At 73.3% G+C, this 57,359-nt stretch carries 47 protein-coding genes and 3 pseudogenes (1 of these 50 cut by a window edge); 26 read left to right on the plus strand and 24 right to left on the minus strand.

The features are described from left to right. Window positions 1-318, minus strand: a pseudogene (locus ACWC2T_RS26975) (sigma-70 family RNA polymerase sigma factor) (it extends 391 nt beyond the left edge of the window). Between the two features lie 121 nt (window positions 319-439). On the opposite strand from ACWC2T_RS26975, the gene ACWC2T_RS26980 reads away from it, so the two are divergent. The 4 genes from ACWC2T_RS26980 to ACWC2T_RS26995 all read left to right on the plus strand — a co-directional run bounded on the left by ACWC2T_RS26980 (window position 440) and on the right by ACWC2T_RS26995 (window position 5,802). Next, window positions 440-1,093 (plus strand): NADPH-dependent F420 reductase, encoded by a 654-nt coding sequence (locus ACWC2T_RS26980; protein WP_450672942.1) that lies wholly within the window; start codon window positions 440-442, stop codon window positions 1,091-1,093. Window positions 1,094-1,197: 104 nt separating this feature from the next. Continuing rightward, a complete protein-coding gene (locus tag ACWC2T_RS26985) occupies window positions 1,198-2,028 on the plus strand; it encodes an alpha/beta fold hydrolase (RefSeq protein WP_450672943.1) in 831 nt (276 codons plus the stop codon). A gap of 419 nt (window positions 2,029-2,447) precedes the next feature. Further along, complete coding sequence (locus ACWC2T_RS26990; RefSeq protein ID WP_450672944.1) at window positions 2,448-4,031, plus strand: alkaline phosphatase D family protein; 1,584 nt, start codon at window positions 2,448-2,450, stop codon at window positions 4,029-4,031. A 316-nt stretch (window positions 4,032-4,347) separates the two neighbouring features. Next, window positions 4,348-5,802, plus strand: coding sequence for a GNAT family N-acetyltransferase (locus tag ACWC2T_RS26995; RefSeq protein ID WP_450672945.1), 1,455 nt, complete (start codon window positions 4,348-4,350; stop codon window positions 5,800-5,802). 379 nt (window positions 5,803-6,181) lie between these two features. On the opposite strand, the gene ACWC2T_RS27000 is transcribed toward ACWC2T_RS26995, so the two are convergent. Next, window positions 6,182-7,381, minus strand: coding sequence for a trans-sulfuration enzyme family protein (locus tag ACWC2T_RS27000; protein ID WP_450672946.1), 1,200 nt, complete (start codon window positions 7,379-7,381; stop codon window positions 6,182-6,184). 60 nt (window positions 7,382-7,441) lie between these two features. Between ACWC2T_RS27000 and ACWC2T_RS27005 the strand changes: the two genes are divergently transcribed. Together ACWC2T_RS27005 and ACWC2T_RS27010 are read left to right on the plus strand one after the other, a co-directional pair. Continuing rightward, window positions 7,442-7,927: an Lrp/AsnC family transcriptional regulator gene (locus ACWC2T_RS27005; protein ID WP_450672947.1), complete on the plus strand. Its 486-nt coding sequence runs from the start codon at window positions 7,442-7,444 to the stop codon at window positions 7,925-7,927. 52 nt (window positions 7,928-7,979) lie between these two features. Then, window positions 7,980-9,671 carry a DUF885 domain-containing protein gene (locus ACWC2T_RS27010; RefSeq protein ID WP_450672948.1) on the plus strand — a complete coding sequence of 564 codons (1,692 nt, stop codon included), beginning with the start codon at window positions 7,980-7,982 and terminating at the stop codon, window positions 9,669-9,671. 10 nt (window positions 9,672-9,681) lie between these two features. Here the strand turns inward: ACWC2T_RS27010 and ACWC2T_RS27015 are convergent, their stop codons facing one another. Beyond that, a complete protein-coding gene (locus ACWC2T_RS27015) occupies window positions 9,682-10,524 on the minus strand; it encodes an SDR family oxidoreductase (protein WP_450672949.1) in 843 nt (280 codons plus the stop codon). Between the two features lie 189 nt (window positions 10,525-10,713). On the opposite strand from ACWC2T_RS27015, the gene ACWC2T_RS27020 reads away from it, so the two are divergent. From ACWC2T_RS27020 to ACWC2T_RS27035, 4 genes are all read left to right on the plus strand, one after another. Continuing rightward, complete coding sequence (locus ACWC2T_RS27020) at window positions 10,714-10,953, plus strand: hypothetical protein (RefSeq protein WP_450672950.1); 240 nt, start codon at window positions 10,714-10,716, stop codon at window positions 10,951-10,953. 68 nt (window positions 10,954-11,021) lie between these two features. Further along, window positions 11,022-11,252, plus strand: coding sequence for a ferredoxin (locus ACWC2T_RS27025; protein WP_450672951.1), 231 nt, complete (start codon window positions 11,022-11,024; stop codon window positions 11,250-11,252). Next, window positions 11,242-12,633 (plus strand): NAD(P)/FAD-dependent oxidoreductase, encoded by a 1,392-nt coding sequence (locus ACWC2T_RS27030; protein WP_450672952.1) that lies wholly within the window; start codon window positions 11,242-11,244, stop codon window positions 12,631-12,633. The genes ACWC2T_RS27025 and ACWC2T_RS27030 overlap by 11 nt, the downstream gene beginning before the upstream one ends. A 34-nt stretch (window positions 12,634-12,667) precedes the next feature. Continuing rightward, a complete protein-coding gene (locus ACWC2T_RS27035; protein WP_450672953.1) occupies window positions 12,668-13,894 on the plus strand; it encodes a cytochrome P450 in 1,227 nt (408 codons plus the stop codon). Window positions 13,895-13,912: 18 nt separating this feature from the next. On the opposite strand, the gene ACWC2T_RS27040 is transcribed toward ACWC2T_RS27035, so the two are convergent. Beyond that, complete coding sequence (locus ACWC2T_RS27040; protein ID WP_450672954.1) at window positions 13,913-14,428, minus strand: immunity 21 family protein; 516 nt, start codon at window positions 14,426-14,428, stop codon at window positions 13,913-13,915. A 26-nt stretch (window positions 14,429-14,454) separates the two neighbouring features. Continuing rightward, window positions 14,455-14,925 (minus strand): rhodanese-like domain-containing protein, encoded by a 471-nt coding sequence (locus tag ACWC2T_RS27045; protein ID WP_450672955.1) that lies wholly within the window; start codon window positions 14,923-14,925, stop codon window positions 14,455-14,457. Between the two features lie 94 nt (window positions 14,926-15,019). Here ACWC2T_RS27045 and ACWC2T_RS27050 point away from each other — a divergent pair, with 94 nt between their 5' ends. Beyond that, window positions 15,020-15,466: an Lrp/AsnC family transcriptional regulator gene (locus tag ACWC2T_RS27050; RefSeq protein ID WP_356305462.1), complete on the plus strand. Its 447-nt coding sequence runs from the start codon at window positions 15,020-15,022 to the stop codon at window positions 15,464-15,466. Between the two features lie 4 nt (window positions 15,467-15,470). Here ACWC2T_RS27050 and ACWC2T_RS27055 read toward each other — a convergent pair whose 3' ends face one another. The 5 genes from ACWC2T_RS27055 to ACWC2T_RS27075 form a co-directional block, all read right to left on the minus strand. Further along, complete coding sequence (locus tag ACWC2T_RS27055; protein ID WP_450672956.1) at window positions 15,471-18,461, minus strand: AAA family ATPase; 2,991 nt, start codon at window positions 18,459-18,461, stop codon at window positions 15,471-15,473. After that, window positions 18,458-19,621: an exonuclease SbcCD subunit D gene (locus ACWC2T_RS27060; RefSeq protein WP_450672957.1), complete on the minus strand. Its 1,164-nt coding sequence runs from the start codon at window positions 19,619-19,621 to the stop codon at window positions 18,458-18,460. Before ACWC2T_RS27060 ends, ACWC2T_RS27055 begins: the two co-directional genes overlap by 4 nt. A 107-nt stretch (window positions 19,622-19,728) precedes the next feature. Then, on the minus strand, window positions 19,729-20,355 hold the full coding sequence (locus ACWC2T_RS27065; RefSeq protein ID WP_450672958.1) for a YigZ family protein: 627 nt from the start codon (window positions 20,353-20,355) through the stop codon (window positions 19,729-19,731). Window positions 20,356-20,404: 49 nt separating this feature from the next. After that, window positions 20,405-20,947 (minus strand): SixA phosphatase family protein, encoded by a 543-nt coding sequence (locus ACWC2T_RS27070; RefSeq protein WP_450672959.1) that lies wholly within the window; start codon window positions 20,945-20,947, stop codon window positions 20,405-20,407. Further along, window positions 20,944-21,828 (minus strand): hypothetical protein, encoded by an 885-nt coding sequence (locus tag ACWC2T_RS27075; RefSeq protein WP_450672960.1) that lies wholly within the window; start codon window positions 21,826-21,828, stop codon window positions 20,944-20,946. Before ACWC2T_RS27075 ends, ACWC2T_RS27070 begins: the two co-directional genes overlap by 4 nt. A 106-nt stretch (window positions 21,829-21,934) precedes the next feature. Between ACWC2T_RS27075 and ACWC2T_RS27080 the strand changes: the two genes are divergently transcribed. The 3 genes from ACWC2T_RS27080 to ACWC2T_RS27090 all read left to right on the plus strand — a co-directional run bounded on the left by ACWC2T_RS27080 (window position 21,935) and on the right by ACWC2T_RS27090 (window position 25,516). Next, complete coding sequence (locus ACWC2T_RS27080) at window positions 21,935-22,342, plus strand: CoA-binding protein (protein WP_450672961.1); 408 nt, start codon at window positions 21,935-21,937, stop codon at window positions 22,340-22,342. A gap of 214 nt (window positions 22,343-22,556) precedes the next feature. Continuing rightward, entirely contained in the window at window positions 22,557-24,197 is a 1,641-nt protein-coding gene (locus ACWC2T_RS27085) for an APC family permease (protein ID WP_450672962.1), read from the plus strand. A gap of 155 nt (window positions 24,198-24,352) precedes the next feature. Next, window positions 24,353-25,516 carry a 4-hydroxybenzoate 3-monooxygenase gene (locus ACWC2T_RS27090; RefSeq protein ID WP_450672992.1) on the plus strand — a complete coding sequence of 388 codons (1,164 nt, stop codon included), beginning with the start codon at window positions 24,353-24,355 and terminating at the stop codon, window positions 25,514-25,516. A 13-nt stretch (window positions 25,517-25,529) separates the two neighbouring features. Here the strand turns inward: ACWC2T_RS27090 and ACWC2T_RS27095 are convergent, their stop codons facing one another. Continuing rightward, window positions 25,530-26,087, minus strand: coding sequence for a YbaK/EbsC family protein (locus ACWC2T_RS27095; RefSeq protein ID WP_450672963.1), 558 nt, complete (start codon window positions 26,085-26,087; stop codon window positions 25,530-25,532). Between the two features lie 32 nt (window positions 26,088-26,119). Next, window positions 26,120-26,692: an XRE family transcriptional regulator gene (locus ACWC2T_RS27100; protein ID WP_450672964.1), complete on the minus strand. Its 573-nt coding sequence runs from the start codon at window positions 26,690-26,692 to the stop codon at window positions 26,120-26,122. Between the two features lie 140 nt (window positions 26,693-26,832). Here ACWC2T_RS27100 and ACWC2T_RS27105 point away from each other — a divergent pair, with 140 nt between their 5' ends. After that, window positions 26,833-27,690 carry an EamA family transporter gene (locus ACWC2T_RS27105; RefSeq protein WP_450672965.1) on the plus strand — a complete coding sequence of 286 codons (858 nt, stop codon included), beginning with the start codon at window positions 26,833-26,835 and terminating at the stop codon, window positions 27,688-27,690. 1 nt (window position 27,691) lies between these two features. Here the strand turns inward: ACWC2T_RS27105 and ACWC2T_RS27110 are convergent, their stop codons facing one another. After that, window positions 27,692-28,456, minus strand: coding sequence for an acyltransferase (locus ACWC2T_RS27110; RefSeq protein ID WP_450672966.1), 765 nt, complete (start codon window positions 28,454-28,456; stop codon window positions 27,692-27,694). Between the two features lie 109 nt (window positions 28,457-28,565). On the opposite strand from ACWC2T_RS27110, the gene ACWC2T_RS27115 reads away from it, so the two are divergent. After that, a complete protein-coding gene (locus tag ACWC2T_RS27115; RefSeq protein ID WP_450672967.1) occupies window positions 28,566-29,093 on the plus strand; it encodes a gamma carbonic anhydrase family protein in 528 nt (175 codons plus the stop codon). A 14-nt stretch (window positions 29,094-29,107) separates the two neighbouring features. On the opposite strand, the gene ACWC2T_RS27120 is transcribed toward ACWC2T_RS27115, so the two are convergent. Further along, window positions 29,108-29,752: a DedA family protein gene (locus ACWC2T_RS27120; RefSeq protein ID WP_450672968.1), complete on the minus strand. Its 645-nt coding sequence runs from the start codon at window positions 29,750-29,752 to the stop codon at window positions 29,108-29,110. Window positions 29,753-30,009: 257 nt separating this feature from the next. Between ACWC2T_RS27120 and ACWC2T_RS27125 the strand changes: the two genes are divergently transcribed. Next, complete coding sequence (locus ACWC2T_RS27125) at window positions 30,010-31,020, plus strand: lysylphosphatidylglycerol synthase transmembrane domain-containing protein (protein WP_450672969.1); 1,011 nt, start codon at window positions 30,010-30,012, stop codon at window positions 31,018-31,020. Between the two features lie 7 nt (window positions 31,021-31,027). Here the strand turns inward: ACWC2T_RS27125 and ACWC2T_RS27130 are convergent, their stop codons facing one another. The 7 genes from ACWC2T_RS27130 to ACWC2T_RS27160 all read right to left on the minus strand — a co-directional run bounded on the left by ACWC2T_RS27130 (window position 31,028) and on the right by ACWC2T_RS27160 (window position 48,821). Then, window positions 31,028-32,113, minus strand: a complete 1,086-nt coding sequence (locus tag ACWC2T_RS27130; protein ID WP_450672970.1) for a class I SAM-dependent methyltransferase — start codon at window positions 32,111-32,113, stop codon at window positions 31,028-31,030. After that, window positions 32,110-33,291, minus strand: coding sequence for a glycosyltransferase (locus tag ACWC2T_RS27135; RefSeq protein ID WP_450672971.1), 1,182 nt, complete (start codon window positions 33,289-33,291; stop codon window positions 32,110-32,112). The genes ACWC2T_RS27130 and ACWC2T_RS27135 overlap by 4 nt, the downstream gene beginning before the upstream one ends. Then, window positions 33,288-34,082 carry an alpha/beta fold hydrolase gene (locus tag ACWC2T_RS27140; protein ID WP_450672993.1) on the minus strand — a complete coding sequence of 265 codons (795 nt, stop codon included), beginning with the start codon at window positions 34,080-34,082 and terminating at the stop codon, window positions 33,288-33,290. The genes ACWC2T_RS27135 and ACWC2T_RS27140 overlap by 4 nt, the downstream gene beginning before the upstream one ends. Before the next feature lie 9 nt (window positions 34,083-34,091). Beyond that, window positions 34,092-34,442 (minus strand): acyl carrier protein, encoded by a 351-nt coding sequence (locus ACWC2T_RS27145; protein ID WP_450672972.1) that lies wholly within the window; start codon window positions 34,440-34,442, stop codon window positions 34,092-34,094. Next, window positions 34,439-39,277, minus strand: coding sequence for a beta-ketoacyl synthase N-terminal-like domain-containing protein (locus tag ACWC2T_RS27150; RefSeq protein WP_450672973.1), 4,839 nt, complete (start codon window positions 39,275-39,277; stop codon window positions 34,439-34,441). Before ACWC2T_RS27150 ends, ACWC2T_RS27145 begins: the two co-directional genes overlap by 4 nt. Window position 39,278: 1 nt before the next feature. Further along, window positions 39,279-46,475, minus strand: a complete 7,197-nt coding sequence (locus ACWC2T_RS27155; protein WP_450672974.1) for an SDR family oxidoreductase — start codon at window positions 46,473-46,475, stop codon at window positions 39,279-39,281. A 387-nt stretch (window positions 46,476-46,862) separates the two neighbouring features. Then, window positions 46,863-48,821: an RICIN domain-containing protein gene (locus ACWC2T_RS27160; RefSeq protein ID WP_450672975.1), complete on the minus strand. Its 1,959-nt coding sequence runs from the start codon at window positions 48,819-48,821 to the stop codon at window positions 46,863-46,865. Between the two features lie 318 nt (window positions 48,822-49,139). On the opposite strand from ACWC2T_RS27160, the pseudogene ACWC2T_RS27165 reads away from it, so the two are divergent. Together ACWC2T_RS27165 and ACWC2T_RS27170 are read left to right on the plus strand one after the other, a co-directional pair. Next, window positions 49,140-49,244 (plus strand): annotated as a pseudogene (locus tag ACWC2T_RS27165) (UTP--glucose-1-phosphate uridylyltransferase); the annotation flags it as partial. Window positions 49,245-49,300: 56 nt separating this feature from the next. After that, entirely contained in the window at window positions 49,301-49,978 is a 678-nt protein-coding gene (locus ACWC2T_RS27170; RefSeq protein ID WP_450672976.1) for an HAD family hydrolase, read from the plus strand. A gap of 279 nt (window positions 49,979-50,257) precedes the next feature. Here the strand turns inward: ACWC2T_RS27170 and ACWC2T_RS27175 are convergent, their stop codons facing one another. Then, window positions 50,258-50,920 (minus strand): response regulator, encoded by a 663-nt coding sequence (locus ACWC2T_RS27175; protein ID WP_450672977.1) that lies wholly within the window; start codon window positions 50,918-50,920, stop codon window positions 50,258-50,260. Next, window positions 50,917-52,092 (minus strand): sensor histidine kinase, encoded by a 1,176-nt coding sequence (locus ACWC2T_RS27180; protein WP_450672978.1) that lies wholly within the window; start codon window positions 52,090-52,092, stop codon window positions 50,917-50,919. Before ACWC2T_RS27180 ends, ACWC2T_RS27175 begins: the two co-directional genes overlap by 4 nt. Before the next feature lie 211 nt (window positions 52,093-52,303). Here ACWC2T_RS27180 and ACWC2T_RS27185 point away from each other — a divergent pair, with 211 nt between their 5' ends. The 6 genes and pseudogenes from ACWC2T_RS27185 to ACWC2T_RS27210 all read left to right on the plus strand — a co-directional run bounded on the left by ACWC2T_RS27185 (window position 52,304) and on the right by ACWC2T_RS27210 (window position 55,982). Beyond that, window positions 52,304-53,224: an ATP-binding cassette domain-containing protein gene (locus tag ACWC2T_RS27185; protein ID WP_450672979.1), complete on the plus strand. Its 921-nt coding sequence runs from the start codon at window positions 52,304-52,306 to the stop codon at window positions 53,222-53,224. A 154-nt stretch (window positions 53,225-53,378) separates the two neighbouring features. Next, the gene (locus ACWC2T_RS27190; protein ID WP_450672980.1) at window positions 53,379-54,044 is read left to right on the plus strand and encodes an ABC transporter permease; all 666 of its coding nucleotides are present in this window, start codon (window positions 53,379-53,381) and stop codon (window positions 54,042-54,044) included. Between the two features lie 61 nt (window positions 54,045-54,105). Beyond that, window positions 54,106-54,336 (plus strand): annotated as a pseudogene (locus tag ACWC2T_RS27195) (zinc finger domain-containing protein); the annotation flags it as partial. A 27-nt stretch (window positions 54,337-54,363) separates the two neighbouring features. Then, entirely contained in the window at window positions 54,364-55,014 is a 651-nt protein-coding gene (locus ACWC2T_RS27200) for a recombinase family protein (RefSeq protein WP_450672994.1), read from the plus strand. A 38-nt stretch (window positions 55,015-55,052) separates the two neighbouring features. Continuing rightward, entirely contained in the window at window positions 55,053-55,328 is a 276-nt protein-coding gene (locus tag ACWC2T_RS27205; protein WP_450672981.1) for a hypothetical protein, read from the plus strand. Between the two features lie 258 nt (window positions 55,329-55,586). Then, a complete protein-coding gene (locus ACWC2T_RS27210) occupies window positions 55,587-55,982 on the plus strand; it encodes a hypothetical protein (RefSeq protein WP_450672982.1) in 396 nt (131 codons plus the stop codon). A 257-nt stretch (window positions 55,983-56,239) separates the two neighbouring features. Here ACWC2T_RS27210 and ACWC2T_RS27215 read toward each other — a convergent pair whose 3' ends face one another. Next, window positions 56,240-56,455, minus strand: coding sequence for a hypothetical protein (locus tag ACWC2T_RS27215; RefSeq protein WP_450672983.1), 216 nt, complete (start codon window positions 56,453-56,455; stop codon window positions 56,240-56,242). A gap of 38 nt (window positions 56,456-56,493) precedes the next feature. On the opposite strand from ACWC2T_RS27215, the gene ACWC2T_RS27220 reads away from it, so the two are divergent. Continuing rightward, on the plus strand, window positions 56,494-57,135 hold the full coding sequence (locus tag ACWC2T_RS27220) for a carbonic anhydrase (RefSeq protein WP_450672984.1): 642 nt from the start codon (window positions 56,494-56,496) through the stop codon (window positions 57,133-57,135). Window positions 57,136-57,359 lie beyond the last annotated feature (224 nt).

Below are 57,359 nucleotides of genomic sequence, written 5' to 3' on the forward strand. Positions count from 1 at the left end.
GCGAGCACGGCGCGGTCGGCCGCGTCCTGGGCCGCGTCGCCGCACTCGGTGAGATACGGCTCCGGCGGCCACGGCCCGACATACGCCTCGCCGCGCGTCTGCACCTGGCGCAGCCGGTCGATGGCCAGCCAGGTGGTGATGCGCACCAGGGTAGGCGCGCGGTTCGCGGACCTTCGCCCGGTCCTCGCGCGACCAGCGCAGCCAGGCGTCCTGGACCGCGTCCTCGGCGTCGGCCAGGCGGCCGAGCATGCGATGGGCGACGCCCATGAGCAGGGGGCGGTGCTCTTCGAAGACATCGGTCGCGGTCTCGGTGGTCACCGCCCCGTCCCATCCGACACGCGCCGGAGCTGTCCACCCGGAATCGGCCCGTCCGGCGCCGGTCCGGATCACAATGACCGCGGACCGCCGGAAGCCGGCGGCCGGCAACGGGAGGTGGCCGATGCGATACGCGGTGCTGGGCACGGGCGAGGTGGGCCGCACGCTGGGCGGCAGGCTGGTGGAGCTGGGGCACGAGGTGACCCTGGGATCGCGCGTCAAGGACAACCCGGTGGCGCTGGAGTGGGCCACGGCCTCCGCGGAGCGGGCCCGCGCGGGTACGTTCGCGGAGGCGGCCGCCGCGGCCGAGGTGGTCATCAACGCGGTGGGCGGCCGGGTGGCGCTCGACGCCCTGCGGGCGGCCCGCGCGGAGCACCTCGACGGCAAGGTCCTGGTGGACGTCTCCAATCCGCTGGCCTTCGAGGACGGCCAACCGCGGCTGGACCCGGTGGAGTCGGACAGCGTGGGCGAGCAGATCCAGCGGGCCTTTCCGCACGCGCGCGTGGTGAAGACGCTGAACACGGTCAACTGCCAGGTGATGGTGGATCCGGCACGGGTGCCGGGTTCCCACCACCTGTTCGTGTGCGGTGAGGACGCCGGGGCCAAGGCGCAGGTGACGGCGCTGCTCGGCGAGTTCGGGTGGCCGGCCGAGCGGGTGCTGGACCTGGGCGGGATCCGGGCGGCGCGGGCGACGGAGATGTATCTGCCGCTGTGGCTCACCATGATGCGGCAGCTGGGGACCGCGGACTTCAACATCGAGGTGCGCCGGGTGGATTGACCACCGCCGCGGCGCGGACGTACTCCCCTCGGGGGCTACCAGCCGGTAGCAATTGCTGACAAGCTGTCTACGGCGTCCGTCAGCACCCAGACGAGGAGCACCCCATGTCCGCCACCGCCGCCTTCAAGGTCCCCACTCCGCACGGCCCGAAGGACGTCGCCGTGTCCTACGCGCGCGTGGGACACGGCGAACCGCTGGTGCTGCTGCACGGCATCGGCCATCACCGGCAGGCCTGGGACCCGGTCGTGGACATCCTCGCCACCGAGCGCGACGTGATCGCCGTCGACCTGCCCGGCTTCGGCGCGTCCCCGGGACTGCCGGACGGCCTCGCCTACGACCTGCCCACCACCAATGCGGTGCTCGGCGCCCTGTTCGAGGCGCTGGAGCTGGACCGGCCGCACATCGCCGGCAACTCGCTGGGCGGCCTGCTCGCCCTGGAGCTCGGCCGGGAGAAGCTCGTACGGTCCGTCACGGCCCTCTCCCCGGCGGGCTTCTGGACGGAGGCCGAGCGCCGGTATGCCTTCACGGTGCTGCTCGCGATGCGGGGCATCGCCCAGCGGCTGCCGGTGCCGCTGGTGGAGCGACTGTCGCGTACCGCGGCCGGCCGTACGGCGCTGACGAGCACCATCTACGCCCGACCCGCGCGCCGCGCCCCGGAGGCCGTCGTCGCCGAGACGCTCGCGCTGGTGGGCGCCACCGGGTTCGACGCGACGCTGCGTGCGGGCGCCACCGTCCGGTTCACCGACGACCTGCCGGGTCTGCCGGTCACCGTGGCGTGGGGCTCCCGGGACCGGCTCCTCGTACGCCGTCAGGGCGTGCGCGCCAAGCAGCTGATCCCGCACGCCCGGCTGATACGGCTGCCCGGCTGCGGCCACTGCCCGATGAACGACGACCCCGCACTCGTGGCGCGGGTCATTCTGGACGGCAGCCGCTGAACACGCCGGACGGCGGGCGAGCTTCGGAGCTGAAGCCAAAGGGGCGGAAGTGGCCCCGGTGCCGAGCCCTCGCCGACGGTGCCGGACCGGTGGCCGGTGCCGCCTCGTCGAAGGGTTGGTCCCGGCCACCGGTGCCGCGTTGTGCGCGCGCTGACGTACGGGCACGGATCCTTCCGCCGAGCTGGACGTGACGTGCCCCGGCCCGCCCCGGGCTCCCACGGCGCCCGGGGGGTACGCGCGCGTGGCTGCGACGTCGTAAAGCACCGACGGCCGGCCAACGGGCTCGTCCGGAGCGCGGCGCTCCGCCCGGCGGCTCTGCCCCAGGGCTCGTTGTTCACTTCGGGTTTGCGCGCGCGCCGCAGCCCCCCAGTAGGTGTGGCTCTGCACACTGGCCGGATCCCGCTCCTGGAGGCGCAGCCATGTCAGACCGTCCGTTCCCCGGCCGCCGCAGCGTACTGCGCGGCGGCCTTGCCGCGTCGGCGGCCCTCACCCTGCCCGTCGGCCTCGGCGCGGCCCCGGCGTTCGCCCGCTCCGGGCGCCCCCAGGCGAGCTGGGGCGTGCAGGCGGGCGACGTGACCACCGACTCCGGCCTGGTGTGGGTGCGTTCGGACCGGCCGGCCCGGATGATCGTGGAGACCTCGGCCACCGAGTCGTTCCGCAACCCGCGCAGATGGCACGGTCCGCTGCTGGGCTCCGGCACGGACTTCACCGGCACCACCCGGCTGCACGGCCTGCCGTCGGGCGAGCAGCTCCACTACCGCGTGCTGCTCGCCGACCCGGACGACCCGCGCCGCACGAGCGAGCCGGTCACCGGCACCTTCCGTACCGCGCCCGCCCGGCGCCGCCAGGGCGTGCGGTTCGTGTGGTCCGGCGACCTGGCCGGACAGGGCTGGGGCATCAACGAGTCCATCGGCGGCTACCGCATCTTCGACGCGATGGCGAAGGTCGACCCCGACTTCTTCCTGTGCAGCGGCGACAACATCTACGCCGACGGCCCCATCGCGGCGACCGCGACCCTGCCCGACGGCAGCGTCTACCGGAACGTCACCACCGAGGAGAAGTCGCACGTCGCGATCACCCTGGACGACTACCGGGGCAACTTCCGCTACAACCTCCTGGACTCGGCGCTGCGCCGGTTCAACGCCCAGGTGCCGAACATCATCCAGTGGGACGACCACGAGGTGCGCAACAACTGGTATCCGGGCGAGGTCATCGGCACCGGCACCCCCTACCCGGCCGGCACCAGGCTCGACGACCTGGCACTGCGCTCCCGGCAGGCGTTCTCCGAGTACTTCCCGATCTCGACGATCAGCGAGCGCCCCGACGGCCGGATCTACCGGGTCGTCCACCACGGTCCGCTGCTCGACGTGTTCGTGCTCGACATGCGTACCTACCGCAACGCGAACTCGCCCGACAACCAGACCACCGACCCGGTGGGCATCCTCGGCCGGGAGCAGCTGGAGTGGCTCAAGCGGGAGCTGGCGAAGTCCCGCGCGGTGTGGAAGGTGATCGCCAACGACATGCCGCTCGGGCTGGTCGTGCCCGACCCCGTCGAGGGCAAGCCGAACTTCGAGGCCGTCGCGCAGGGCGACCCGGGCGCTCCGCTCGGCCGCGAGCTGCAGATCGCCGAGCTGCTGCGCTTCATCAAGCACCGGCGGATCACCGGCACGGTGTGGCTGACGGCCGACGTCCACCACACCTCCGCCCAGCACTACGACCCGTCGCGGGCCGCGTTCAAGGACTTCGAGCCGTTCTGGGAGTTCGTCTCCGGCCCGCTCAACGCGGGGGCCTTCCCGGCCAACGCACTGGACGGCACGTTCGGCCCGGACCGGGTGTTCGTCAAGGCGCCCACCGCGTCCAATGTGTCGCCGGCCCAGGGCTACCAGTTCTTCGGCGAGGTCGACATCGACGGCGACAGCGGCGAGCTGACGGTCCGGCTGCGCGAGTACGACGGCACCGTGCTGTTCACGCAGACGCTCCAGCCGGGCCGGGTCGGCCAGTAGGCGCGGGCGGGGCCGCCGCTCCCGTACCCTTCATCCGTGCCGCGCACCGGCGTCATCCCACGGAGCGCGGCACGGTCAACTCCCGCTGCCTACGGCCCTTTTCGCAGGTCAGACGGATTGTCAGTGGTCGCCTCTACGGTTTTCGTATGACGCGAGCACTGGATGACGACAACGCCACGATCTGGGGCCGGGCGGCACGGAGCCGACAGACAGTAGAAACTGCAACAAAACGGACGGAGCATGCTTTACCCATCGGTCACAATCAGTTCGTGATCACGCAACACCGTTCCTTCACAGTGGCTGCATGACTCCAGAGATGTCTGATGTGACCCGGGCGAAGCACGGCCGCCCCGTACACCACTGGCGACGGGACCTCGTCGAGCTCGCCGCACTGTTCACGGCCGTCGCCGTGGCCGACGGGGTGGCGAACCTGGTCGGGCACGGCCCGGACGGTCCCGTCCTGCTGGTGATCTCGGCGCTCGTGCTCGCCGCGACGGCCGGCTTCCACCTCTGGTGGGCACGGCGCCACGGCCACGCGCCGCCCGTCAGTGATACCGGCGCCCGGCCGACCGCCGAGACGCGGTCGGCCGGGCCCTCCGGGCAGCCTGGCGACGGAACGGACGACGTGGCCGACAGCGACGACGTGCCCGGCACCGGTACGCTGTGGCGGATGCGGACCACGGTGAAGGACGAGCCGGGCTCGCTGGCGGCACTGTGCACCGCACTCGCCGGGCGGAGCGTCGACATCCTGAGCCTCCAGACGCACCCGCTCGCCGACGGCACAGTGGACGAGTTCCTGCTGCGGGCTCCGGGCGCGCTGGAGGCGGCCGAACTCACCCGGGCGGTCTCACAGGCCGGCGGGAAGTCCACCTGGATCGAGCGGGCCGACGCCCACGACCTGGTCGACGCCCCCACCCGCGTGCTCGGGCTGGCCGCGCGCACCGCACTGGACGCCGCCGAACTGCCGCTTGCGCTACGCCAGTTGCTGGGCCGGTGCACGATCCGCTCACTGCCCGGGACACCGGTCGGCGGCGGCCGCGGGCCCGAGCCGGTGCCGGCCGGGGGTGTGCTGGAGGACACCGTGATGCGACTGCCGGCCCCGGAGGGCGGGGTACTCACCGTGGAGCGGCCGTATCTGCCGTTCACGCCCACGGAGTTCGCCCGGGCGCGGGCCCTGGTGGACCTCGACAACCGGCTCGGTCCGCGGATCCCGCGTGGCAAGGACGTGCTGACGCTGCCCGAGGGCAACGACATCACCGTTCGCCGGGCGGACACCGCGGACGTGGCCGCGGCACGGGCGATGCATGAGCGGTGCTCGCCGCGCACCCTCGGGATGCGCTACCACGGCCCGGTCGGCGACGCGGACCGCTATCTGAACCACCTGCTCAGCCCCCGTTTCGGCCGGACGCTGGCCGCGCAGACCACCTCCGGCCGCATCGTCGGCCTCGGGCATCTGCTGTGGGACGGCGACGAGACCGAGGTCGCGCTGCTGATCGAGGACGACTGGCAGCAGCGCGGCATCGGCGGTGAACTCCTCGGCCGGCTCGTGGCGATGGCCGTGGAGGCCGGCTGCGAGAGCGTGTACGCCGTGACGCAGGCGTCCAACACCGGCATGGTCGCGGCGATGCGCGGCCTCGGCCTGCCCCTCGACTATCAGATAGAGGAGGGCACGCTGGTCATCACCGCCCGGCTGGACTCCGCACGGGACGCCGCCCGAACGCCGTACGACACCGGCCTCCGGCGCCTCGGCGACCCGGCCCACCGCGACTGACCCACGGCCCGGCCCTCACCGACGTCCGCGGGAACCTCGCCCGGACCCGGCGTCCAGGCGGGCTCCGGCCCGGGGCGGAGCCCGCAGCCAGGTGGCGGCCAGGCCGGCCGGCGACAAACCCGAGGCACCGGCCCTGGACGGAGGCCGCAGCCGAGCGGGAACCGGCGGGGCCATGACGGAGCCGGAGCCCTGCTCCGGGCTGCGGTGCCGGGCGCGCCCCGGCAGCAGCCGGCCCCCGGCGCGCAGACACGGCACCCGCGCGCCGCGAATCCGCCGCCACGGCGCCCGGCCGCGGCGGCGGTATCGGGGGCGTCCCCCCACGCCCTTCAGGCAGTGGGGGGTGCCGCCCTCGCGCGACGCACGGGGTCGGCTGGTGCCCTCAGCGCACCGCTTCCCGCAGCGGCGCCGGCGTCCGGACGGGCTCCCCGAGCGCCTGGTCCAGGTCGGCCCAGAGATCGTCGACGTCCTCCAGTCCCACCGACAACCGCAGTAGCCGGTCGCTCACCCCCGCCCCCCGACGGTCGTCGGCATCGACGATGCGGTGGCTGATGGAAGCGGGATGCTGGATGAGCGTGTCGACGCTGCCGAGGCTCACCGCCGGGGTGACGAGCCGTACCCGGGAGATGACCTCGTGCGGATCGCCGTTCACCTCGAAGGCGATCATCGCGCCGCCGATGCGCGGATAGCGGACGCGGGACACCCGCGGGTCGGCGGCGAGCCGGCCGGCCAGTTCCGCGGCGTTCGCGGAGGCGGCCCGCACCCGCACCGGGAGCGTGGACAGTCCCCTCAGCAGCAGATAGCCGGCCAGCGGATGCAGGACGCCACCGGTGGCGAACCGTATCTGCCGTAGCCGGCCCGCGAACTCCTCGTCGCAGGCGACCACTCCGGCCAGCACATCGCCATGGCCGCCGAGGTACTTGGTGGCGCTGTGCAGCACCAGCCGGGCGCCGTGCTCGGCCGGGCGTTGCAGCACGGGCGTGGCGAAGGTGTTGTCGGCGAGCAGCGGCACCGAACCGCAGGCGTGCGCGACGGCCCGCAGGTCGAGCTCGGCGAGGGTCGGGTTGGCCGGGGACTCCACCATCACCAGGCCGGTGTCCGGGCGCAGCGCGTCGGCGATGCCGGCCGGGTCGGTCCAGGTGACCTCGGTGCCGAGCAGCCCCGCGGTGAGCAGATGGTCGCTACAGCCGTACAGGGGTCGTACGGCGACGACGTGCTTGAGGCCCATCGCGGAGCGAGCGAGGAGGACCGCGCTGAGCGCCGCCATGCCGCTGGCGAAGGCGACCGCGGACTCGGTGCCCTCCAGGCGGGCCAGGGCGGTCTCGAAGCGGGCGACGGTCGGGTTGCCGAGACGGCCGTAGACGGGCGGTCCGACCGGGTCGGCGCCGTCGGTGGCGAAGGCGTCGATGCGGGCGGCCTCACCTCGGCTGTCGTACGAGGGGTAGGTGGTCGACAGGTCGATCGGCGGGGCGTGCAGACCCTGGCGGGCGAGATCGTCGCGGCCGGCGTGCACGGCCTGAGTGGCCAGGGCTCTCGATGCGGTGCGTACGCCGTCGTAGGCACCGGTGCTCGCTGTGTCCATGGGCGGAAGGGTGAACAGTGAACGGTTCTCTGGATTCGAACACCGTGCTACGTTCGGCCAATGGCCGAATCTGTCGTACTGGATCCGGTGGATCTCCATCTGCTGCGGCTCCTGCAGAACGACGCCCGGACCACCTACCGTGATCTGGCCACGCAGGTGGGCGTGGCGCCGTCGACGTGTCTGGACCGGGTGACCCGGCTGCGCCGGTCGGGCGTGATACTCGGGCACCGGCTGGAGCTGGATCCGGCCAAGATCGGTCGCGGGCTGCAGGCGTTGCTGTCGGTGCAGGTCAGGCCGCATCGGCGGGAGCTGGTCGGGCCGTTCGTGGAGCGGATCCGGGCGCTGCCGGAGGCACGGACAGTGTTCCATCTGACCGGGCCGGACGACTATCTGGTGCATGTGGCCGTCGCGGACATGGCCGATCTGCAGCGGCTGGTGCTCGACGAGTTCACCAGCCGGCGCGAGGTGGCCCGGGTGGAGACCCGGTTGATCTTCCAGCAGTGGGAGTGCGGGCCACTGCTGCCGCCCGGCCACGCCCAGAGCTGAATCCCCCTATACGTGGGTGACGGGGTGATCCTTCTCGTACGAGGATGGGCCCATGTCTGAGACCAAGAGCCCGCTGCCCCGCCAGGTGGCAGACGCGTACGTGGACGACCTCATCGCCCTCGACCCGGTCACCGGTACCTACCTCGGTGTGAAGGAGAGTTCGAGCCGCCTGCCCGACTACTCGCCCGCGGGCCAGGCGGCCCTCGCGGAGCTGGCGCGGACCACGCTCGCGAAGCTGGACGAGGCGGAGCGGCAGCCGGGGGCGGAGACTGACGCGGAGCGGCGCTGCGGGCGGCTGCTGCGGGAGCGGCTGACCGCCGAACTGGCCGTGCACGAGGCGGACGAGCACCTGCGCGCGGTCGGCAACATGGCCACGCCGGGCCACTCGGTGCGGGACATCTTCACGGTCACCCCGTCGCAGACGGACGAGGACTGGGCGGCGATCGCCGAGCGGCTGCGCGCGGTGCCGGGCGCGCTCGCGGGCTACCGCGAGTCGCTGCAACTCGGCCTGGACCGCAAGCTGTTCGCGGCGCCGCGGCCGACGGCGACGTACATCGAGCAGCTCACCGAGTGGACGGACACGGACGGCACCGGCCGCGGCTGGTACGAGGACTTCGCCGCCGCCGGGCCCCAGGCGCTGCGCCCGGAGCTGGACGAGGCGGCCCGCGCCGCGACCGGCGCCCTGGTGGAACTGCGGGACTGGCTGCGGGACGTGTACGCGCCGGCGATCGAGGGCGCCCCGAACACGGCGGGCCGCGAGCGGTACGCGCGCTGGTCCCGCTACTTCAACGGCACCGACCTGGACCTTGACGAGGCGTACGCGTACGGCTGGTCGGAGTTCCACCGGATCCTCGGCGAGATGAAGCAGGAGGCGGAGAAGATCCTGCCCGGCGCCGAGACCCCGTGGGTGGCGCTCGCGCACCTCGATGAGCACGGCCGGCACATCGAGGGGGTGGAGGAGGTGCGGGAGTGGCTGCAGGGGCTGATGGACAGGGCCATCGAGAACCTGGACGGCACGCACTTCGAGCTCGCCGAGCGGGTGCGGAAGGTGGAGTCGCGCATCGCCCCGCCCGGCAGCGCCGCGGCCCCCTACTACACGGGCCCGTCGGAGGATTTCTCCCGCCCCGGCCGCACCTGGCTGCCCACCATGGGCCAGACCCGCTTCCCGGTCTACGACCTGGTCTCGACCTGGTACCACGAGGGCGTGCCCGGGCATCACCTCCAGCTCGCGCAGTGGGTGCACGTGGCCGAGAACCTGTCCCGCTACCAGGCGACGGTCGGCATCGTCAGCGCCAACGCCGAGGGCTGGGCGCTGTACGCGGAGCGGCTGATGGACGAGCTCGGCTACCTCGCGGATCCCGAGGAGCGGCTCGGCTACCTGGACGCGCAGATGATGCGGGCGGCCCGGGTGATCGTGGACATCGGCATGCACCTGGAGCTGGAGATCCCGGCCGACTCGCCGTTCCACCCCGGCGAGCGGTGGACGCCGGAGCTGGCGCAGGAGTTCTTCGGCGCGCACAGCAGCCGGCCGGCGGACTTCGTGGAGAGCGAGCTGACCCGGTACCTGACGATTCCGGGGCAGGCGATCGGTTACAAGCTCGGTGAGCGGGCGTGGCTGCTGGGCCGGGAGAAGGCGCGCGAGCGGCACGGCGACGCGTTCGATCTGAAGTCCTGGCACATGGCGGCGCTGTCGCAGGGCTCGCTCGGTCTGGACGACCTGGTGGACGAGCTGGCCCGGCTCTGACCGCCCGGTGTCAGCGCCGGAAGCCGCCTTCCGAGTTGATGACCTCCCCGGTGATCCAGCCGGCCTCGTCGGTGGCCAGCCAGGCGATGAGGCGGGCCGGGTCGTCGGGGAGGCCCCAGCGCCCGCCCGGGAACCGGGCCGCGACTGCGGCATGGGCCTCACCGGTGGCGTAACCGGTGTCCACCGGGCCGGGGTTGACGGCGTTCACCGTGATGCCCTGGTCGGCGAGCGGGCCGGCCAGGGAGCGGGTGATCGAGGCGAGGGCGCCCTTCTGGAGGGCGTAGGCGATCTCGCCCGGCATGCCGCTGCCGAGGTCCTGTCCGGAGGTCAGCAACACCACCCGCCCGCCGGGAACACGGTCGGCCGGCCGGGCGCGCGAGCGGGCGTAGGCCTGGACGAGCAGCAGGACCGAGCGGGTGTCGACCGCCCAGTGCGCGTCGAGCATCGCTGCGTCGATCTCGTCCAGGGTGCCGTCCGAGCCGCTGAGGGCGTGGTTGGCGACGAGGATGTCCAGACGGCCGAACTCACCGACGACCGTGTCGATCAGCCGGGCCGGTTCCTCCGGGTCGGCGAGGTCACCGGGTCCGGAGAGGACACGGGCGCCGGGGTCGCCGAGCACCGCACGCACGGAGGCGACGACGGCCTCGGGACTGTCGGCACCCCACGGCATCGCGGCGTCGTGCGGCACATGATGATGCAGGTACACGCTCGCCCCGTACGCCGCCAACCGCCGCGCCACGGCATGCCCGATCCCGGCCCGCCGACTCGCCCCGGTGACAAGGGCGGTACGGCCGCGCAGGGGCAACGGGTCGCGCCGCGGGTCTTCCGGTGCCGGGAGCTTGTTCGCAGACATGGCGGACCACCCTGGGGACGGGGTCAGCGGGGCGCGAGCGAATTAGGGGCGGGTAGTGGTCGGACACTGGACCTGGTCCGACGGCGGGCGGTGTGGGGACGTGCGAATGCAGGGGGGCAGGTACCGGACGCGACCGCATCGGAAGGGGCGCGAGACACGATCACAGGCCAGGGCCGCACGATCCTCTCCGTGGTGTCGGCGATCGGCCGCCGTCTCGGGGTCCTGCCCCGCGGGCTCACCGCCCTGGGCTGTCTCACCGCCCTGACGCTGCTCTTCGTCTCGGGCAATGTGCCCTGGTCGGAGCTGGTCCTTCCCGCCTGGTCGCTGGTGCTCAGCGGGTACGTCCTGCTGGCGGGCGCGGGCTACCCGGAAGGGTTCCCCGACGGGCGATCTCGCCCTGCCGGACTCATGCTGGCAAACGGGACATGACCGCCGTCCGGCCATGCCGTGCGACTGGGCCGGCGTACCGGACCTGGCCACCGGAAGGCGGAGCGTCGATGCGGCTCGTCGTCGATCTCAACAAATGTCAGGGCTACGCCCAGTGCGCGTTCCTCGCGCCCGACGTCTTCGCCATGCACGGCGACGAGGCGTTGATCTACAACCCGCACGCCCCCGAGGAGCAGCGGGAACGGCTGGCCCGCGCCGTCGCCGCCTGCCCGGTGCAGGCGATCAGCGCGGACGGGCTGGACGACACGGGAGGCGTCCGGGAGGCGTCCGATGCCCGCTGACTACGTCGACTGGCTCCGGCGGGAGGGCCGGATCGTGATCGTCGGCGCCTCGCTGGCGGGCCTGCGCGCCGCCGAGACCCTGCGCGCCGAGGGCTTCGCCGGCGAACTGACCCTGATCGGCGACGAGCCGTACGAGCCGTACGACCGGCCGCCGCTGTCCAAGTCCGTCCTGCTCGGCATGGCCTCCCCGCACCGCACCGAGCTGCCGCACCGCAGGGAGATCGACGCCAAGTGGCGGCTCGGTGTCCCCGCAACCGGTCTGGATCTGACGGCAAAGCGGGTACGGCTGGCCGACGGGGACGAGGTGGAGTACGACCGGCTGCTCATCGCCACCGGTGTGCGCGCCCGGCCCTGGCCCAGGGAGGAGGAGGCCCGGCTGGACGGCGTCTGCCTGCTGCGGACCCGGGACGACGCGGCCGATCTGTACCGCCGGCTGAAGGCGGGGCCGCGCCGGGTGTTCGTCATCGGTGCCGGCTTCGCCGGTTCGGAGGTCGCCTCGGCCTGCCGGGAGATGGGCATCTCCGTCACCGTGGCGGAGCGGGCGGGTGCGCCGCTGGTGGGTGCGCTCGGCGGCGTGGTGGGCGCGGTCGCCGCCGGCCTGCAGACCGAGAACGGCGTGGATCTGCGGACCGGGGTCACGGTGACCTCGTTGGAGGGCGACTCGGTCGGCCGGGTGCGGACCGTCCACCTGTCCGACGCGAGTGTCGTCGAGGCGGACGTGGTCGTGGTCTCGCTGGGCTCGATGCGCAACACCGACTGGCTGGCCGGGTCGGGGCTGGGCGCCGGGCCCCGCGGGATCGCCTGTGACGCCGGCTGCCGTGCCTTCGACTTCCGGGGCATCGTCACCGACGACGTCTTCGTGGCGGGTGATGTCGCGCGCTCCCCGCACGCGCTGTTCGGCTACCAGTTCCTCTCACTGGAGCACTGGGGCAACGCCGTCGCCCAGGCGGAGACGGCCGCGCACAACATGATCTGCCACGGCGCCGACCGGCGCCCGCACCTGTGGATGCCCGCCTTCTGGTCGTCGATGTTCGGCGTGAACATCAAGTCGGTCGGCGTGCCGCCCATGGGCGACCAGCTCATGATCACGCAGGGTTCGCTGGCCGAACGCCGGTTCGTCGGCGTGTACGGCTACCAGGGCCGCATCGTCGCCGCCGTGAGCTTCGACAGCACCCGATGGCTGGAGTTCTACGCGCGGCAGATCGAGCGGGGTGCGCCGTTCCCGGTGGAGTACCCGACGGTGGACCGGCGTCCCGAGGGCCGCCAGCCGGTGGCGGCCGACTTCCCCGACCCGTCGCTGCCGACCCACGGCCCCACCGTGACCCTCAGCGGCTACTCACCCGCCGACCAGCAGCTGGTCTTCCACCCCGCCCGCCACTGACCGCCGCCCGGCGCCGATGTTCCAAGGACTTGTCATGCCGCAGGCCTCGCTGTTCCGCCAGATCACCGACTTCGCCAACCGCGCCGACCCGTATCCGCTGTACGAGGAACTCCGCAGGACGCCGGTGCTCCACGAGGAGGACGGCCCCTACGTCATCAGCTCGTACTACGACATCGAGGCCCTGCTCCACGATCCGCGGATCAGCTCCGACGCCGCCAATCTGGCCGCCGCCGGGGGCGACGAGCTGTCCGGGCCGGAAGCGACGGGGCTGCCTCCCAGCTTCATCCGGCTCGACCCGCCGGAGCACGACCGGCTGCGCAGGATCGCCATGAGTTCCTTCGGGCCGCCGCACAGGCCGCGCCGGATCGAGAGCATGCGGGGCGAGCTGGGTGAGATCGTCACCGGGCTGATCGACGGCTTCGGGGACGCGCGGCAGATCGACCTCGTCGACCAGTTCGCGTACCCCTTCCCGGTGACCGTGATCTGCCGGCTGCTCGGCGTACCGCGCGAGGACGAGCCCCGCTTCCGTGCCTGGGTCGACCCGATCGTCGCCGGCCTGGACCCCGACACCCGCACGAGCGCCGCATCGCAGCGGACCGCGCAGGAGGCCCGGTTGCAGCTCGGCATGTACCTGAACGGGCTGGTGGAGCAGCGCGCCCGGGAACCTCGCGACGACATGCTCTCCGACCTGGTGAACAGTCGCGGTCCGGACGGCGCCATGACGACGATGGAAGTGCTCAGCACAGCGGTGCTGCTCCTCATCGCGGGCCACGAGACGACCGTCAACCTGATCACCAACGGCATGCTCACGCTGCTGCGCCACCCGGAGGTCCTGGAGCGGCTGCGCGACGACCCGGGGCTGTCGGTGCGGATCGTGGAGGAGCTGCTGCGCTACGAGCCGCCGGTGCAGATCGTGCCGCAGCGCACCTGCATCGCCGACATCGAGCTGCGCGGGGTCACCATCCCCAAGGGCTCGCGCGTCTGGCTGATGCTGGCCGCGGGCAACCGCGACCCCGAGCGGTTCAAGGACCCCGAGCGCTTCGACCCGGACCGCGAGGACATCCAGCACCTCGGGTTCGGCAGCGGCATCCACAGCTGCTTCGGCGCCCCGCTGGCCCGTCTGGAGGCCCAGATCGCCCTGTCGGAACTGGCCCGGCGCCTGGAGCATCCCCGACTGGTCGAGGACCCGCCGCCGTACCGGCAGAACGCGGTGCTGCGCGGCCCGAGGCACCTGAACATCGCGTTCGACGGCCTGCGTTGACGGCGCTCGGCGGTCCGGTCAGTGGCTGAGCCGCCGGAGCTGCACCAGGCCGAGCCAGGTCTCCGGGCCGGGCTGGACATACGCGGCGCGCACCGCGTACGAGCCCGGCTCCAGGGGGATCCGCAGGTGCTCCCGGTGGGCGGCGGTGCCGCCCGGCCAGGCCGAGTCGAACAGCAGCACCGGGCCGGGCACCCGCCAGTGCACCTCGCTCCCCCACACCGCGGCGTGCAGGGCGGCGGGGACACCGGCGAGGAGCTCCGCCTCGGAGTCGGCGGCGGACCAGCGTACGAAGGTGGCGTGGTCCGGCAGGTACGAGGTGGAGGCGGGTTCCTCGCCGAACACCAGGGCCGCGCTGTCGCCGACGGGCAGCAGACCGATGTGGCCGTCGACCTCGCACGCCCGGTCGTAGTCGGTGTCGAGTTCCTCGCTGTCGGCGCCCGCCCAGAACGGCAGCACCGTCTCCGGGACGGCTATCAGCGGGCCGCCGCCCGATTCCACCCACTCCAGCGCGCCTGGATCCGCGTATCGAGCCATGGGCAGAGAACCTACACGGGCGTCGGTCAGCAGCCGCAGTCGCCTTCGACGGGCGCGGTCAGCGGGTCGGCATTCCGCTGTTGCGGCCCCTGCCAGGTGTCGTAGGCAAAGCCCTCGCGCACCCAGTACTCGAAGCCGCCGAGCATCTCCTTGACCGGGTAGCCGAGTTCGGCGAGGGCGAGGGCGGCGCGGGTGGCGCCGTTGCAGCCCGGGCCCCAGCAGTACGTCACCACCGGCACGGACTTGTCCAGGAGCTGCTCGGCCTGCTCGGGGATGAGCGCGGTGGGCAGATGGACGGCGCCGGGGATGTGGCCCTGGTCCCAGGACTCGGTCGAGCGGGAGTCCACGACGACGAAGCCGGGGTCACCGCCGGCCGCGAGCGCGGCGGCCACATCGGAGACGTCGGCGTGGAAGGCCAGGCTCGCCCGGAAGTGGGCGGCCGCCTCGGCGGGCGGGGCGGGAGGGACGCGCAGGACGGGGTTCTCATCGGTGATCATGGTGAAGAATCTACGGCCGCCATCTCGCTCCCTGAAGGGGTGATCCACGGCGCTCCCCTTGTCCACGCCGGGATTTCCCTGCTATCCATCCGGGATGACCGTGTATTCCCCGGACGCCACCGACTGGCGCATACTCGAGGTCCTCCAGCGCGAGGGGCGGGCCAGCTATGCCGAACTGGCGCGGGCCGTCTCCATGTCGCCGAGTGCCGTCACCGAACGGGTCCGCCGGCTGGAGGAGGCGGGGGTGATCCAGGGGTACGCGGCGGTCGTCGACCCCGAGCGGCTCGGGCTGCCGATCCTGGCGTTCGTCCGGCTGCGCTACCCGAACGGCAACTACAAGCCGTTCCACGACCTGGTGGCCGCGACCCCCGAGATCCTGGAGGCGCACCACGTGACGGGCGACGACTGCTTCGTCATCAAGGTCGCGGCCCGCTCCATGGCGCACCTGGAGGAGATCTCCGGAAAGATCGGCGCACTGGGCTCGGTGACCACCAGCGTCGTGTACTCCTCACCGCTGCCCCGCCGCGCGCTGGGCCGCTGACCGGTCAGACACCGCGCTGCCGCAGCACCGACCCCGTTCTGCCCTTGACGACCTCCAGTTGGGCGTGGATGCGGCGGCGCAGGTCGGGGACGTGGCTGACGATGCCGACGCTGCGGTCGCGTTCGCGCAGGGAGTCGAGGACGTCCAACACCTCGTCCAGGGTCTGGTCGTCGAGGCTGCCGAAGCCCTCGTCGATGAACATCGTGTCGAGGCGGACCCCGCCGGCCTCGTCGGTGACGACGTCCGCGAGGCCGAGGGCGAGGGCGAGGGAGGCGAAGAAGGTCTCGCCGCCGGACAGGGTGGCGGTGTCGCGTTCGCGTCCGGTCCAGGCGTCGACCACATGCAGCCCGAGCCCGCTGCGGCCGCGTCCGGTGCGGTCGTCGGAGTGGACGAGGGTGTAGCGGCCGGACGACATGCGCTGCAGCCGTGCGGTCGCGGCGGCGGCGACCTGCTCCAGACGGGCCGCGAGCACATACGACTCCAGGCGCATCTTGCGGTCGTTGTCGGCGGAGGTGCCCGCGGTGAGGGCGGCGAGACGGGCGACCCGGTCGTACTCCTCGCGGAGCGGGGCGAGCCGGCGTACGGCCTCGGTGGCACCTGCGGAGAGGCGGTCCAGCTCGGCGCAGCAGCGCGCCGCCGCGTCGCGCGCGGACGCCGCCTCGCGCAGCCGGTGTTCGGCCGTGGCCGCCGCGCGCTCGGCGGTGGGCAGGTCGGCGGGCGGCTGCTGGGCGGCGGCCGCGGTGTCGGCCTCCGCCAGCACCGCGCGCACGGCGGCCTCCTCCGCCTGCCAGGCGTCCAGGCGGTGCTGCAGCTCGCGGTGGGCCGCGGCGTCCAGGAGGGCGGCGGCCGCGGCCTGCGGGGTGTCGAACCCGGCCCGGTAGGCGGCGTCGGCGAGGCGGGCGTCGGCGTCCTTCAGACGCTGGGCCGCGTCCTCGGCCGCGCGTACGGCGTCGGCGGCGTCGGTGAGCAGCGCCGCCTGCCGCTCCAGCTGCGCGGCACGGGCGGCCACGCTGCCCAAGTTGCCGCGCGCCTTGGCCAACTCGGCCTCCAGCTGGGCCTGTTCGCGCTCCAGCGTCTCGCGCCGGGTGAGCCGGGAGGCGGCCCGTACGGCGGCCTCCTGGCGGTCGGCGAGGCGCCGCTCGCGCTCGTGCTCGGCGCGCCGCAGTTCCTCGTGCGCGGCGTGCAGCGCGGACGCGTCGCGGCGGGCACGGGCGTACTCCTGCTCCAACTCGGTGGCTGCCTCTTCGAGTTGGGCGGTGGGCGTGTCGCCGGCCTCGGCGGTGGCGGCGGCCAGGGCCTCGCGGACGACGCCGAGCCGCCGTTCGTCCTCGGTGTGCTGCTCCTCGGTACGCTGGTACGCGGCGAGGGCCCGGTCCTCCGTCTCGCGGTCGACGTGTCCGGCGACCTTGCGGGCCGGCGCCGGGTGCTCGGTGGCCCCGCAGACGGCGCAGGGCTCGCCGTCGGTGAGGTGGGCGGCCAGCTCGGCGGCGATGCCGTTCAGCCGCTGTTCCTTGAGGTCCAGCCAATGGGCGCGGGCGTCGAGGGCACGCTGCTCGGAGGCGGTCGCTGCGCGCCGGGCCCCCTCCAGGTCGGCGGCCAGCTGGTCCCGGGTGCGGGCCGCGTCGAGGCGTCCCCGCATCGGTTCCCGCCGGACGGCGAGCTGTTCGGCGCGGGTGGCGGCCTCCTGGGCGGAGTCGACGCGGGACTGCAGCGCCGTGCGGGTGGCGTCCCACTCGGCGAGCCAGGCCTCGGCCTCGCGGAGCACGTCCTCGTCGGCGCGCTCCTGGCGGTCGAGCCCGGCGCGTTCCTCGGCGAGCTCGGCGAGCCGCCGCTCGGCGCGGCGGGCCGCGTCCAGGCCGCCCAGCTCCTCGGCGGCCCGGCGGGCGGCGGCGGCGAGTCCGGCCGCGCCCGCGTCGGCGTAGGAGTCGGGGAGCATGCCACGCGTGCGTGCCTCGGCCGCGGCCGCCCTGTGGTGCTCCTCCTCGGCGGCGCCGCGCAGTTCCAGCGCGGGCGCGACCGCCTCCGCCTTGCGGGACCGCTCCATGCGCCGCTGGGCCTCCTGATGGGCGCCCGCCCGCTCCTGAAGGCGCTCGGCGCACTGCCGGGCCTCGGCGAACCGGCTCTGCAGGCGGGCGAGTTCGCGTACGTCGTCCAGGGCGCGCCGGGCCACGGCGTGGGCCGACTCGGCGGTGGTGAGCCGGCAGTGGGCGACGGTGAGGCGTTCGCGGGCGGTGGCGCGGGCGACGGCGGCGGCGGCGAGGACGGCGTCGGCCAGGCCCGGGTCGCCGGGGGCCAGCTCGGGCAGTTCCATGGCGTCGCCGGCCTCCTGCTGCATGCGGTGCGCGTCGGCGAGCAGGGCCGCATCGCCCTCACGCACGCGTGCCTCGGTGGCGCGGCGGCGCTCGGCGAGGCGCCGTTCGACGTCGGCGAAGCGCTGGGTGTCGAAGAGGCGGCCCAGCAGCCGGCCGCGGGCCTCGGCGTCGGCACGCAGAAAGCGGGCGAAGTCGCCCTGGGGCAGCAGCACGACCTGGCAGAACTGCTCGCGGCTCATGCCGAGCAGCTGGGTGATCTCCTCACCGATCTCCTGGTGGGAACGGCTGCGGTCCTTCCAGACGCCGGCTCGGGCGTCGTACTCGCGCAGCCAGGTCTGGGCCTTGTCGACGGTCGTGCCGGTGCCGCGCAGTTTGGGCCGCTCCCAGGGCGGCTGCCGGGTGATCTCGAGGCGGCGGCCGGCGACGGTGAGGTCGAGGCGGACCTCGGTGCGGGTGCGCGGCTCCGCGTGGTCGCTGCGCAGGTTCATGCCCTGGCCGTTCTGCCGGGCGCCGGGGACGGCGCCGTACAGGGCGTAGCAGACGGCGTCCAGGACGGAGGTCTTGCCGGCGCCGGTGGGGCCGTGCAGCAGGAAGAGCCCGGCGGCGGACAGGGCGTCGAAGTCGACGCTGTGCGAGCCGGCGAAGGGACCGAAGGCGGTGATGTCGAGCCGGTGCAGCCTCACCCGGCCACCTCCCGCACGGCGGCGTCGGCGCGCACGGCGTCGAAGGCGTCGCGCAGAACGGCCGCCTCCCGCGCGTCGGGCCCGGCGCCGCGCACATGGGCGACGAAGTCCTGGGCGATCTGCTGGTCGCTGCGGCCCGCCAGGCGCCGCGCGTACGAGACCTGGGGATCGTCTGGAGCGCGCTCGGGAGCGAAGACGAGGCTGAGGGTGTGCGGGAAGCGCTCGGTGAGCCGGGCCATGGGTTCGGCGGGGCGGACGGGGTCGGTGAGGGTGGCCTCGACCCAGGCGTCCTCGTGACGGGCCAGTGCGGGGTCGGCCAGGAGGCCGTCCAGCGTTCCCCTGATACGGGCCAGCGGGCGCGGCACCGGGCAGTCGACGCGCTCGGCGGAGACGGAGCCGTCGCCGCCGAGGTCGACCAGCCACATGCTCTTGCGGTGGTCGGTCTCCGAGAAGGAATAGGCGACCGGGGAGCCCGAGTAGCGCACGCGCTCGGTGATGGTCTGGCAGCCGTGCAGATGGCCGAGCGCCACATAGTCGACGCCGTCGAAGACCCCGGCCGGTACGGCGGCGACCCCGCCGACGGTGATGTCCCGCTCGCTGTCGCTGGCCTGGCCGCCGGTGACGAAGGCGTGGGCGAGGACGACCGAGCGGGTGCCGGGCGCGCGGGTGGCGAGGTCGGCGCGGACACGGTCCATGGCGGCGGCCAGCACGGCCTCGTGGCCGGCCTTCTCCACCCCGAACTCGTCCTTCACCAGGGCGGGTTCGAGGTACGGCAGGCCGTAGAAGGCGACCTCGCCATGGCCGTCGCCCAGCACCACCGGGGTGCCGGCCGCCGACGGCTCGGTGCGCAGGTGGATGCCGGCGCGGCCGATGAGTCCGGCGCCGACGCCGAGCCGGCGGGCCGAGTCGTGGTTGCCGGAGATCATCACCGTGGGCACGCCGAGGTCCGCGAGGCGGTGCAGGGCCTCGTCGAACAGCTCGACCGCGGCGAGCGGTGGCACCGCACGGTCGTACACATCGCCCGACACGACCACCGCGTCCACCTTGCGCTCACGCACGGTGGTGACGAGGTGACCGATGAACTCGGCCTGGGCCCCGAGCATGTTCACCCGGTGGAAGGCCCGGCCGAGATGCCAGTCGGACGTGTGCAGGAGTCTCATGATCCCCGAGACTAACGGCCGGGTCTGACATCACGGGCGCTTACTCCCGTATCGCCCCGGCACAGCCGGTCAACCTTTGCGTTATTTGCCCGAATTACTGCGCAGTGTCAGGCATCTCCGTAGGCTTCGCCGCCCAGTTCGAACCCTGCCGTGCCCGCCGTCACATCGGCGAGCCGGGCGCGGAAGGCGTCCACGTCGGCGTCCGGCAGGCCGATCTCGATGGTGACCGCCTCGCCGTAGTGCACGTCCCGCACCTCGCGTCCGGTGGCGCGCAGGTCGTTCTGGACCTTGCCGGCACGCTGGTGGTCCACGGTCACCGTGGCCAGCCGGAAGCGGCGCCGGGTGAGTGTGCCGAGGGTGTCCAGGGCCTCGCCGACCGCGCCGCCGTAGGCCCGGATGAGTCCGCCGGCGCCGAGCTTGACGCCTCCGTAGTAGCGGGTGACGACCGCGACGACGTAGCGCATCTCACGGCGCAGCAGCATCTGGAGCATGGGGACGCCGGCGGTGCCGCCCGGTTCGCCGTCGTCGCTGGCCTTCTGCACGGAGGCGTCGGCGCCGATGACGTACGCCCAGCAGTTGTGGGTGGCGTCGGCGTGCTCCTTGCGCACGGAGGCGATGAAGTCCTGCGCCTCCTGCTCGGTGGCGGCCGGGGCGAGGGCGCACAGGAAACGGGAGCGGTTGATCTCGGTCTCGTGCACGCCCGCGCGGGCGACTGTGCGGTACTCGTCCTGCATCCCGTCAGCCTATGCGGTGCCCGGGAGTGCCGGTCACGCGCGCGTGGCGCTACTTCTTCCTCCCGCGCGGCACGGTGAACGACGTCAGGAGGGCCGTGGCGGGGCCCAGGGCGGGCCAGCCGGTGCCGCGCCAGGAGAGGACGGCGATCGCGGACGTGGGGAACTTCGTCCGCACCCGCTCCAGCGTGTCGTCGAGTCCGTCCCGCGCCAGCTCCAGGACCAGCTCCTCAAGACCGGGGTTGTGCCCGACGAGCAGCAGGGTCTCGACCTCGGGCGGCGCCTCGCGGACCACCTCCAGCAGCTCCGGTACGCCCGCCCCGTACAACCGCCGGTCGTACCGCACCGGCGGCGGAGTACCCCACTCGGCGGAGGCCAGCTCCCAGGTGCGGCGGGCCCGTACGGCCGGGGAGCACAGGGCGAGGTCGGGCAGGCAGTCCGCCTCGGCCAGTGCGCGTCCGGCGGCCGGGGCGTCGCGCAGGCCGCGCGGCGCGAGCGGCCTGCGGTGGTCCTCGACGCCCTCGGGCCAGGCGGACTTGGCGTGCCGCAGAACCACCAGCCGGCGCAGCGGGCCCGTGCCCGCCCGCACGATCACGCGAGGCTCCCGACGTCGCGGGCCAGGTCGAGGGCCAGCAGACGGTCGGAGTAGACGTACGTCTCGAAGCGGGCCCCGTCGGGCAGCTCCGGGGCGCTCTCCACGGCCCGCAGCACCTCCAGCACTCCGGGCAGATCGAGGTCGTCCTCCCACGCGGACCGCAGCCCCGCCCGTACGTCGTCGGGCACGGGTCGCGAGGGCTGCCGCGCCCACCCCGCCACGGCCCGCCGCCACCGGACCAGCCGCCCGGCGGCCTCCCCCAGCACGCCGGGGTCCAGCCGGACGGGCTCACCGCGCGGCACACAGAGCAGAGCGAGCCGAAGGGCAGCGGGGTCGGAGAAAAGGCCCGGGAGCGCGGGGGTCCCTACAGCCTCACCTGCCACCCCGCCCTCATACGAACCCATAACCCCCGCCCCGGACGAGCGCGCAGCCCCCTCCGAAGTCGGATCCGCCCCCGGTCCGCCCCTCGGCTCCCCCGTCCACTCCACCGGGGCGAGCCACACCACCGGCCCCCTCCCTGAGGCGTCCGGGGCCTTGGCCGTCACGTGGATCACCTGTGCCTCGCCCAGCCCCGACGGAAGGTCGTGGGCGTCCTCGAAGGGGCGGATGGACAGGGTGGTCGCGGCGGTGCGGAGGCCGGCGGGGTGGTGGGGTGCGGCGAGGGCCGCCCAGACCGGGGTGCCGCCCAGTTCCAGGGCGCGGACCAGGAGGTCGGCGGTGAGCAGTACGCGCAGGGAGGTCGGATCGGGGCCGGAGGCGTGGGCCTCGATGCGGGTCAGGCCGCGGCGGGCGGGCGCGGCGGGGACGAGCTCACCGGTTCGGGCGTCGAGGATGCGCAGCACGGGCTGAGCGTAGGCGGGCGGGCCGCCGTAGGCAGGCATCTCGCGCCGATTCCGGCCATGGTGGCGAGGTGGCGGGCCGGGAATCGGACCCGCCCCGGCACTGTTGCCCAGGCGAACAGTTCCCCGCAGCCCCGAGGAGACGGCCGTGTACGGCGACGAAGCGACGATCCGCAGGATCCTGACCGAGCTGGGTGACACCTGGGCGGTGGTCGGCCTGTCCGCCAACCGCAGCCGGGCGGCGTACGGGGTGGCGCAAGTGCTCCAGCGGTTCGGCAAGCGGATCGTCCCCGTGCATCCGAAGGCGGAGACCGTGCACGGAGAGCAGGGGTACGCCTCTCTCGCCGACATTCCCTTCGAAATCGATGTCGTCGACGTCTTCGTGAACAGCGAGCTGGCCGGCGCGGTGGCCGACGAGGCCGTGGTCAAGGGCGCGCGGGCGGTATGGTTCCAGCTCGGGGTCGTGGACGAGGCCGCCTACGACCGGACCCGGACGGCAGGTCTGGACATGGTCATGGACCGTTGCCCGGCGATCGAAATTCCGCTTCTGAGCTAGTGAATCTTTCCTTCTACTCACAATTCGCCGCTGAATATTGACATTCCGGCCAGGCATCTGACCTGTGACAAGTCAGTGACCGACTGTGCGCCCAAGACACCGAAGATCCCGGGTCAAAATTTGGTTAACAGTCTTTTGCCGACGCGGAAAGCATCCCTAGCCTGTGGCCTCCTTGCTCGTTAACACCGCGTTTAGATCTGAGAGGCCACTAGACATGGCGAACGTCGACCAGGCTGCGCCGGTAGCCACAAGCGACACCGGCGGCGGCCTGCGCCGAGATGTGGGGCTCATCGGCCTGATGTGGGCTTCGGTGGGTTCCATCATCGGCTCCGGCTGGCTCTTCGGCGCCGAGAAGGCGGTCGTGGCGGCCGGCCCCGCCGCGATCATCTCGTGGGTGATCGGGGCGGTGGCGATCGTGCTGCTCGCCCTCGTGCACGCCGAGCTCGGCGGCATGTTCCCGGTGGCGGGCGGTACCGCCCGTTACCCGCACTACGCCTTCGGCGGCCTGGCCGGTATGTCCTTCGGCTGGTTCTCCTGGCTGCAGGCCGCGACCGTGGCTCCGATCGAGGTCGAGGCCATGATCGGCTATGCCAAGCACTGGCACTTCGCCGACGGACTGCAGAACGCCAACGGCACGCTGACCACCAGCGGCATCGTCGTCGCGGTGCTTCTGATGGCCGTGTTCGTCGCGGTCAACTTCCTCGGCGTCCGCGTCCTGGCACACACCAACAGCGCCGCCACCTGGTGGAAGATCGCGGTCCCGCTCGCGGCGATCTTCATCATCGCCATCGGCAACTTCCACCCGGCCAACTTCACCTCCGAGGGCTTCGCCCCGTTCGGCGCCAAGGGCGTCCTCACCGCGATCAGCTCCTCCGGCATCATCTTCGCGCTGCTCGGCTTCGAGCAGGCGATCCAGCTGGCCGGTGAGAGCCGCAACCCGAAGCGTGACCTGCCGCGCGCCACGCTGGGCTCGGTCGCGATCGGCGCCGTCATCTACGTCCTGCTCCAGATCGTGTTCATCGCCGCCCTGCCCCACGCCTCCTTCGCGAAGGGCTGGGCCAACCTGGCCTACGCGGGCATCAGCGGCCCCTGGGCGGGTCTCGCCTCGCTGGTCGGCCTGGGCTGGCTGGCCTGGGTCCTGTACGCCGACGCGATCATCTCTCCCGGCGGCACCGGCCTGATCTACACCACCGCCACGTCCCGTATCTCCTACGGCCTGGCCAAGAACGGCTACGCGCCGAAGCTCTTCGCCAAGACCGACGCGCGTGGTGTGCCGTGGTTCGGCCTGGCGATGTCGTTCGTGACCGGTGTGGTCTGCTTCGCGCCGTTCCCGAGCTGGCAGACGCTGGTCGGCTTCATCACCTCGGCGAGCGTGCTGATGTACGCGGGCGCCCCGCTGGCCTACGGCGTCTTCACCGACCGGCTGCCGAACCACGAGCGTCCGTACAAGCTGCCCTTCGGCAACATCATCTCGCCGCTGTCCTTCGTGGTCGCCAACCTGATCATCTTCTGGTCCGGCTGGGACACCCTGTGGCGCCTGGGCTGCGCGATCCTGATCGGCTACGTGCTGCTCGGCTCCTACGCCTGGTACGCGATCCGCAAGAACCTGCCCAACGCACCGCGCCTGGACTTCAAGGCCGCGCAGTGGCTGCCGCCCTACCTGGTGGGCATCGGCGTGATCTCCTACCTGAGCACCTTCGGTGGTAACGGTGACCTCCCGCTGTGGTGGGACATCCTGGTCGTCGCGGTGTTCTCGCTCGTCATCTACTACTGGGCCAAGGCGACCGCCTCCCAGCCCGAGCAGATCGAGCGCGACATCGAGGAGGTCGTGGTCACCGACGCCCCGGCGCACTGACCCCGCTCTCCCCTGGTGTCCCGTCGGCCGCACCGCGGCTGACGGGACACCGTCATAATGCGGGGGTGATCTCCCCTTCCCCCCACCTCAGCTCCCCCCACCTCAGCTCCGCGCGCCTCGACTCCGCGCCCGAGGAACGCCGTACGGTCGTCGTCGTGGGCGCCGGGCCGGCCGGGCTCACCATCGGCGGCATCCTGCGGGCCGCCTCCGTCGACTGCGTCGTCCTGGAGACCGAGAGCAGGCAGTTCATCGAGACCCGGCCCAGGGCCGGTGTCATCGAGGAATGGGCGGTGCGCGAACTCGACCGGCGCGGACTGTCCGCACGGCTCCCGGAGCGGGCCGAGGCGCACGGCGCGTGCGAGTTCCGCTTCGACGGCGAGCGGTACCGTTTCCCGTACGCCGATCTGACAGGCAGCCATCACTACGTCTACCCGCAGCCGTTGCTGGTGACGGACCTGGTGCGGGAGTACGCCGACGTACGCGGCGGTGACATCCGCTTCGGGGTGCGCGACGTCAGGCTGCACGACCTGGACTCGGACCGGCCGGCGGTGTCGTACCGGTGCCCTCAGACGGGTGAACGGCGGCTGTTGCGCTGCGACTTCGTCGCGGGCTGCGACGGGGCGCGCGGCGTGACGCGGGACGCGATACCCGTCGGGCACCGGCGGATCGCGCGGCAGGACGACGGCATCGGCTGGCTGGCGCTGCTCGCGGAGGTCCCGCCGTCGACGGACTGGGTCCTGTTCGGCGTCCACCCGCGCGGCTTCGCCGGGCAGATGCCCCGCAGCCCCGAGGTGACCCGGTTCTACCTGCAGTGTCCGCCCGGCGACGATCCGGAGAACTGGTCGCACGACCGGGTCTGGACGGAGCTGCGCGAGCGGCTCGGCGCGGCCGGAGCGCCCCCGCTCACCGAGGGCCGGCTGATCGAGAAGCGCGTCCTGGACATGCACCACTATGTCGTCGAACCCCTCACCCACGGGCGGCTGTTCCTGGCCGGGGACGCCGGTCACCTGGTCGCGCCCATCGCCGCGAAGGGCATGAACCTCGCCCTGCACGACGCCTTCCTGCTCGGCGACGCGCTCGCGGCACACGTCACCAAGGGCGACGGCAGCGGCCTGGAGGGGTATTCGGCGGCCTGTCTGCGCCGGGTGTGGGACTATCAGGAGTTCTCGCAGTGGCTGTCGGACATCTACCACGGTGTCGCATCCGGTGACCCGTTCCGCGCCGGCACCACACTCGCCCGGCTGCGCCGGCTGTTCACCTCGAAGGCCGCGGCGGCGGCCTTCGCGGAGCAGTACCTCGGGACCGCGCCCGCCTCCTGAGGCGGCGGTGGGCTCAGGCGACCCCGAGGCCCTCCAGCACCACGGCGCCCGGCAGCTCCGCGAGGGCCTTGCCGGGCACCAGCAGCTTGCCCCGCCGGCGTCCGCTGCCGACGAGGACGTGGGGCAGGTCGACCAGCGCCGAGTCGATCAGCAGCGGCCAGCCGGCGGGCAGGCCGACCGGGGTGATGCCGCCGTACTCCATGCCGGTCTCGCCGGTCGCCGTCTCCAGCGAGGCGAACGTGGCCTTGCGCGCCCCGAGTTGGCGGCGCACCACGCCGTTGACGTCCACCCGCGTGGTGGAGAGCACCACACACGCCGCGAGGGTGGTCGCACCGCCCCGCTTGCCCGCGACCACCACACAGTTCGCCGACCGCTCCAGCAGCTCGCGGCCGTAGTACTCCACGAAGACGGCCGTGTCGGCCCAGCGCGGATCCGTCTCGACGTACAGGACGCGGTCGGCGGGGACCGCGCCCTGCCAGTTGCGTACGGCGTCGGCGACCGGGGCGGTCAGCTCCTGGAGGCAGTCGGGGACGGGGGTGGCGGTGTCGAAGTCTCCGATGGGTGCGCGCACGGCGGCACGCCAACAGCCCGCCGCGCCGCGGTTCAGCGCACGGGCGGCACCGAGACGGCCATCACCATCTCCATCGGTACGTCGCCCTCGTTGCCGTAGGTGTGCGAGGTGCTGGCCTCGAACGTGGCGCTCGCACCGGTCGGCACCAGGTGCTTCACGCCGTCCACGGTGAGGGTCAGCTCGCCGGCGGTGACATGGACCAGTTCCACCGTGCCCACCGGGTGCGGCTCGGAGGGGCTCTGCTCGCCGGGCATCAGCCGCCAGTCCCACATCTCCAGCGGGCCGGGCGCCTCCGTGCCGGCGAGGAGGCGGTTGTAGCTGCCGGCGTCGGTGTGCCACAGCCGTACGGCCTGGTCGGCGGGGACGATCCGGACGGTGGGGCCCTGTTCGTAGTCGAGCAGGGTGGTGATGCTGATGCCGAGCGCGTCGCCGATCTTGACGACGGTGCCGATGCTGGGGTTCGTCCGGGCCTGCTCGATCTGGATGAGCATGCCGCGGCTGACGCCCGCACGGGCGGCGAGCGCGTCCAGGGTGAAGCCGCGCTCGGTGCGCCAGCGCTTGACGTTGCGCGCCAGGGACTGGGTCAGCAGGTCGAGGTCCGACACATCACGTCCATCGAGGAGAGGTCCTGGGGTCCTGAGGTCCTGGGACCCTGGGGTTCAATATATGGGATGACAGAGTTCACTTGACTGAACTACGGTGGGGTGTACCCGATCGTTCATCGAACTGTACTGCGAGGCAGGCCGTGACAGCATTCTTCGCCCTCACCACCAGCCTCCTGTGGGGCCTGGCCGACTTCGGCGGCGGACTGCTGACCCGGCGTACGCCCGCGCTGACGGTCGTGGTCGTCTCCCAGGCCATCGCGGCGACGGTCCTCGGCGCGATCGTCGTGGCGACCGGCGGCTGGAGCGAGGCCGGGCCCCGCCTCTGGTTCGCGTTCGCCGCGGGCCTGGTCGGACCGGTGGCCCTGCTCTCCTTCTACCAGGCCCTGGCCCTCGGCCCCATGGGAGTCGTCTCGCCGCTCGCGACGCTGAGCGTGGCCGTGCCGGTCGGCGTGGGCCTCTTCCTCGGCGAGCGGCCCGGGCTGCTCCAGGTCGCGGGCATCGCGGTCGCCGTCACCGGTGTCGTCCTCGCGGGCGGTCCGCAGCTGCGCGGCGCGCCCGTACAGCGGCGGACGATCCTGCTCACCCTGGTCGCGGCGCTGGGTTTCGGCACGGTCTTCGCCCTGATCACGGAGGCCTCGACCACCGTCACCGGCCTGTTCCTCGCCCTGTTCGTGCAGCGGCTGACGAACGTCGTGGTCGGCGGCGCCGCGCTCGCCGTCTCCGTCCGGCGGGGCGGCCGGGCGGTTCCGGAGGGCGGCTTCCCGTGGTCCTCGCTGCCGGCGCTGGCCTTCGTCGGGCTCGCCGACGTGGCCGCCAACGGCACCTACGCGATCGCCGCCCAGCACGGCCCGGTCACCGTGGCGGCCGTCCTCGCCTCGCTGTATCCGGTGGTGACCGCGCTGGCCGCGCGCGGCTTCCTCAGCGAGCGGCTGCGGGCGATCCAGGCGGCGGGCGCGGGACTGGCGCTGCTCGGCACGCTGCTGCTGGCGACCGGCTGAGTCAGCTCTCGGGCTCCAGCTCCGCGAGCCGGGCCACCGCGTCCTCGTCCAGTTCCGCCAGGGCCCGCAGCTGCTGCGGCGTCGTCCCGTCGGGGATGGGCATCGGGGCCGGCGTTCTGAGCGGCGGCTGCCAGCCCTGCTCGGCCGTCCAGCGCCGGACGACCCGGGCGGGCGCCCCCGCCACCACGGCATGGTCCGGCACCGTGCCCCGCACGACCGCGCCGGCCGCGACGACCACGTTCCGGCCGATCCGCGCGCCCGGCAGGATCACCGCGCCGGTGCCGATCCAGCAGCCCGGCCCGATCTCCACCGGTTCCATGCGCGGCCACTGCCTGCCGATGGGCTGGTGCGGGTCGTCGTAGGAGTGGTTGGTGGAGGTGACGTAGACGTACGGGCCGAAGTAGCAGTCCCTGCCGATGGTGACCGTCGTGTCCGCGATGACATGGCTGCCGCGGCCGAGGACCACGCCGTCGCCGATGCGCAGGATCGGGTCCGGGCCCAGGTCCAGGTCCGGCATCAGGCCGGCGGTCAGCGTGACCTGTTCGCCGATGATGCAGTGGGAACCGAGGTGGATCCAGGGCTCGCCGAAGACCGTGCCGAGCGGGAAGGCGAGCCGGGTGGCTTCGCCGATCGCGCCGAACTTCAGGCGGCCGGGGTGATCGGCGGTGACGGAGCCGGCGCGCTGGGCCCAGGCCCAGGCCGCGTGTACGGCTCGCTGGGCAAGGCCCTGCCTCCAGGATGAGAACGTGTTCTTGCGCTTCGGCACGGGGTCACGTTACTCAGCGGTTGCCTTCGGGGAGAGGGCGGGCTGCTGTGATCTTTGCCCCACCCTTTGTCGTACCGTGCGGGGTACTGACGGATGCGAGGAGACGGTGATGACACAGCAGGCGCTGATCGTGGGCATCGGTGGCAAGGAGCCCCAGGTCGATCCGGAGGCGTTCGTGGCGCCGACGGCTTCCGTGATCGGGGACGTCACGCTGCACGCGGGGGCCAGTGTCTGGTACGGGGCCGTGGTGCGCGGGGATGTCGAGAGGATCACCGTCGGGGCGCAGGCGAACGTGCAGGACAACGTCACGTTGCATGCGGATCCCGGGTTTCCGGTGAGCGTGGGTGAGCGGGTCTCCATCGGGCACAACGCCGTCGTGCACGGGGCGACCGTGGAGGACGACTGCCTCATCGGGATGGGGGCGACCGTGCTGAACGGGGCCGTCATCGGTGCGGGGTCGCTCGTGGCCGCTCAGGCTCTGGTGCCACAGGGGATGGTGGTGCCGGCGGGGTCATTGGTGGCCGGGGTGCCGGCGAAGGTGAAGCGACCGTTGAGCGAGGAGGAACGGCAGGGGGTCACCCTCAACGGCACCATGTACGCGGAGCTGGCCAAGGCGCATCGCGGGGTGCACGAGTAGGCCTTGGGGGCGCTTCAGTCCCCCGCGCTCACGGGCTCCGCCTCTCGCTGCGCCGTCTGGGCCTTCTTCGCCCTGCGCTTGATGATCAGCATGGTGGCGAGGCCGAGCACCACCGCCGCGGCCAGCCCCACGTAGGAGAACTTCTTCAGCCAGCCCTCGGCGACCACGCCGACGTAGTAGACGGCGGCCGTGGTGCCGCCCGCCCAGCAGATGCCGCCGAGGACGTTGGCGATCAGGAACTTCCAGTACGGCATGTGCAGGACGCCCGCGAGCGGGCCGGCGAAGATGCGCAGGAGGGCGATGAAGCGGCCGAAGAAGACCGCCCACATGCCCCACTTCTCGAAGGACCGCTCGGCGGTGGCCACATGGCCGTCGCTGAAGTGCTTCGGGAACTTGTCGCCGAGCCAGGCCAGCAGCGGGCGACCGCCCTTGCGGCCGATCGCGTAGCCGATGGAGTCGCCGATCACGGCGCCCGCGGTCGCGCACGCGCCGAGGACGACCGGATTGATGCCCGAGTGCTGGGAGGACATCAGCGCCGCGGAGACCAGGATGATCTCTCCGGGAAGCGGGATGCCCAGGCTCTCCACTCCGATCACCAGGGCCACCACGGCGTAGACGGCGGCCGCGGGCACCGTGTCGAGCCATTCCTGGACGTGCACCGCGGGATCCTCCCCTGTCGCTGACCTTGCCCTTGCCTGCCGGGCCGCCGCATGCAAAGCGCGCCCCAAGGGAAGGCTACCTGGTCGGCGGTGGACGGTGGCCTGCGCGCACCGCCCGGCGGCACCGTCCCGCCCTCGCGCCTTCGGTTTTCGGACATCCCCGTGTCACGCGGGAGGGGAAGGCTCCCCGCGGTATCGCCCGACCCGCCTCCCTCAGGTCCCCGCCGCGGGACCCGCTGCGGAAGGACGACGTCCCCGTGTCCTCACTGTCCCCGTCCCCCTCGCTCTCGTCCCCCTCGCTCACCCCTCCCCCGTCCACCCGGCCCGCGTCCCCCCTCGCGGCCCGGCACCTGCGGCTGGCTCTGCGTCTGGCTCCCTTGCTGCTCGCCGCCGGCTGGGCCGTCGCCAACCGGCCGGTGATGTACGAGGGGGTCCGACGGCTGGTCGCGGCCGACCCGGGGTGGCTGCTGGCCGGCGCCGGTCTCAGCTGCCTGAACTGTGTGGCGGCCGCGTGCGTCCGGCAGGGCGCCCTGCCCGACCGGGTGCCGCCGGGGCTGCTGCTGGCCTCGCAGTTCGCCGCGGGAGCCGCCAACCACGCGCTGCCGGGCGGGCTCGGCGCCCATGCCGTCACCCTGCGCTTTCTGCGGGGCCGCGGGGTGCCGCCGGCCCGGGCCACCGCGTCGATCGGGCTGTACTCGCTGGCCAAGTCCGGGGCCAAGACCGTGGTGCTGCTGGTGTTCCTGGCCGCGTCGCCGGCCTGGCGGCGCCTCGGGGACCTGGTCCCGGACGGACGGCTCCTGCTCCCGGTCGCCGCCGCCGTCGGCGGGGCCGTCGTGGTGGCGGGGGTGCTGCTGACGGTCGTACGGCCGCTCAGGCGGCCGGTGACCGGGCTGCTGCGCTCCGCCCTCACCGATGCGCGGCAGGTGCACACGCGGCCCTGCCGGGTGGCCGCGCTGTGGGGCGGGGCGTTCGCGATGCCGCTGGTGCAGGGGACCACCCTGGCCTGTGTCGGTGCCTCGCTCGGGCTGGGGCTGCCCTGGCAGCACGTGGTGCTCGCCTATCTCGCGGCGGGCACGGCCGTCGGTGCGGTTCCGGCGCCGGGCGGGTTCGCGGTCGACGCGGCGCTGGTGTGGACGCTGGTGACCTTCGGCTCCGCACCGGCGGTGGCCACCGCGACGGTCATCGGCTACCGGGTGCTGACCGACTGGGTGCCGCTGTTGCCGGGCACCCTGACGTTGTCCGCGCTGATCCGCGCGAAGGTCCTGTGAGTCCCGGTCACTCGCGGCGCGCCACCAGGCGGTAGGCGTTGGCCAGGCCGAGGCGGCCGGACAGGGGGCGGATCGCGAACCGGTCGAGCAGCGTCGCCGTGACGAGCGCGGGCACCCCCGCGAGGAGGAGCGCCGTGCGCGCGGCGCGGCGCAGGGCGCCGGGCGGCTCGGGCAGCCAGGGGGCGTCCTCGCGCGGGGCGGTGTGGTCGAGGGCCAGCCAGACAGCGGCGAGCAGGTCGACCGGGTCGTGCGCGGCGGCGTGCTGCTCGGCGACCACCGTGAAGCCCCGTTCGGCCAGCCGCCGCCGGAGGTTGGCAACGGGCATGAAGTGCAGGTGCTGGGGCTGGAGCCAGGGCAGCCACCAGCGGCCGAGCAGCCGGGCGTAGCGGCTCTCCGGGTCCGGCACCTCGATGAGGAGGTGGCCGCCGGGGCGTACGGCCTCGTGGGCGGCGCGGAGTTCGCGGTCCGGGTCGGTGCTGTGCTCCAGGTAGTGGAACATGCTCACCACGTCGTAGCGGGCGGTGAGTTCGGCGGCCAGATCGGGGAAGGCGCCGCGGTGGGCCTGGTCCACGCGGCCCTCGCGGGCGGCGAGTTCGACGCCGTCGGTGAAGTCGAGCCCGTCGAAGGCGGTGCCGGGCAGGACGGCACGGGCGCTCGCGCAGAAGTGGCCGTGGCCGGTGCCGACGTCCAGCCACCTCTTCGGGGCGGGGTCGTGCGGGAGCATCGCCTCGGCGCGGGCCCGGTACATGGCGCCACGGCCGCCGAAGGTGCCGCTCATGCGCTGTTCACCGAGGCCGTCGTAGAAGTCCCGGTAGTAGAATTCCAGGCCCTCCTCGGTCAGTCGGGGGTTCTGGAAGACATGGCCGCAGTCGGCGCAGCGGTCGAGGGTGAAGCGGCCGGGCTTGTGCTGGAGCAGGTCGGTGGTGCGCAGGCGGGTGGCGAGCCGGTCCGAGCCGCACCAGGGGCAGTCGGGGCGGCGCGGGGCGAAGAAGCGGTCCGGGCCGGCGGCCAGGTCGCTCCGGTAGGCGGGGCGCAGGGCGGCGATGCGGGCCGCCTTGGCTGCCCTGCTGCTGGTGTCCTTGGGGTCGCTCATCGGCTCTCCGCTGCGAGTCGTTCGAGATGGGCCGCCGCGGTCCGGGCGCCGCCCGCCGCGCGGAACGCGGTGCGGATCCGGGCGGCGGCGGCCCGGTGGGCGGGATCGGTGAGGACGGTGTCGAGGGCCGCGCCCAGCCGGTCCGCGCGGACCCGGCCGAAGCGGACCCTAAGGCCCGCGCCGGCGTCCACGACCTGCCCGGCCACCACGGGCTGGTCGTCGCGAATGGGCGCGACGACCAGCGGGACGCCGTGCCACAGGGCCTCGCACACGGTGTTGTGCCCGGCGTGGCAGACGACGGCGTCCATCCTCTCCAGCAGCGCGAGTTGGGGCACCGACGGAAGGACCAGGACGTCCTTGTCGCCGGGCGGCACCGCGAGGGCGCCGCCCGGGTCGGCGATCACCGCCTGCACCCGGTCGGCGCGTTCGCGCAGCGCGGTGAGGCACTCGGCGAGGAACCGGCCGCCCGCGTCGGCGTTCGCCGTGCCCAGGGTCACCAGGACCTTCGACCGGGGCTGGTCCAGCAGTTCCCAGGGGAAACCGGGGCCCGCCGGGCGGCCGGCGAGACAGGGGCCGACGTAGTGGATGTGCGGCGCCAAGGGCGCCTGGGGGCCGATGAGTTCGGGGGTGCTGAAGATCAGCAGGAGGTACGGCGAGAAGCGTGGGTCGGCGGTGCCGGTCGGGTCCCCGATCCGGGCGCGCAGTCCGGTCAGCCTGGCTCGCAGCCAGGCCGCGACCTTCGGCAGACCGTCGTAGGCGCCGGTGAACTCCGCCGAGGTGGTGGCCGAGGTGGCCCACGGCAGTCCGAGGCGTTCGGCCACCAGGGCGCCGGCGAAGGCCTGCTGGTCGGCCACCACCACGTCCGGGCGCAGCGCCTCGGCCGCCGCCCGGACCCCCGGTGCCATGGCGTCGGCGAGCGGGAGCAGGTACCACTCCCACAGGAACTTCAGCGCCTCCGCTCCGCGCAGGTCCGGCGGCCGTACGGCGCCCTCGGCGCCCGGCACCGGGCCCGCGCAGCCGAACACCTGGGCGTCCGCGCCGGCGAGCCGGCGCACCAGCGCCGGGTCCACGCACACCCAGGCCACGCGGTGCCCGCGCGCGGCCAGCCGGGCGGCGACGCCGACGGCCGGGTTGACGTGCCCGGTCAGCGGCGGCACCACGAAGAGGAAGGCGCTCATCGCACCCCCGCCCCGGCGCCGATCAGGTCCAGGACGTGCCCGCCCACGGCCGCCGGCGCCTCCACGAGCACCGAGTGCTCGTGCCCCGGCAGCACGACGGCCCGGTAGTCCCTCAGCAGCGCCCGCATCAGCGGCACCAGTTCAGCGAGGTCCGACTCGCCGCCGTACACGCCGAGGACCGGGCAGCGTACGGCACTGATCGCGGCGTTCGTCAGCACGCTGCTGGCGGGGATGTCCCGGCCGAGGGTGGTCTCGCGGGCGAGCCGGGCCGCGCCCTTGGCCAGCCGGGCGGTGTTGTGGCCGCGGTGGGCGGTGATCCAGGCGAGGGCGGCGGGCTCGTTGTGCGCGAGTTCGGTCATGACCCGGTCGAGGATGCCGCCGAGTTTCGCCGCCCAGGCGGTCGTCGGGGGCTCGGATTCGATCAGTGTCACGGTGGCCGTGCGCTCCGGGTGGCGGGCGGCGAAGCCGAAGGCGATCGTGCCGCCGTAGGAGTTGCCGACGAGGTGGACGGGCCCGGTGACGGCCAGCCGGTCGAGGAGGGCCCGGAGGTCGTCGATGTTGTGGTCGAGGGTGTAGCCGTGCGGCGGGCGCTCGCTGCGGCCGTGGCCGCGCAGGTCGTACATGACGACGTCGAGGCCGGCCGCGGCGAACGCGGGCGCGACGGTGAAGTAGTAGCTGGCCAGGCTGTCGGTGAGCAGCCCGTGCACCAGGACGACCGTGGCGTGCGGGACGCGGCCGTCGGCCGGACCCATGCGCTGGACGTGCAGCCGGATCCCGCCGGCGTCGGCCATCGCCACGGCTCAGCCCGCCTGCGTGGTCTGCGGGCCTGTGGTCTTCGGGCCCGTGGTCCTCAGGCTCCACACGACGTACTCCACGAGCCGGCCGACGGTGAGCTCGATGATCTCGTCGAACTCCATGCCGGCCAGGAACTCGGCGAGGTTGACCCGCTGCCCGTAGCGCTCCTCCAGCAGTCCGGCCAGGGTGACGAGGTCGATGCTCTCCAGCTCCAGGTCGCGGTTGAAGGTGGTGGACATGCCGATGACCGCGTCGTCGTCGCCGTACTCCGCGAGCACCGTGCGGAGCATGCCGGCGAGGTCGGCGAGCACGGTGTCTGCGGTGGGCTGCGCCGGGGCCGGCTGGGTGGGGTTCATCGGGGATACTCCTCGGCTGCTGCTTCTGGCTGTCCGTCGTCGGGGTGCCCGTTGTCGGGTGGTCCGTCGTCGGCTCCGGGACCGGTGGTCCAGGCGACCACGTAGGTGCGCTGCGGCAGGGCGGGCGGGTTGGCCACCGGTGCGCAGTGCACGGTGTAGAGGGGTTCCAGGCGGCCGGAGACCAGCAGCCGGCTGCCGTCCGGGGAGGCCTCCAGCACCGCGAAGTCCCGTGGGCGGCCGCCGAATCCGACGCCCTCGGCCTTCGCGACGGCCTCCTTGGCGGCCCAGAACCGGGTGAACCACACGGCTTCCCCGCCCTGCGCGGCATGGGCGCGCAGCAGGCGCAGTTCGGCCGGGCCGAGCGCGGTGGCGAGGGTGGCCGGGTCGCGTTCGGTGACCTCTTCGATGTCGATGCCGGGGCCGGGCCGCGGAGTGTGCGGCCGGACGATCGCCACGGCCGCCTCGGCACGGTGGGCGAGCGAGACGTCCAGCGGGGGCAGCGCACGTCCGTGTACTCCGGTGACGTACGGACGCCCCAACTCGTCGTTGAGCAGACGCAGTTCCGCGGGGAAGACGGGCCCTTCCCCCTGCCGCCAGAGCCACTGCCGTACGGCGTCCTTGGCCGCGATGCGACCGAGCAGCCACTGCCGGCGGCCGCGCGGCGGGCGTTCGGCGTACTCGGCGCGCTCGGCGCCGCCGAGCGAGTTGCGCATGATCAGCTCGCGGGAGGCGAGGTCCGGCCAGCGCTCGTGCACCAGCGCCCAGCCGCCGGGCATGGCCGCGGAGAGGGTGTGGCGCTCGGGGAAGCGTTCGACGGGCCGGGTGCTGGGGTCGTTGTCGAAGCGGCGGTCCTGCCAGCCGTCGATCACGGCCCACACCCGGCCGCCGACGGCGAGCTCGGCGTCGGCCTCCAGGACGGTGTCCGTGAGGGAGGTGATCCGCAGCACGCAGTCGACCTCCGCGCCCGGGGCCGGGTGGGGTCCGTGGAAGCGCATGTGCCGCATGCGCACGGGGAAGACGACGGTCCGCTCGGTACGGGCCGTCATGATCCAGTACCCGAGCAGCTGGCCCACGTTGTCCAGCAGCGCGCCGGGAGCGGCGGGCGCGGTGATCACTCCCCGGATGTGCCGCTCGCCGATCGCGGTGAGGTCGGTCAGGCCCTGGAACCCGGGGCCGTGGAACATCCAGCGGTCGCGGTAGAGCTGGGCCGCGGTGTGCTCGGGGCGGCGTTCGGGGGCGGCCGGGAGGGCGCGGGGCGGGGGCGGGGCGGGGTGGTGCGGGGCGAGTTCCACGGTGGCGCGGGCCGTGGGGCCGAAGGCGACGGTGACGCGGTCCGGGTGGCCGGGGGCCGGGGCGACGGTGACGGTCACGTCGACGGGGGGTGTGGCGGTGAGCCAACGGTCGAACCGGACCTCGTGCACGGCGACCGCCCGCAGGCCCGGGGCCGCCGCCTCCGCCGCGTCCATCATGTGCCGGACGATCGTGGTGGCCGGCACGACCGGCCAACGGTCCTCGACGTCCGGCCAGTTGGGGCGCTGCCGGAAGAAGCAGTGGTCCAGGAGGTGGGGCATGGCGTGGGGGGACACGTGGACGGTGGTGGTCACGGGGGACGGGGGGTGCTGGGCGTGCTGGGGGTTCGGGGCGGCGGGAGTGGAAGCCGCGGCGCCGGGGGCGGCGCCCCTCCGGGTGCGCCCGGTGGTCGCCGCGATCAACTGCGCCGCGGTCTGCGCGGTGTCCCGCAGCAGGGCGGTCAGCTCGGCGGCAGCCGGGAAGTGCGGGGCGAGGTCGTCCAGTTCGCCGAGTCCCGGGGCGGCGGGGCGGGCTGTGGAGGCGGGCGCGGGGTGTGCGGTGGCGGACGGTCCCGGGCCGGGCGCGGGCGCGGGGTGTACGGCGGGTGGTCCGGGGCGCAGGTCTGCGCGGAGTGCGTCCAGTGCCGGTCCGGTCAGTGAGACGAGAGCCCCGCCGAGGTCGAGCCGGACGGGTGGGCGGCGCCGGTGTGCCGGTGCGGTCGCCGTGGTGGCTGGCGGCTCGGCCTGCGTGGGTGCCGTGATGCGTGCGGGCAGGGCCGATGTCATCGCCCGCGCGGTTGCGGTGTTCGGTGCCGCCACCACGGCCGCTCCCGCCGTCCACAATGCCGTTGCCACGCGGTGCAGTTGAGCCATGCCGCTGCGCTCCGGCACGTTGGCGGCAACGGCCAGGTGGTCACGGTCGCCCAGGGTGTCGCCGATCAGAGAGGTGAGCCGGCCGGGACCCATCTGGACGAAGACGCGATGCCCGGCGCCGTACAGGGCCTCGGTCAGCTCGCGGAAGCGGACGGGTTCCAGCAGATGCCGCACGAACAGCTCACGCACCGCCCGCTCGGCCTCGGGGAAGGGCGCGGCGGTCGTCCCGGACCACACCGGAACGGCCGGCGGGTGGAGCCGGAAGCGGTCGGCGGCCTCCCTGATGGGGGCGAGGTACGGCTCCAGCATCGGCGTGTGAAAGCCGGAGCGGAAGGGCAGTACCTGGCAGATCACGCCCTGCGCGCGCAGGGACCGTACGAACTCCTGGACCGCCGCGCCGGGTCCGCAGACCATGGACTGGCGGGGTGCGTTGTCGTGCGAGAGCACGATCCCGGAGTCCGCCCAGGACTCGGCGAGCGCGGCGCGGACGTGCGCGGCCGAGGTGCCTAGGGCGGCGAAGGCGAGACCGGGCACGGTGACGCTGTCCGGGTCGAACTCGGCCATGAACGCGTCCACTTGGTCCGGCGCGTACAGCCCGCCCGCCGCCATGGCCGTCCACTCGCCGACGCTGTGCCCGGCGACCGCGTCCGGCACGACCCCCATGCGGCGCAGCGCCTGGTCCAGTAGGCGGCCCACCCCGACGACGCCGAAGCCGTGCCGTCCGATGTCACCGACCCGGACGTCCGTGCCGGGCAGCGGGGGGAGGCCGAAGTGGGCGGCGATGTCGTCGGTGCGGGGCGTGAAGTCGCCTTCCAGGCCGGGGAAGACGAACACCGGCCCACCACCGCCGGCCGGGCCGAGCAGCGGCCCCGGCCGGAACCACACGTCGCTACGGCCGTGCCAGCCGCGCCCCCTGGCGACCGCTCGGCGGGCCAGGGCGAGCCGCTTGGCGCTCGGGGCCACGATGCCGAGCCGGACCGGGCCGGCGTCGGGGTGCAGCCGGTCCGGGGCGAGCCCGGCGGCGAGGACGGCCGAGTCGTCGGCATCGAGAAGCGCAGCGAGGTCCGCCACGTCGTCGGCGGCGAGCAGCAGGATCCGCTCGGGCTCGCTGACATGGGCGGGATACGGCGCCCGCTCGCCCTCGTGCACCCCCGCTCCGACGTGGGCAGCCTCCGCACTCCCCGCCCCGGCACGCGCGCCTTCCGCGGTCGACGAACAGCCACGCGCGACCTCCGCCGACCCCGAGCCAGCACGACCCGGCGCCTCCTCCAGCACCACATGCGCGTTGATCCCGCCGAAGCCGAACGCGTTGACGGCGGCACGGCGGACCGGTTGCCGAGCGTCCGTCTCCCAGGGGCCGGCCTGCTCCAGTGTGCGGAAGCGGGTGGCGGCGAGGGCGGGGTGGGGGTCGTCGCAGTGGAGGGTGGGCAGGAGGGTGCCGTGGTGGAGGGCGAGGGCGGCCTTGACCAGACCGGCGACCCCGGCGGCCGGCATGGTGTGGCCGATCATCGACTTCACCGAGCCCAGGACGGGGCGGCGGCCGCCTGCCTGCGCGGGCCCGAACACCTCGGCGAGGGTGGCGAGTTCGGCCGCGTCGCCGGCGGGGGTGGCGGTGCCGTGCGCCTCCAGCAGGCCGAGGGAGTCCGGTGCGGCGGGGTCGAGCCCGGCGGCCCGCCAGGCCTGGCGCACGGCTCTGGCCTGCCCGCCCGGGTCCGGTGCGGCGAGCCCCGCCGTACGGCCGTCGCTGGCCACGCCGGTGCCCCGGATCACCGCGTACACACGGTCGCCGTCGCGCTCGGCGTCCGCGAGCCGCTTCAGTACGACGACGCCCGTGCCCTCGCCGATGAGGATGCCGTCGGCGTCGCGGTGGAAGGGGCGGATGCGCTGGCTCGGGGACAGGGCGCGCAGTTGGGCGAAGACGCTCCAGAGCGTGATGTCGTGGCAGTGGTGCACTCCCCCGGCCAGCATCAGGTCGCAGCGGCCGGTGGTGAGTGCGGTGACCGCCTGGTCCACGGCGACCAGGGAGGAGGCGCAGGCCGCGTCCACGGTGTAGGCGGGGCCGCGCAGGTCGAGCCGGCCCGCGATGCGGGAGGCGGCCAGGTTGGGGACCAAGCCGATCGCGGACTCCGGGCTGTCGGGGCCGAGCCGTTCGGTGAACGCCGTGCGGACGCGGTCGAGTTGGGCCTCGGAGAGGTCGGGTAACAACTCGCCGAGGGTGCGGGTGAGTTGTCCGGCCGTGCGCACGCGCTGGTCCAGGCGGACCAGGCCGGGGGTGAGGTAGCCGCCGCGGCCCAGGGCCACGCCGATCCGGTGCCGTTCGGGCAGCCGTTCCTCGCCGCCGGCGTCGGCGAGCGCGGCAGCGGCCACGTCGAGGGCGATCAGCTGGTCCGGCTCGGTGCCGGGCACCGAGGCGGGCATGATGCCGTACCGGGTGACGTCCACCTCGGCGAGGCCGTCCACGAATCCGCCGCGCCGGCAGTAGATCCGGTCGGGGGCGGCGGGTCCGGTGGCGGAGCCGGGCCGGTAGTAGGCGGCGTCCCAGCGGTCCGCGGGCACGTCGCTGATCGCGTCGACCCCGTCGCGCAGGTTGCGCCAGTAGGCATCGAGGCCGGGGGCGCCGGGCATCAGCACCGCCATCCCGACGACCGCGACGGGAAGCTGTCCTGCCGTCATGTCACCAGCCCGACGCGGTGTAGACGACGGCGCGGGCCGATGGGTCGCCCCAGGCGAGTTCGCGCAGCAGGGCCGCGGTGCCCTCGTCGGGGTCGATCAGCTCGATCCCGCGCCGGGCGTACTCGCGGCCGAGTTCCGCGCCGACCATGCCGCCGTGCGCCGCGGACGGCGCCCAGGGTCCCCAGTGGACGGTCAGCGCACGAGCGCCCGCACGGTCGGCCCAGTCGGCGCCGAGGGTTTCCAGGGCGTCGTTGGCGGCGGCGTAGTCGGCCTGGCCACGGTTGCCGAGCACGGCGGCGATGCTGCCGAACAGCACGGTGAACGCGGGCGCGTCCGGCAGGTCGTCCAGGGCGGCGAACAGGGCTGCTGCTCCGGTCGTCTTAGTGCCGTAGACCCGCTGGAAGGACTTGGGGGTCTTGTCCGCGATCAGCCGGTCCTCGATGACACCGGCGGCGAAGACGACCCCGTCGAGGCGGCCGTGTTCGGCATGGATCTCCTTGACCGCCCGCAGGACGGCGTCCCGGTCCCGGAAGTCCACCGAGCGGTAGCGTGCCGCGCTGCCGAGTGCGCCCAGCTCCGCGAGGGTCGCGGTGATCTCCCGCTGGGCGAGCACGAGTTCGGCGGCCCGGTTGATCTCGGCGGGGCTGGTCACCGCGGGCCCGGCGGCGAGCGCCGCCCGCAGCTCCACGGGGGTGCGCGCGGCGGCGGTGTGCGGGTCCTCGGGCGCGGTGGGCACAGGCGTACGGCCCAGCAGCTCGATACGGCACCGGCAGGCGCCGGCCAGCGTGGCCGCGAACCTCGCGGTGATGCCCCGGGCGCCCCCGACCAGCAGCACGACGGAGTCCCGGTCGAGACCGAGTGCCGCCGCCTCGGCGGCACCGTCCCCCGCGGGCCCGGCACCGGTGGTGGCGAGCGGGCCCAGGGGGGCGGGCACCAGTGCGAGCCCCTGTCGGGCACCGGCCACCGTACGCAGGACGACGGGGGCCGGCTCGGGCGCCCGCAGCTCGGCGAGCAGGGCGTCGGCGACGGCCGCCGGGGCGGTGTCCGCGACGGCTACGACCCGGGCGAGCAGATCCGGGTACTCGCGGCCGACGCTGCGGAACAGGCCGTCCAGCCCGGCCGCCCGCAGCGCGCCCGCGCGGTCGGCGGCCCTGGGGGCGAGCAGCCGGCGCGGGCCGCACGCAAGCGCCGCGCGGAGCACCGGAAAGGCGTCCGGCAGCACCGGGAGGTCGGGGCCGGGCAGCGCGCCGAGGTACACGACACCGTCGACCGGGCCGTCGGCCGCGGTGAGGAGGTGGCCCGCGTCGAGCGGTACGGCTTCGGCGCCGTGCCCGGCGAGCCGCGCAGCGACCTCCGCCGCTACGCCTGCGCCGTCCCCGAGGAGGACGAACCGCCGACCGGCCAGGGCGGGGCCCCGGTCGTCACCGGCCGCCGGGTCCGGCTCCGGGAGCGGCACAGGCCGCAGCTCACAGCGCCGGGGCGGAACGCCGAGGACGGGGGCGGGGGCGGACCCCGTTGGGGCGGACGCCGTCGGAGCAGACGCCGCTTCGGTCGGGCCCTGGGCACGGACGCCCGCTTCTCCGGCGCGCACCGACGGATCCCGGGTTTGCCGGGCCACTGCGGGTATTCGCCCGGCCGCCGCGTCGGGGAAGGCACCCTCGGTCCGCTCCTCCGGGTACCCGACCTGGCCGGCCGCGCGGGGCTCCTCGTGCCGCCCTCCCCCGTCGCCGGACGTCGCCCCCACCCGCGCCGTCAGCCACCCCGTCACCGCGGCGGCCGTACGCGCCTTGGCCAGTTCCTCCAGTTCGGCGTCGTCCAGCACGTCGGCGCCGCCCGCGATGCCCAGCCGTCTGGCGAGCTCCCCCGCTATCTCGGCCCGCTTGATCGAGTCGATGCTGAGGTCCGCCTCCAGGTCGAGGTCGGGCTCGATCATGTCCACGGGGTAGCCGGTGCGTTCGCTGATGATCTCCAGGACGACCCGCTCGACGTCGGCCACCGGGGCTTCTTCGACGGGCTCAGTCAACTCCCCCTGCTCGCCATCGGGTTCGGGGATGACCGCCTGGGGAAGCGGTGCGGCCGGGAGGGGCGCCGGCGGTGTCGCGCCGGGTGCCGCGCCGAAGTAGGTGAGCAGGACATCGCGCTGGGCGGCGACCATCTCCCGGCTGGTGCGCAGGAACTCGGAGATGAGCGCGTCCCGGTCGGCGGGGGCGCCGTACGGCTGGTCGGTGGTCACGGTCGTCTCCACGACTCGTCGGGCCGGTGCGAGGGCACCGGGCAGGAGTGCTCCGTCGGCGGTGCGGACGAGGTGTCCGTCGACCGTCCAGCCGGGCCGTTTCGGTGCCGGGCCGCGCAGCGCGTCGACGGCGTCCCGGCCCCGCAGCAGCCAGGCGGTGCGCACCGGCTGTCCGGCGACGGCGAGCCGGGCGAGGGCGTCGAGCCAGCCGCGCAGGCCGCTGTCGGGGTCCGGTTCGCAGGCGACCGTGCGATGCGGGCGGTTGCCGAGGATCCGTGCGACGAGCCGGGTCAGGACCGTGCCGGGGCCCGCCTCGACGAAGACGCGCGCGCCCGCCTCGTACATGGCCTCGATCTGCGCGGCGAACGCGACGGGGGCGGCGATCTGGGCGGCGAGCTCGGCGCGCACCCCGTCGGGGTCGCGCGGATAGGGCGCGGCGGTCCGGTTGGCCCAGACGGGGAACTCCGGCGCCCGCACCGTCTTGTCCGCGAGCACCTTGGCGAACCGTTCCCCCGCAGCGGCCACGAGCGGGCTGTGGAAGGCGCAGGCCACGGGGATGCGCCGCGCGCCGAGCCCGGCGTCGCGCAGCAGCCGTACGGCCGCCTCGACGTCCGCCGTGGGTCCGGAAACCACCGTCTGCGCGGGCGAGTTGAGGTTGGCGATGACGACGGAGGCGGGTGCGCCGGTCGTCTGCAGGGCGCGTGCGACGGTCTCGGCGGGGGCGCCGACGGCGGCCATGGTGCCCGGGTCGTCGCCCGCCGCCGCGAGGATCGCGCCGGCCCGCTCGGCGCTCAGCTCCAGCAGCGTCTCGGGGTCGAGGGCGCCGGCCGCGGCGAGGGCGACCAGCTCGCCGTAGCTGTGCCCGGCGGCCTGGTCGGGATGGACCCCGGCCGAGGTGAGGAAGGCGTGGGCGGCGAGGCCCGTGATGCCGAGGGCGGGCTGTGCGGTCCGGGTGTCGGTGAGGGCGGCCCGCCGGCGCTCCCGCGCGGAGTCGTCGAACGCAGCGGGCGGATGGACGGTGTCGGCGTGCGCGCGACCGAGGTCCAGGTAGTGCTGCAGCTCGGGGAGGTGGACCAGGAGCTCGGCGAGCATCCCTGGACGCTGACTGCCCTGACCGGGGAACAGGAAGGCGACCCCGCCCGGCACCGATCCGCCCGCCTTGCTCCGCACCGGGTCCGTGCAGGCGACTTCACCCTCCGCCCGACACGCGACCTCACCCTCCCCCCGACATGCGACCCGACCCTCCGCCGGATCTGCGACCTCACCCTCAGCCGAATCCGCGGCAGGCCCGACCTCCTCCGCCGGCCCCGGCACCGGATCCGCCCCATGGATGCCGGCGGCCGGATCGTGCTCCCCGGCGAGCAGGCGCCGCAGTTGTGCGGTGAGTTCCCCGGTGTCCCGGGCCACGAGTGCGGCCTGTACCGGTTCGTGTGAGGTGTCGGCGCGGCGGGCCGCGGCGAGGGCGAGGTCGCGCAGGCGCCAGGGGTGACCGTCGGCCTCGGCGGCCCGGAGGATCTCCTCGGCCTGCCGGTGGGCCGCCGCGGTGTCCCGGCCCCGGAAGAGGAACAGCTCGGCCGGCCAGACGTCCAGGGACCGGCGGGGCGGTACGGCGTCGGTGTGCGCGGCCAGCACGGCGTGGAAGTTGGTGCCGCCGAAGCCGAACGCGCTGACTCCGGCGAGACGTTCGGCGGCCGGTGCCGTCCAGGGCCGGGCGCGGGTGTGGAACGCGAACGGACTGTCGCCCTCCGACCACGCCGGGTTGGGCCGCTCCAGGTGGAGGGTGGGCGGGATGACACCGGTGTGGAGCGCGAGGGCGGACTTGATGAGGCCCGCGAGACCGGCGGCGCACTTGGTGTGCCCGATCTGCGACTTGACCGAGCCGAGGGCGCAGCGGCCCCTCTCCGCGCCCGCCCGGTTGAACACCTCGCTGAGTACGGTGAGTTCGGTGCGGTCGCCGACGACCGTGCCGGTGCCGTGCGCCTCGACCAGGCCCACGTCCGCGGGCGAGACACCGGCGTTGCGGTACGCGCGCTCCAGCGCCGCCCGCTGGCCCTCGGGGCGGGGCGCGGTGAGGCCGAGGGAGCGGCCGTCGCTGGCGGAGCCGAGGCCCTTGACCACGCCGTAGATCCGGTCGCCGTCCCGTTCGGCGTCCGCGAGCCGTTTCAGCACCAGGCAGGCCACGCCCTCGCCGAGGGCGATGCCGTCGGCCGAGGCGTCGAAGGCGCGGGAGCGTCCGGTCGGGGAGAGCGCGTGGACGGAGGAGAACAGGACGTAGTCGTTGATGCCGTTGTGCAGGTCGGCGCCGCCGCACAGCACGAGGTCGCTGGTGCCGGAGACGAGTTCCTTGCAGGCCACGTCGAGGGCGGCGAGGGAGGAGGCGCAGGCGGCGTCGACGGTGAAGTTGGCGCCGCCGAGGTCCAGCCGGTTGGCGATCCGGCCGGAGATGACGTTGGCGAGCATCCCGGGGAAGGAGTCCTCGGTCAGCCGGGGCAGTTGCTCCTCGATGCCGTCGGGCACCTTGCCGTAGTACGACGGGAGTACGGCGCGCAGGGTGACGGCGCTGGACAGGTCGCTGCCCGCCTCCGCGCCGAAGACGACCGAGGTCCGCGCGCGGTCGAACGCCCGCCCCCGCGCGCCGTATCCGGCGTCCTCCAGCGCCCGGTGGGCCGCCTCCAGGGACAGCAGCTGGACGGGTTCGATGCTGCCGAGGGAGGCGGGCGGGATGCCGTAGCGCAGCGGGTCGAAGGGGATGCGGGGCAGGAATCCGCCCCACTTGGAGGCCGTGCTGCCGGCCGCGTGGTGCACGGCCGGGTCCCAGCGGTCGGCGGGCACCTCGGTGACGGCGTCGCGGCCGGTGACGATGGTGGACCAGAAGGCGGCGAGATCGGGGGCCTCGGGGAACATGCAGGCCATGCCGACGATGGCCACGTCCAGCGGTGCGGGCGGCTCCGGCTCGGCGGCGGGGGTCGGGCCCGGTCGGGCGGCCCGCCGCGTCAGGAAGTCGGCGGCGCCGTCGGTCACCGAGCGGTGCAGGTTGGCCAGGGTGGTGGTCGCCGAGCGCAGCACGGCGACCTCGCCGGCCATGAACATCCCGTCCGCGAGCTGCCGTTCCTCGTCCACGCCGGCCAGCGCGCCGTCGGTTCCGCGCTCGACGCCCTTGCTGGCGATGCGCAGCCGGCCCACGTTGAGCCGTTCCAGCCCCTCCCAGACCTCGCGGTCGGTCAGCCCCTGCGCGCGCAGAGCGGCCTCGCGCGCACGGTAGTCGCCGGTGAAGGGGCTCGGAACACAGCGGGTGGCGTGGCCGGGCGCGGTCTCCAGCAGCGTGGTCGCGGTGGCGGTGAGCACCTGCCGCTGGAAGAGGGGCCGCACGGCGCCGTGCGCGACGGCCTCCTCGGTGAACAGGTAGGCGGTGCCCATGAGCACGCCGACGGCGGCGCCCCGGGTGGTGAGCGGTGCGGCCAGGGCCGCGACCATCGCCGCCGACCGCTCGTCGTGGACGCCACCGGCGAAGAACACCTCCAGCCGCCGGGCGGTCGTGTCGTCGGCGCCCCTCAAGAAGTCTTCCAGTACGGCGAGTTGGGCCTCCCACAGCGGGAAGGAGGCCCGGGGCCCCACGTGCCCACCGCACTCGGATCCCTCGAACACGAAACGGCGCACGCCCGCGTCCAGGAACTGCCGCAGCAGTCCAGGCGAGGGCACGTGCAGGTAGCTGCGGATCCCGGCGCGCTCCAGCGTCTCGGCCTGTGCGGGCCGCCCGCCGGCGATGATCGCGTGCGTGGGCCGCAGTTCCCGTACGGCGTCCAGCTGGGCGTTCCTGATCTCCTCGGGCGCGAAGCCGAGCACGCCCACCCCCCAGGGCCGCCCGTCCAGCACGGCCCGTGCCTCGGTGAGCATCGACCGGGTCCGCTCGCCGTCGGCCAGGGCCAGCGCCAGGAACGGCAGCGCCCCGTCCGTGGCGACGGCCGCGGCGAAGCCCGGCTGGTCGCTGACCCGGGTCATGGGCCCCTGCGCGACGGGGAGCCGGGTGCCGAGCGCCCGGCTCATGGCCGACCCGGGGCGCAGGGCCGCGGCCGCACCACCGTCCGCCGCACCGCCATCGGCCGCACCACCGTCCGCCGCGCCGAGCATCGCCGCGGACACCTCCCGCACCGACCGCCGTACGTCCCCGAACCGTTCGGCGAACCGGGCGGCGAGGAAGCCGTCCTGGCCCACCGGCAGCAGCCGGCCGCGCAGATCGTCGGCGCCCAGCAGGTCCGCGACCGCGCCGGGGTCGTCGGCCGGCGGGCGCGGGGCGTCCGGTCCCCGGCGTCGCAGTACCCGGTGGCCGCCGAGCACCACGGTCTCCGAGCCGTCGAGGGAGCGCAGCACCGAACGGACCGTCTCGGGCAGCCCCGACTCGGCGAGCAGGGCCAGTTGGCTGTCGAGGACCACTCCGGCGGCACCGCCGGCCACCGCGGCCGCCGCCGTACGCGGGCCGATGCCGCCGCAGGCCCAGACCGGGACGCGACCCGACTCCTCGTCGGACAGCAGTTGTTGCAGCAGGACGAAGGTGCTCAGCTCGCCGACCCGGCCACCGCTCTCACCACCGCGGGCGATGAGCCCCTGGGCACCCGCGCGCACGGCCGCGCGTGCCTGCTGGATGTCCGTGACCTCCGCCAACACGCGCCAGTGGGAAGGGAGTTCGGACGGGCTCCAGGTTGCGTCCGCGGTGCGGATCACGGTGTCGGGGCTGTCGCCGACCTCGGCCGGGGTCAGCGCGCAGCGCCCGGTCACCCGCACCCCGAAGGGGCCCGGCGCCGACCGTCTCAGCCGGGACAGCGCCTCTCGGGACCTTCGGTCCCCGGCGCCGAGGTCGAGGATGCCGAGCGCGCCGGCGGCGCAGGCCGCGGCGGCGAGCCCGGCGTCGGATTCTCCGAACGGGGTGAGGCACAGGACGAGGTCACGGAGGCGCACAGGCGAGGTCATGATGCTCCGGCACGATCGGCGAGACAGCACGGTGGGGGGTGTGCGGCGGAACGATCTGGTGCGAGGGCACCGGAAACTAGCCTCGGCCTACTCACGGGTCAATAACGACGCCCCCTTTTCGCGTCCGGTGACATCGATTCGGCCAACGGGTCGAATTCCGCGCAAGAGCCGGAAAACGCGGCAATTCCCCTGGCCGGTGCGGGCGGGAAACCATCCGGATCCCCGCGCCACACCACCACAACCCCGGCAAAGTCCCCACCCACTTCACCGCGCACTCACCCGGCCGCAACGCGATAGGACATCCGCTTGAAGTCTGTAAATTCCGCATGACTTCGGCGCGGTGGCTCGATCGCGGCCAGGGCTCCGGGGAACGGCCCGCGCCGCGGGTCAGCGGAGCAGTGCACCCACGGTCGCCGGTACGGCGGCGCCCGTGATGGCGACCCGCGGAGGGATCCGGTGCGCCGCACGCACCGCCCGCGCGAGCGGGACGGACCCGGTGCGCCGCCCGTCGTGCCCGGCGCGGACCTGGGCGATCCGGGTCTCGTCCACCTCACCCGGCTCCCCCGGAACCCTCCACTCCCCCGGCCCGCCGCCCGCGCCCTCCGGCTTCCCGCCCGAGGTGTTTCCGTGCGCGGGGCCACCCCCGCCATCGCCCCTCAAGGACCCATCACCCTCGGCGGACCCCGGCTGCCGATCCCCTGGCGCGTCCGCCCCGCTCGGCGCCCACCCCTCACCACGAGCGCCGGGACCGCTCAGAGCACCGGGACCGCCCGGTACGCCGGGAACACCCGGTGCGCCCGGCGCCGCGTACGGCCGCCCCGTCCCGTCGGCCCACGGCTCCAGCACCCAGCGCTGCTCCGGCGAACCGTCGCGCGGCGCCAGCGTGACACGGGCGGACGCGTCGCCGGGGCCCGGAGCAAGCGCGAGGCCCTCGTGCCGGCGCGGCAGGATCTCGCCGCGCACGGTGATGTCGTACGCCACCTCTCCGGCGTGCACGACGCATCCGGCCAGCACGACGCGCTGCGTCCCCGGGTCGGCGGCCAGGCACAGGGACGGGTCGGTGACGCTGTGCAGCAGTCCGTCGGCCTGGTACGACCACTGCTGCGAGGCGGCGGAGGAGCACGGCGCGAGTCCGACACCGGCACCTGCCCGCACGCCGTCCCCGCGCACGTCCAGGCAGCGCCCGGAGGCCAGTGCGCGCAGGCCGCCGCGGGCCACCTCGACGGCTTCACCGAGCGAGGCGGCGGAGGGGGAGCCGGCGGCCCGGGCGCCGGTGCCGCCCGGGTGCGTGGTGTGGCCGGCGGGGGCACCCCAGGTGGCGCCCGGTTGGGGGACACCGTTGTCATCGGACCAGCTCCTGACCGCCAGGACGGTGGCGAGCAGCGCGAGCGAGGCCAGTCCGACGCCGATGACCACGGCCGTGCGGTGGCCGCCGACGGGCCCGGAGCGGTGCCTGCCGCCCGCCCCCGCTGCCACCGGGACGGGTGCCGGTGCGCACGGCAACTCCTCGACGGCGCCGCGTCCCGGGCGCGAGTCGAGATAGCGGCGGGCGCCCCAGCCGAGCACGGTCTCGGCGAGCAGGAGGCCCAGGCCGCCGTCGAACAGCGCGAAGGTGTCGGCGGCGTGCCGGCAGTACGCGCAGGCCGTCAGGTGCTGTCGTACGTCCGGCAGCAGGGCGCCGCCGCGGCGCACGGTCACGTCCAGAAGGCGGTTGTAGAAGCGGCATTCCGCGGAGGGCGCGAGTTCCCGGTGGGCGCGTACGCAACCCGCCCGGAATTGGTCGCGCGCCTGTTCCAGGGCGGTGGCCGCGGTGGCCGGGTCGATACCCAGCAGACCGGCGGGTATGTTTATGGGTTCCGCTTCTACCTCGGTGTGCCACAGAAGGCATTGCGAGGCGCCGGGAAGTGCATGGAACGCGCGTTCGGCGAGTTGTCGCCTTTCCGGCGTTCCGGGCTTTGCCGCACACAGTCCGCGGCCTCCGGCCGGTTTGCGCAATTCCGGCAGGGTCGCGCAGGTCACGTCGTCCGCCGCCCAGGCGCGGACGATGTCACGGACGGCGACGAGCAGGTGCGGGCGCAGTGCGCCCACGGCCGCTCCGCCCGCCATCCGGCCGAGGACCTCATGGAAGGCGGCGGTGGCCACGAGCTGCGGCGCGGGACCTGCGGAGGCCAGACAGACGACGGCGTAGTCACGGGCGGCCCGCCAGTGGCGCGCCAGCAGCAGGGCCACGGCGTGATGGTGGGCGGCGTGCGGGCCGCCGAGCCGGGCGGCGAGAGTGCGGTCGGACTCCCCGGGCGAACCGGGCAGCGGCGGATAAGGCGGGCGTGGGGGGTGGGGGGACTGCACGGAACCATTTCCTTCCAGCCGCAGGACCGCACACGAATGCCGTCCTGTCGGAAAGCAGTGCCGATGTGGTGCATACCTGGTTCTGGTACATACCTAAAGGGCCGGCCCGGGCGTTCGACGCCTGCCTTTGCCCTCCCGCAGGAAGGCTCACCTTCGCACACGCGACTCACAGGAAACAAGAAGTTCGAATGACTCGGTTTCAAAGTCGGTTAAAGCCACAAGAGTTACCGCCGGTATCACTTCCACAGCCGGTTCCCATGTTTCTCCGGGCGCACTCTCATCCGCGTCCCCGAGCATGGGCCGCATGATCGTCCCCCACTGCACAGCGACCCCGCCTCCGCCCGTACGGTCCGCAAGGCGGTCGTACCGGCCGCAGGACTCGGCACCCGCTTCCTGCCCGCGACCAAGGCCACACCGAAGGAGACGGTTGGGGGACTCAGCGCATCTGCTTGGACGTTCCGTTCGGAAGGGCCCGCCGCATGCCACAGCTCGTCTTGTGGGACATCGACCACACACTCATCGACACGCGCGGAGTCGGACGCAGGCTGTCCGCCGCAGCGTTCGAGGAAGTGACCGGTAAGGCGATGCGCCGACAAGCAAAGATCGACGGCATCACCGAAGCCGTGATCTTCCGGGAGACCGCCAAGCTCCACGGCCTCACCGCCGACCGAGCCGACTTCGAGCGTTTCGCGGCGGCACTCACAGCGCAGCACATCCGGCACGCCGGCGCACTGCGCGAGCAGGGGCACGCCCTGCCCGGTGCCGCAGCCGCCCTCGACGCCCTCGACGCTGCCGGGGTGCGGCAGACCGTGGTCAGCGGCAACGTGCGCGCCGTCGCCGAGATCAAGCTCAACGTCTTTGGCTTGGACACCCACATCCAGTGGGACGAAGGCGCCTACGGCGAGGACGCCGACCTGCGACCGGGGCTGGTGAAACTGGCGCTCGCCCGCTCATCCTCCGCGCTCCAGGAGACCGTTCTGATCGGCGACACCCCCGCCGACGTCGAGGGCGGTCTGGCCACCGGCGTCCGCGTCATCGCCGTCGCGACAGGCCGCAGCTCCGCTCAGGAACTGCGCGCGGCAGGTGCGCACGCTGTGGTTCCCGACCTGACAGACACCGAGGGTCTGTTGAAGCTGGTCACCGGGAGCAACCTCTAGGTACGGCCCGCCGTTCACCTCTTTGCTCGCCAACCTGCTGATCTTCCACAACACCCTCGATATCGCCGATGTGGTGCGGCAGTTGCAGGGCGAGGGTTGGGTCATCGACCCGCTGGGCCTAGGCTCAGATCTCGCCTTACCTGACGGAGCACGTCAACCGGTTCGGCGTCTACTCCACCCATGAGATAGGGGTCACCCCGGAGGACTACGACACCGACCTCGACGTCGACTTCAGCGTGTTGGAGGACGAGCAGGCCCCAGCGGTATGACTTGCATGCTTCAGCGAGGCAGGGTGACGAGCCCCATCTCATAGGCGGTGATGACGAGCTGGACCCGGTCCCGGGCGCCCAGTTTGGTGAGCAGCCGTGACACGTGTGACTTGGCGGTGGCCACCGTGATGAAGAGGTCCTCGGCGATCTCGGTGTTCGACCGGCCGCGTCCGACCAGGGTCAGCACTTCCCGTTCCCGCTCGGTGATGCCCTCGACCGGCCGTGGGGAGCGCTCCGGGACAGCCGCGGGGCGGCCGATGAAGTCCGCGATCAGACGGCGCGTCACGCCCGGCGCGATCAGTGCGTCGCCGGCGGCGACCACGCGGATCGCCGCGAGGATGTCGTCCAGCGCCATGTCCTTGACCACGAAGCCGCTCGCGCCGGCCCGGAGCGCGCCGTAGACATGGTCGTCCTCGTCGAAGGTGGTCAGGACGAGGACGCGTGTGGTTGCCGAATCGGCAGTGATCAGGCGGGTGGCCTCGATCCCGTCCATGCCGGGCATCCGGATGTCCATGACCACGACGTCGGGGCTGGCATCCCTGACCAGTTGGACGGCCTCAGCGCCGGTGGCGGCTTCACCGACGACCTCCAGATCTGGGTGATCGGCCATGATCACACGTAGACCGGACCGAACCAAAGGCTGGTCGTCGGCGAGCACCACACGGACGGTCATCGGGCCCCCGCCGGAACTCGGGCGGACGCGGGCAGCGGCAGCCGGGCCGCCACCCGGAAGCCGCCCTCAGGGCGTGGCCCGGCGCTGAGGTGGCCGCCCAGCAGACCGACCCGTTCCCGCATTCCGATGAGGCCGAAGCCGTGGGCCAAGCCGTCCTTGGTGGCGCCGTGCCCGTGGTCGAGGACCTCCACGGACAGCTCCTCGTCTCCGTAGTCGATGGCCACCCGGCAACGCCCGGTACCCGCGTGTCGGACCACGTTGGTCAGCGCCTCCTGCACGATGCGGTAGGCGGACAGGTCGATGTCAGCCGGCACGGGACGCTGCTGTCCGGTGCAGCGCACGTCGACGCGTACCCCTGCGCCCGCGGTCGCTGCCGCCAGCCGTTCGATGTCCGCCAGCCCCGGCGTGGGTGCGAGCTGTGACTGCTCCGAGGTGGTCGCGCCTGGGTCGGCCTGACGGAGTGACACCAGCGTGCGCCGGAGTCCCGAGAGGGTCTCTCTGCTGGTGGCCTCGATGGCGCGCAGGGCCTCGTGCGCCTCGGCCTGCTGGGTCTGGATGACCCGGCTGCCCACACCGGCCTGGATCGCGATGATGCCGATGCTGTGCGCGACCATGTCGTGCAGCTCCCGTGCGATGCGCAGCCGTTCGGCGGTCACGGCCTCGGCCACCTGCTGTGTCCGCAGCGCCACTGCGTGCTCGCGGCGCTCGCGGCTCAGCAGACCGGTCATGCAGGATGCGGCCAACGCCAGGAGGGCGATCAGCCCGTTGGTGGCCAGACTGTTCCCGTGCGCGAAGACGCTGATCACCAGGAGTTGCACCGTGAAAGACGCGGCCACAGCAGCAGTCGAAGTGCGCCGTGCGCAAGTGGCGACGATGAGGCCCAAAACGAGGTCCACCGCCAGATACGACAGGAACTGGCCCTGATATGACGCCGCCCGGTTCTCATGGCCGTAACTCGGGGGGCCCACCACCACAGCAGTGGATCCGAAGAGTGCCATGACCAGAGCCAGCAGCGGCATCCGTCGCACCACACCGGCGAGCAGGCTCACAGCCAGCAGCGCCCCGACACCGTGGACCGTGCCCGACGCCCGCGGTGCGGCCCCCACCAGCAGACCCACCACGAGGAGGTAGGAGGCACCCCCCGCCCAGGCCATGGCCTTGGTTCTCGTCATCGGCGGTGTCCCCTCCTGGGAACAAGGCCGGGGTGCGCGACGCGCGCAGGCAACGGGATGGTCGTCATGGGGTTCACGCCGCGAGACTAACTGGACCACCAGCAGCGTGGCATCAGCCCGGGGACGTACGCCCACGGTTCAATCCGGCCGCATGATTGCCGCCCACGGCCCCATGCCCGGACAGGGCTCCTCTCGGCAGTGTGGGGATGCCGTGATCGAAGTCAGCGAACTCACCAAGCGCTACGGCAGCAAGACGGCCGTCGAGCATCTGTCCTTCACCGTGCGGCCGGGCCAGGTCACCGGATTCCTCGGCCCAAACGGAGCCGGCAAGTCCACCACCCTGCGGATGATCCTCGGCCTGGACGCGCCAACCACCGGCTCCGCCACCGTCAGCGGAGTCCTGTTCCACCGCCACCCGCGCGGACTGCGGCACGTCGGCGCCCTCCTCGACGCCGGACAGGTTCACGGCGGACGCAGCGCTGCGGCCCACCTGTCCGCTCTGGCCCGCAGCAACAGCATCCCGCGGCGCCGGGTGGGCGAGGTGCTTCATGAGGTGGGGCTGGCCGAGGTGTCGAACCGCCGCATCAGCGGATTCTCCCTCGGCATGAAGCAGCGGCTCGGCATCGCCACCGCCTTGCTCGGCGACCCGCCTGTGCTCATGTTCGACGAGCCGATCAACGGCATGGACCCGGAGGGCGTGCTCTGGGTACGCCGGCTCTTCCGGTGCCTGGCCGCCGAGGGACGCACGGTCTTCGTCTCCAGCCACCTGATGTCGGAGATGGAGAACACCGCCGACCAGCTGGTCGTCATCGGCCGGGGCCGCCTCATCGCCGCCGAGTCGGTACGGGACTTCGCGGCCCGTAGCACCCGTAGCAGCCTTGTGGTGGGGACACCGCAGGCCGCCGAGCTGGCAGCCGTACTGACCGCGGCGGGCGCCTCGGTCGAGCCGGAGGGCTCGACCGGCGTGGAGAAACTCGCCGTGACCGGGCTCCCGGCCGACCGGATCGGGGCGCTCGCCTTCGACAACGGTATCCAGCTGAACGAGCTGACCACCCGCACCGCCTCACTGGAGGCGGCCTTCATGGAACTCACCGCCGACAGCACCGAATACCAGGCAGGACAGCCCCGATGATCACGCTCACTCCGCCCGCCGGGCCACCTCCGTCACCGCGCCGCCCGCCCGCTTCCGCGACCTGCTCGCCGCCGAGTGGACCAAGACACGGTCCCTGCGGTCCACACCGTGGACGATCGCACTCACCCTCCTGTTCGTCATCGGGTCCACCGCCGTGGCCACGCTGGCGGACAAAGCCGCGCCCTCCGGCCCCGCTGACTTCCGGCCCTACGACGCCTATCCGCCGGCCGGCTACTGGACGCTGATCCTCGTCGCCAGCAGCATCGGCGCCCTCGCCGTCGTGAGCGAATACAGCAGCGGGCTGATCCGCACCACCACCGTGGCCGTCCCGGCCCGCGGCTCGATCGTGCTGGCCAAGGCAGCCGTCACCGCCGCACTGTGGACCGCGGTCGGCACGGCCGCCTCCACCGGTTCCTTCCTGGTCTCCCAGGCCATCCTGGACGGGCACCACGCTGACCTTCCGATCACCCACCCCGGTGTGTTCCGGGCGCTGGTGGCATCCGCGTTGCTGGCTCCGGTCTGCGCCCTGGTCGGTCTGGGTCTCGGTGTTCTGCTCCGGCATGCCGCCGGGACCATGATCACCAGTGTCTTCACCCAGGTGATGCTGCCCCCCATGTTCTCGGAGAGCAGCCGCTGGTCGGCGGACATCAAACACGCACTGGTGTCGGCCGCCTGGAACCGCCTGATCCAAACCTGGGGGCCGGACCCCGGATCCTTGGGCTACACCGCCACGGTCCCCGGCTCCTGGATCGTGTACACGCTCTGGCCGCTGATCACGGTCGCACTCGCCGTTCTCGTCGTGAAACGCCGCGACGTGTGAGTGCGCCCCCAAGGGCGAGGTCCCGGTAGCTCGTCACAGCCTTGGTGACGGGCTCTCACAAATGACCGGTTGCGAGAGTTCTGCGAGAGCACCGGAAGTGATCACGAATCCGCAGGTCGCCGTTCGCAGAAGTCCTCCCAAAACCCCGGCGTTGTGCGAGACAGTTCTGACAGACTTCTGGGGTGACCTGACGCCCCATCAAGCCCCAATCGCGGTAGAGCGAAACGACTGTCCGAAGTGTGAAGCCCCGGTCGGCAGTCCCTGCCGCACCCGCGCCGGGAGACGCGCGACGAAGTACCACACCGCCCGCTTCATCCTCGTGCCCGCGCTCCGCGAGGAACTCGACGTCCCCGTGCCGGAGGACCGCGGCCCGGGGCGGCCCTGGAAGCCGGGCCCGCCCGTCGATGCTCTGCCTGCTGCCGCGGCGTCCAAGCCGATCCGGATCGGGTACGCGCGCTGCTCGACCGCCCAGCAGGAACTCGCCTCCCAGCCCGACGCGCTCGCACCGGTCTGCAAGCGGATCTTCAGAGAGAAGATCTCCACCCGGGTCAAGGTCCGGCCCGAACTGGAGAAGGCGCTCAAGCTCGCGTACGACATCAAGGAGGCCGCCCCCAACCAGGAGGCCAACCTCACCGTCCACGAACTCAAGCGCCTCGGCCGCAACGCCGCCGAGCTGATGCCCCTGTCCGGCCAGCTCCAGGCCGCCAGCGTCCACCTCGAACTCCTCACCGGACCGCTCAGCGGCATCTACGACCCCAACGGCATGGGCGCGATGTTCTTCGCCGTCCTGGCCGCCGCGGCCCAGATCGAGCGCAACTACATCCGCGAGAAGACCCTGGAGGGCCAGGCGACCGCGGCGGCCAAGGGCAACCACGGCGGGCGGCCGAAGGTCATCGACGACGACATGCTCCTCTTCGCCCGCGCGCTGAAGGACCGCGGCGTCCCGTCCCCGAGATCGCGAAGAAGCTGACCATCAAGACGGGCAAGAACGCAGGCCACCATCCCTCGGTGGCCTCGGTCTACCGCGCGCTCGCCGAAGCGCAGGCGAGTGAGGCACCAGCCGGGCCGGAGGTGTTCGCTCCGCGCCGGCCGATGCGGGTGGACCTCACCGGTCCCGGCAGCGGCACCGACCCCGAGCTGTTGGAACGCCTCACCCGGCAGGTCCTCGGCCCTGCCGTCGGCGACGTGGTGGACACGCTCGTTGAACCCAGCGGGGACGGGACAGACGACGTCGTGGCGGCGGCGCTGCTGGCGCAGGCCCGAGCCGAAGGGGAGGATTCGTGATCCCGATGCCGCCCCTGGGGACAGAGGTAGGAGTCCGGGGCCTGTATGAGGCCGGCACCGTCCACGGGTGACCCGAGCCTGCACCCGCGTCCGCCCGGCATCCAAGGGCACGTCATCGGGCCGGCGAGGTGTGAAGGCGGCGCACGCTCGCCGGCACCACCGCAGGCCACAGCGCCCCAGCCATCTGCTGATCACTCAACCTGACCCGCCATCGCGTGGCGGGTGCGCAGAGATCTCACCTGTTGGCAGAATGCCCTGGTGCAGCCTCTGCCGGTTCCCTGCCCCGCGCACCTCATCCCGGACGCCACAGGCACCGACGCCTTCCACGACGTCTACCGCAACGCCATGGCGCACAACGCCGTATTCGTCGCCATCGAATCCGAGAAGCGGCAGCGGTGGACCGTGAAGGCGGACACCCTCACCGCCGGCGCCGGCCACGCGGTCGCCAATACCGTCAACGAGGCAATCCGGGACGCGATCACCCGCCTGGTCCACGGCCACGAGGTCGACCTGGACGCCTACACAGGGCCGGTCTACTTCATGATGCACGGCGTGCCCAACGAAGAACGCGCCCGTGAACTCGCCGCCGCACTCCACGCCGCCCTCTACGGCAACCTGGAACCCCTGGCCCGCGCCGTCCCTCCCGCACCCTGACGCGCACGCAACTCCCACGGCCCGCACCCGTGTGCACGAGGCGCAGGGGCACGGGGCGGCTGCACCGCCGGGAGAACGGACCAGCCGGGCGGGCGGTCCCGCAGGATCCGCACAATCCGACGGATGCGCAGGCGCCGCCGGAGAATCGAGCCCGCCACACCGCCCGTCCGGGCGGTCATCCTGCGGCCCATCCGGTGGCCGGCCGGCTGCGGCACGCCAGCTGCGCACCACCAGTTCCCCGAACAGCACATACACGCTCACCTGGGCAGGTCACGCAACACGCCGGACACCACCGCGAGGATCACGGTGGTCACCGCGATGGCGACTATCACCGCCCGTCCGTCCCACGACGCCAGCCGGTCCGTCGCGCGTCCCTGCACGTCGGCATCGGTGTGACCGTCCGACCAGGGCGAGAGCCAGTACACCTCCAGCGAGGCCGCAGAGGGCTGCGCATCACCGTTGTGAGCATCCACGCACTGCCAACGAACGATCCGGCTCGTAGGCTTCGGCCATGACCGAGATCCACACCCCGACACCCCGCGACGCCTTCGAGCTGCTGCTGGCCGGCAACCGGCGCTTCGTCGCCGGTACCCCCGAGCACCCCAACCAGGACGCCGCCCGCCGCGCCGAGACCGCCCCGTCCCAGCAGCCCTTCGCCGTGCTGTTCGGGTGCTCCGACTCCCGGCTGGCCGCCGAGATCATCTTCGACCGCGGCCTGGGCGACCTGTTCGTGGTGCGCACCGCGGGCCACGTCATGGGCCCGGAGGTGCTGGGCAGCATCGAGTTCGGCGTGGACGTGCTGGGCTGCCCGCTGGTCGTGGTCCTCGGCCATGACTCGTGCGGCGCGGTCGGCGCCGCCTGCGCCGCCCTGGAGAACGGCATGACACCGGCCGGGTACGTCCGGGACGTCGTCGAGCGGGTGACCCCCAGCGTGCTGGCCGCGCGGGCCGCCGGACAGGTCGAACCCGACCAGATCCTCGCCGAGCACATAAGGCACACCGCCGACCTGCTCCTGGACCGCTCCCGGGTCCTCGCCGACAAGGTCGCCGCCGGGCAGGCCGCCGTGGTGGGCCTGCGCTACCGCCTCGCCGACGGCAGCGCACAACTCGTCGCCGCCCGCGGCCTCGACGCCACAGTCCCCGCCGCGTTCTGACCGCCCCCGCTGTCACTGCTCAGCGTGAATTGCCGCGGCCACAGGACCCTCGTATACGTGGATGAGGAACCCATCGGGTGCACCGCTTGATCATCCACGGGAGGGCACTCCGATGGCTCCCGCGCCGACCTGGCGCGGGCCGCGGGCTGCGAGGTGTGCCGGGGATGGGGAACGGTCGTCACCGACGACTGGCGGCACGAGCTGTGCCCGGCCTGCCAGAGCAG

The sequence above is a fragment of the Streptomyces sp. NPDC001393 genome (assembly GCF_053597455.1).

Coding starts and splice junctions, on each gene's coding strand:
- ACWC2T_RS27180 (WP_450672978.1), bottom strand. CDS start 52,092: ATGACGAGAACCAAGGCCATGGCCTGGGCGGGGGGTGCCTCCTACCTC.
- ACWC2T_RS27145 (WP_450672972.1), bottom strand. CDS start 34,442: ATGAACCCCACCCAGCCGGCCCCGGCGCAGCCCACCGCAGACACCGTG.
- ACWC2T_RS27065 (WP_450672958.1), bottom strand. CDS start 20,355: ATGCAGGACGAGTACCGCACAGTCGCCCGCGCGGGCGTGCACGAGACC.
- ACWC2T_RS27000 (WP_450672946.1), bottom strand. CDS start 7,381: ATGGACACAGCGAGCACCGGTGCCTACGACGGCGTACGCACCGCATCG.
- ACWC2T_RS27015 (WP_450672949.1), bottom strand. CDS start 10,524: ATGTCTGCGAACAAGCTCCCGGCACCGGAAGACCCGCGGCGCGACCCG.
- ACWC2T_RS27135 (WP_450672971.1), bottom strand. CDS start 33,291: ATGAGCGCCTTCCTCTTCGTGGTGCCGCCGCTGACCGGGCACGTCAAC.
- ACWC2T_RS27060 (WP_450672957.1), bottom strand. CDS start 19,621: ATGAGACTCCTGCACACGTCCGACTGGCATCTCGGCCGGGCCTTCCAC.
- ACWC2T_RS26990 (WP_450672944.1), top strand. CDS start 2,448: ATGTCAGACCGTCCGTTCCCCGGCCGCCGCAGCGTACTGCGCGGCGGC.
- ACWC2T_RS27045 (WP_450672955.1), bottom strand. CDS start 14,925: ATGATCACCGATGAGAACCCCGTCCTGCGCGTCCCTCCCGCCCCGCCC.
- ACWC2T_RS27170 (WP_450672976.1), top strand. CDS start 49,301: ATGCCACAGCTCGTCTTGTGGGACATCGACCACACACTCATCGACACG.
- ACWC2T_RS27040 (WP_450672954.1), bottom strand. CDS start 14,428: ATGGCTCGATACGCGGATCCAGGCGCGCTGGAGTGGGTGGAATCGGGC.
- ACWC2T_RS27010 (WP_450672948.1), top strand. CDS start 7,980: ATGTCTGAGACCAAGAGCCCGCTGCCCCGCCAGGTGGCAGACGCGTAC.
- ACWC2T_RS26985 (WP_450672943.1), top strand. CDS start 1,198: ATGTCCGCCACCGCCGCCTTCAAGGTCCCCACTCCGCACGGCCCGAAG.
- ACWC2T_RS27005 (WP_450672947.1), top strand. CDS start 7,442: ATGGCCGAATCTGTCGTACTGGATCCGGTGGATCTCCATCTGCTGCGG.
- ACWC2T_RS27025 (WP_450672951.1), top strand. CDS start 11,022: ATGCGGCTCGTCGTCGATCTCAACAAATGTCAGGGCTACGCCCAGTGC.
- ACWC2T_RS27150 (WP_450672973.1), bottom strand. CDS start 39,277: ATGACGGCAGGACAGCTTCCCGTCGCGGTCGTCGGGATGGCGGTGCTG.
- ACWC2T_RS27130 (WP_450672970.1), bottom strand. CDS start 32,113: ATGAGCGACCCCAAGGACACCAGCAGCAGGGCAGCCAAGGCGGCCCGC.
- ACWC2T_RS26980 (WP_450672942.1), top strand. CDS start 440: ATGCGATACGCGGTGCTGGGCACGGGCGAGGTGGGCCGCACGCTGGGC.
- ACWC2T_RS27140 (WP_450672993.1), bottom strand. CDS start 34,082: ATGGCCGACGCCGGCGGGATCCGGCTGCACGTCCAGCGCATGGGTCCG.
- ACWC2T_RS27035 (WP_450672953.1), top strand. CDS start 12,668: ATGCCGCAGGCCTCGCTGTTCCGCCAGATCACCGACTTCGCCAACCGC.
- ACWC2T_RS27030 (WP_450672952.1), top strand. CDS start 11,242: ATGCCCGCTGACTACGTCGACTGGCTCCGGCGGGAGGGCCGGATCGTG.
- ACWC2T_RS26995 (WP_450672945.1), top strand. CDS start 4,348: ATGTCTGATGTGACCCGGGCGAAGCACGGCCGCCCCGTACACCACTGG.
- ACWC2T_RS27075 (WP_450672960.1), bottom strand. CDS start 21,828: ATGCCTGCCTACGGCGGCCCGCCCGCCTACGCTCAGCCCGTGCTGCGC.
- ACWC2T_RS27220 (WP_450672984.1), top strand. CDS start 56,494: ATGACCGAGATCCACACCCCGACACCCCGCGACGCCTTCGAGCTGCTG.
- ACWC2T_RS27175 (WP_450672977.1), bottom strand. CDS start 50,920: ATGACCGTCCGTGTGGTGCTCGCCGACGACCAGCCTTTGGTTCGGTCC.
- ACWC2T_RS27085 (WP_450672962.1), top strand. CDS start 22,557: ATGGCGAACGTCGACCAGGCTGCGCCGGTAGCCACAAGCGACACCGGC.
- ACWC2T_RS27050 (WP_356305462.1), top strand. CDS start 15,020: ATGACCGTGTATTCCCCGGACGCCACCGACTGGCGCATACTCGAGGTC.
- ACWC2T_RS27155 (WP_450672974.1), bottom strand. CDS start 46,475: ATGACCTCGCCTGTGCGCCTCCGTGACCTCGTCCTGTGCCTCACCCCG.
- ACWC2T_RS27115 (WP_450672967.1), top strand. CDS start 28,566: ATGACACAGCAGGCGCTGATCGTGGGCATCGGTGGCAAGGAGCCCCAG.